The organism is Peribacillus deserti (genome assembly GCF_016909175.1).
GTDB lineage: Bacteria > Bacillota > Bacilli > Bacillales > DSM-1321 > Paraperibacillus > Paraperibacillus deserti.
Map to the genome: position 1 here is coordinate 115,344 of NZ_JAFBFI010000010.1, position 44,394 is coordinate 159,737.

General features: G+C 40.6%; 43 protein-coding genes, 1 pseudogene and 1 riboswitch (1 of these 45 cut by a window edge). Of the genes and pseudogenes, 34 read left to right on the forward strand and 10 right to left on the reverse strand.

Features of this window, described 5'->3' with window-relative positions:
• From mtnW to JOC77_RS12295, 5 genes are all read left to right on the forward strand, one after another.
• A protein-coding gene (gene mtnW / locus JOC77_RS12275) for a 2,3-diketo-5-methylthiopentyl-1-phosphate enolase (RefSeq protein ID WP_204543687.1) crosses the window boundary here: on the forward strand, positions 1-110 show its 3' end. The gene continues 1,138 nt to the left of window position 1, outside the view; the window shows 110 of its 1,248 coding nt (coding positions 1,139-1,248); its start codon lies beyond the left edge, outside the window; it ends in the stop codon at positions 108-110.
• Positions 107-766, forward strand: coding sequence for a 2-hydroxy-3-keto-5-methylthiopentenyl-1-phosphate phosphatase (locus JOC77_RS12280; protein WP_204543693.1), 660 nt, complete (start codon positions 107-109; stop codon positions 764-766). Before mtnW ends, JOC77_RS12280 begins: the two co-directional genes overlap by 4 nt.
• Complete coding sequence (locus JOC77_RS12285; RefSeq protein WP_204543818.1) at positions 766-1,401, forward strand: methylthioribulose 1-phosphate dehydratase; 636 nt, start codon at positions 766-768, stop codon at positions 1,399-1,401. The genes JOC77_RS12280 and JOC77_RS12285 overlap by 1 nt, the downstream gene beginning before the upstream one ends.
• A gap of 11 nt (positions 1,402-1,412) precedes the next feature.
• Entirely contained in the window at positions 1,413-1,946 is a 534-nt protein-coding gene (locus JOC77_RS12290; RefSeq protein WP_204543695.1) for a 1,2-dihydroxy-3-keto-5-methylthiopentene dioxygenase, read from the forward strand.
• 956 nt (positions 1,947-2,902) lie between these two features.
• Positions 2,903-3,145 carry an aspartyl-phosphate phosphatase Spo0E family protein gene (locus JOC77_RS12295; RefSeq protein WP_204543697.1) on the forward strand — a complete coding sequence of 81 codons (243 nt, stop codon included), beginning with the start codon at positions 2,903-2,905 and terminating at the stop codon, positions 3,143-3,145.
• 84 nt (positions 3,146-3,229) lie between these two features.
• On the opposite strand, the gene JOC77_RS12300 is transcribed toward JOC77_RS12295, so the two are convergent.
• Positions 3,230-3,958, reverse strand: a complete 729-nt coding sequence (locus tag JOC77_RS12300; protein WP_204543699.1) for a ZIP family metal transporter — start codon at positions 3,956-3,958, stop codon at positions 3,230-3,232.
• A gap of 337 nt (positions 3,959-4,295) precedes the next feature.
• Here JOC77_RS12300 and JOC77_RS12305 point away from each other — a divergent pair, with 337 nt between their 5' ends.
• The 13 genes from JOC77_RS12305 (at position 4,296) to JOC77_RS12365 (ending at position 17,038) form a co-directional block, all read left to right on the forward strand.
• Positions 4,296-4,745, forward strand: a complete 450-nt coding sequence (locus JOC77_RS12305; RefSeq protein ID WP_204543701.1) for an Lrp/AsnC family transcriptional regulator — start codon at positions 4,296-4,298, stop codon at positions 4,743-4,745.
• A 314-nt stretch (positions 4,746-5,059) separates the two neighbouring features.
• Positions 5,060-6,001, forward strand: a complete 942-nt coding sequence (gene nikB / locus JOC77_RS12310) for a nickel ABC transporter permease (RefSeq protein WP_204543703.1) — start codon at positions 5,060-5,062, stop codon at positions 5,999-6,001.
• Between the two features lie 89 nt (positions 6,002-6,090).
• Entirely contained in the window at positions 6,091-6,990 is a 900-nt protein-coding gene (locus JOC77_RS12315; RefSeq protein WP_204543705.1) for an ABC transporter permease, read from the forward strand.
• 18 nt (positions 6,991-7,008) lie between these two features.
• Positions 7,009-8,547: an ABC transporter substrate-binding protein gene (locus JOC77_RS12320; RefSeq protein ID WP_204543706.1), complete on the forward strand. Its 1,539-nt coding sequence runs from the start codon at positions 7,009-7,011 to the stop codon at positions 8,545-8,547.
• Positions 8,548-8,554: 7 nt separating this feature from the next.
• Positions 8,555-9,562 carry an ABC transporter ATP-binding protein gene (locus JOC77_RS12325; RefSeq protein WP_204543708.1) on the forward strand — a complete coding sequence of 336 codons (1,008 nt, stop codon included), beginning with the start codon at positions 8,555-8,557 and terminating at the stop codon, positions 9,560-9,562.
• Positions 9,525-10,508, forward strand: a complete 984-nt coding sequence (locus JOC77_RS12330; RefSeq protein WP_204543710.1) for a dipeptide ABC transporter ATP-binding protein — start codon at positions 9,525-9,527, stop codon at positions 10,506-10,508. Before JOC77_RS12325 ends, JOC77_RS12330 begins: the two co-directional genes overlap by 38 nt.
• A gap of 132 nt (positions 10,509-10,640) precedes the next feature.
• Positions 10,641-12,254, forward strand: coding sequence for a gamma-glutamyltransferase (ggt, locus tag JOC77_RS12335; protein WP_204543712.1), 1,614 nt, complete (start codon positions 10,641-10,643; stop codon positions 12,252-12,254).
• A gap of 37 nt (positions 12,255-12,291) precedes the next feature.
• Positions 12,292-12,885, forward strand: a complete 594-nt coding sequence (locus tag JOC77_RS12340) for a chromate transporter (protein WP_204543714.1) — start codon at positions 12,292-12,294, stop codon at positions 12,883-12,885.
• A complete protein-coding gene (locus JOC77_RS12345) occupies positions 12,882-13,415 on the forward strand; it encodes a chromate transporter (protein WP_239558731.1) in 534 nt (177 codons plus the stop codon). Before JOC77_RS12340 ends, JOC77_RS12345 begins: the two co-directional genes overlap by 4 nt.
• Before the next feature lie 182 nt (positions 13,416-13,597).
• Positions 13,598-14,413 carry an electron transfer flavoprotein subunit beta/FixA family protein gene (locus JOC77_RS12350; RefSeq protein WP_204543716.1) on the forward strand — a complete coding sequence of 272 codons (816 nt, stop codon included), beginning with the start codon at positions 13,598-13,600 and terminating at the stop codon, positions 14,411-14,413.
• A gap of 30 nt (positions 14,414-14,443) precedes the next feature.
• Entirely contained in the window at positions 14,444-15,466 is a 1,023-nt protein-coding gene (locus JOC77_RS12355; RefSeq protein ID WP_204543718.1) for an electron transfer flavoprotein subunit alpha/FixB family protein, read from the forward strand.
• On the forward strand, positions 15,459-16,754 hold the full coding sequence (locus tag JOC77_RS12360) for an FAD-dependent oxidoreductase (RefSeq protein ID WP_204543720.1): 1,296 nt from the start codon (positions 15,459-15,461) through the stop codon (positions 16,752-16,754). Before JOC77_RS12355 ends, JOC77_RS12360 begins: the two co-directional genes overlap by 8 nt.
• A gap of 2 nt (positions 16,755-16,756) precedes the next feature.
• Positions 16,757-17,038, forward strand: a complete 282-nt coding sequence (locus tag JOC77_RS12365; protein WP_204543722.1) for a ferredoxin family protein — start codon at positions 16,757-16,759, stop codon at positions 17,036-17,038.
• A 1,377-nt stretch (positions 17,039-18,415) separates the two neighbouring features.
• Here the strand turns inward: JOC77_RS12365 and JOC77_RS12370 are convergent.
• A complete protein-coding gene (locus JOC77_RS12370) occupies positions 18,416-18,760 on the reverse strand; it encodes a hypothetical protein (RefSeq protein ID WP_204543724.1) in 345 nt (114 codons plus the stop codon).
• A gap of 125 nt (positions 18,761-18,885) precedes the next feature.
• On the reverse strand, positions 18,886-20,115 hold the full coding sequence (locus tag JOC77_RS12375; protein WP_204543726.1) for an MFS transporter: 1,230 nt from the start codon (positions 20,113-20,115) through the stop codon (positions 18,886-18,888).
• Positions 20,116-20,389: 274 nt separating this feature from the next.
• On the opposite strand from JOC77_RS12375, the gene JOC77_RS12380 reads away from it, so the two are divergent.
• From JOC77_RS12380 to JOC77_RS12405, 6 genes are all read left to right on the forward strand, one after another.
• Positions 20,390-20,830 carry a MarR family winged helix-turn-helix transcriptional regulator gene (locus JOC77_RS12380; protein ID WP_204543728.1) on the forward strand — a complete coding sequence of 147 codons (441 nt, stop codon included), beginning with the start codon at positions 20,390-20,392 and terminating at the stop codon, positions 20,828-20,830.
• Between the two features lie 178 nt (positions 20,831-21,008).
• Positions 21,009-22,703, forward strand: a complete 1,695-nt coding sequence (locus JOC77_RS12385; protein ID WP_204543730.1) for a M3 family oligoendopeptidase — start codon at positions 21,009-21,011, stop codon at positions 22,701-22,703.
• 752 nt (positions 22,704-23,455) lie between these two features.
• Positions 23,456-23,559, forward strand: a riboswitch (SAM riboswitch).
• Positions 23,560-23,661: 102 nt separating this feature from the next.
• On the forward strand, positions 23,662-24,693 hold the full coding sequence (locus tag JOC77_RS12390) for a methionine ABC transporter ATP-binding protein (protein ID WP_204543731.1): 1,032 nt from the start codon (positions 23,662-23,664) through the stop codon (positions 24,691-24,693).
• The gene (locus tag JOC77_RS12395) at positions 24,683-25,345 is read left to right on the forward strand and encodes a methionine ABC transporter permease (RefSeq protein WP_204543733.1); all 663 of its coding nucleotides are present in this window, start codon (positions 24,683-24,685) and stop codon (positions 25,343-25,345) included. The genes JOC77_RS12390 and JOC77_RS12395 overlap by 11 nt, the downstream gene beginning before the upstream one ends.
• A gap of 5 nt (positions 25,346-25,350) precedes the next feature.
• A complete protein-coding gene (locus JOC77_RS12400; protein WP_204543740.1) occupies positions 25,351-26,175 on the forward strand; it encodes a MetQ/NlpA family ABC transporter substrate-binding protein in 825 nt (274 codons plus the stop codon).
• Positions 26,176-26,191: 16 nt separating this feature from the next.
• Positions 26,192-27,388, forward strand: coding sequence for an amidohydrolase (locus JOC77_RS12405; protein ID WP_204543742.1), 1,197 nt, complete (start codon positions 26,192-26,194; stop codon positions 27,386-27,388).
• Between the two features lie 70 nt (positions 27,389-27,458).
• Here JOC77_RS12405 and JOC77_RS12410 read toward each other — a convergent pair whose 3' ends face one another.
• The gene (locus tag JOC77_RS12410) at positions 27,459-29,030 is read right to left on the reverse strand and encodes an ATP-binding protein (RefSeq protein ID WP_204543744.1); all 1,572 of its coding nucleotides are present in this window, start codon (positions 29,028-29,030) and stop codon (positions 27,459-27,461) included.
• A 233-nt stretch (positions 29,031-29,263) separates the two neighbouring features.
• Between JOC77_RS12410 and JOC77_RS12415 the strand changes: the two genes are divergently transcribed.
• Complete coding sequence (locus JOC77_RS12415; protein ID WP_204543746.1) at positions 29,264-30,319, forward strand: YkvI family membrane protein; 1,056 nt, start codon at positions 29,264-29,266, stop codon at positions 30,317-30,319.
• 33 nt (positions 30,320-30,352) lie between these two features.
• On the opposite strand, the gene JOC77_RS12420 is transcribed toward JOC77_RS12415, so the two are convergent.
• The 3 genes from JOC77_RS12420 to JOC77_RS12430 form a co-directional block, all read right to left on the reverse strand.
• The gene (locus JOC77_RS12420; protein ID WP_204543748.1) at positions 30,353-31,027 is read right to left on the reverse strand and encodes a hypothetical protein; all 675 of its coding nucleotides are present in this window, start codon (positions 31,025-31,027) and stop codon (positions 30,353-30,355) included.
• A 171-nt stretch (positions 31,028-31,198) separates the two neighbouring features.
• Positions 31,199-31,822 (reverse strand): CPBP family intramembrane glutamic endopeptidase, encoded by a 624-nt coding sequence (locus JOC77_RS12425; RefSeq protein WP_204543750.1) that lies wholly within the window; start codon positions 31,820-31,822, stop codon positions 31,199-31,201.
• A gap of 65 nt (positions 31,823-31,887) precedes the next feature.
• The gene (locus tag JOC77_RS12430; RefSeq protein ID WP_204543753.1) at positions 31,888-32,079 is read right to left on the reverse strand and encodes a YkvS family protein; all 192 of its coding nucleotides are present in this window, start codon (positions 32,077-32,079) and stop codon (positions 31,888-31,890) included.
• Positions 32,080-32,310: 231 nt separating this feature from the next.
• On the opposite strand from JOC77_RS12430, the gene JOC77_RS12435 reads away from it, so the two are divergent.
• Complete coding sequence (locus tag JOC77_RS12435) at positions 32,311-32,505, forward strand: hypothetical protein (protein ID WP_204543754.1); 195 nt, start codon at positions 32,311-32,313, stop codon at positions 32,503-32,505.
• A gap of 252 nt (positions 32,506-32,757) precedes the next feature.
• Here the strand turns inward: JOC77_RS12435 and JOC77_RS12440 are convergent, their stop codons facing one another.
• Positions 32,758-33,270 (reverse strand): sigma-70 family RNA polymerase sigma factor, encoded by a 513-nt coding sequence (locus JOC77_RS12440; RefSeq protein ID WP_204543756.1) that lies wholly within the window; start codon positions 33,268-33,270, stop codon positions 32,758-32,760.
• 292 nt (positions 33,271-33,562) lie between these two features.
• Between JOC77_RS12440 and JOC77_RS12445 the strand changes: the two genes are divergently transcribed.
• Complete coding sequence (locus tag JOC77_RS12445; protein ID WP_204543764.1) at positions 33,563-34,300, forward strand: SDR family NAD(P)-dependent oxidoreductase; 738 nt, start codon at positions 33,563-33,565, stop codon at positions 34,298-34,300.
• A gap of 64 nt (positions 34,301-34,364) precedes the next feature.
• Here JOC77_RS12445 and JOC77_RS12450 read toward each other — a convergent pair whose 3' ends face one another.
• The gene (locus JOC77_RS12450) at positions 34,365-34,736 is read right to left on the reverse strand and encodes a PilZ domain-containing protein (RefSeq protein ID WP_204543766.1); all 372 of its coding nucleotides are present in this window, start codon (positions 34,734-34,736) and stop codon (positions 34,365-34,367) included.
• A gap of 733 nt (positions 34,737-35,469) precedes the next feature.
• Between JOC77_RS12450 and JOC77_RS12455 the strand changes: the two genes are divergently transcribed.
• The 7 genes from JOC77_RS12455 (at position 35,470) to JOC77_RS12485 (ending at position 43,993) form a co-directional block, all read left to right on the forward strand.
• Entirely contained in the window at positions 35,470-35,736 is a 267-nt protein-coding gene (locus tag JOC77_RS12455) for a phosphocarrier protein HPr (protein ID WP_204543768.1), read from the forward strand.
• The gene (gene ptsP / locus JOC77_RS12460) at positions 35,736-37,454 is read left to right on the forward strand and encodes a phosphoenolpyruvate--protein phosphotransferase (protein WP_204543771.1); all 1,719 of its coding nucleotides are present in this window, start codon (positions 35,736-35,738) and stop codon (positions 37,452-37,454) included. Before JOC77_RS12455 ends, ptsP begins: the two co-directional genes overlap by 1 nt.
• Positions 37,455-38,502: 1,048 nt before the next feature.
• Complete coding sequence (locus JOC77_RS12465) at positions 38,503-39,645, forward strand: ABC transporter ATP-binding protein (protein ID WP_204543773.1); 1,143 nt, start codon at positions 38,503-38,505, stop codon at positions 39,643-39,645.
• The gene (locus tag JOC77_RS12470) at positions 39,635-41,194 is read left to right on the forward strand and encodes a glycine betaine ABC transporter substrate-binding protein (protein WP_204543775.1); all 1,560 of its coding nucleotides are present in this window, start codon (positions 39,635-39,637) and stop codon (positions 41,192-41,194) included. The genes JOC77_RS12465 and JOC77_RS12470 overlap by 11 nt, the downstream gene beginning before the upstream one ends.
• A 174-nt stretch (positions 41,195-41,368) precedes the next feature.
• A complete protein-coding gene (locus tag JOC77_RS12475) occupies positions 41,369-42,154 on the forward strand; it encodes an SDR family oxidoreductase (protein ID WP_204543777.1) in 786 nt (261 codons plus the stop codon).
• A 30-nt stretch (positions 42,155-42,184) separates the two neighbouring features.
• A complete protein-coding gene (locus JOC77_RS12480) occupies positions 42,185-43,060 on the forward strand; it encodes an NAD(P)-dependent oxidoreductase (RefSeq protein ID WP_204543779.1) in 876 nt (291 codons plus the stop codon).
• A gap of 414 nt (positions 43,061-43,474) precedes the next feature.
• Positions 43,475-43,993, forward strand: coding sequence for a PCYCGC motif-containing (lipo)protein (locus JOC77_RS12485; protein WP_239558732.1), 519 nt, complete (start codon positions 43,475-43,477; stop codon positions 43,991-43,993).
• A 283-nt stretch (positions 43,994-44,276) separates the two neighbouring features.
• On the opposite strand, the pseudogene JOC77_RS21615 reads toward JOC77_RS12485, so the two are convergent.
• Positions 44,277-44,394, reverse strand: a pseudogene (locus JOC77_RS21615) (transposase); the annotation flags it as partial.

The window sequence follows — 44,394 nt, forward strand, 5'->3', positions numbered from 1 at the left end:
CGGTCGATGCTGTCTTAGAAGGACAGGATCTTGAAAGGTATGCCAAGGATCACAGCGAACTTAGAAAAGCTTTAGAGCTATGGGGAGGTGTACCTGCGGGATTAAAATGAAGCCAATTATATTTTGTGACTTTGACGGAACCATTACAGATTCCGATAACATAATATCCTTAATGAAAACTTACGGTCCTGAAGGCTGGGACAGCCTGAAGGATCAGGTGCTTAACAAGGAGATCAGTATAGCAGAAGGTGTAGGAAAGATGTTCTCCCTTTTGGAAAGCGGCCTGAAACAAGAAATCATTGACTTTGTGGTAAGGGAAGCCAAGATACGGCCTGGGTTTAAGGAATTTGTAAATTTTGCGAAGGAACTTCAAATACCTTTCTACGTGGTAAGCGGCGGCATCGACTTTTTTGTCGAACCAATGCTAAAGGATTATATCCCTTTTGAATCGGTGTACTGCAACCGAGGCATTTTCAGCGGTGAGTTCATTCAAATTGAATGGCCTCATTCCTGTGATGAACACTGCGAAAATGGGTGCGGCTGCTGTAAGCCTTCTATAATGAGGGAAATTGCCGATGATTCTTATTTTCAAATTGTCATAGGAGATTCCATTACAGATCTGGAAGCTGCAAAACAGGCGGATTTAGTTATAGCTAGAGATTTTTTAATAGAAAAGTGCAAAGAAGAAGGCATTCCTTATCAACCCTTTACTACATTTTATGATTGCATAGATATTCTCACAAAAGAGCTGGGGGTTAAGGTGTGATGGATTATAAAGATAAATGGGAAGAGCTTGCTGACATTAAGGATGAACTGGCTGCCAGGGACTGGTTCATGGGTACAAGCGGAAATCTTTCAATACGTGTTTCCTCAAATCGTTTTCTCGTAACCGCAAGCGGTAAAGACAAACGAAAAAGAACAAGCGAAGATTTCCTGCTAGTAGATGAAAATGGTCAGGCTGCAGAAGAAACCCATTTAAAGCCATCCGCAGAGACTCTTCTGCACACAGCGGTATATAACCGTACCTCGGCCGGCTGCATTCTTCATGTCCATACAGCCGAAAACAATGTCATCTCGGAACTGTATGGCGGCCGCGGTGAAATTATTTTTAAAGGACAGGAAATTATAAAAGCTTTCGGCAAATGGGAAGAAGATGCTGAGTTAAGAATGCCGATCATTTATAACCATGCCCATATCCCAACACTTGCAGATGAATTTTCTGCACATATTGAAGGCAATTCCGGTGCGGTTTTGATTAGAAATCATGGAATTACAGTTTGGGGAACCTCCGGATTTGAAGCTAAAAAGCTGCTCGAAGCATCAGAATTTCTGTTCCGCTATGAGCTTCTGCTTAATCAAAGCCGTTCTGCCCAAGCTTTAAATCAAACTATAGCGAATTAGGAGGAAATAGAATGGCAACAATTACAATTCATGGATCAAATGAACACATTGAAAATCAAGAAAGCGTAATCAAATTTTTAGAAGGGCAGGGTGTTATTTATGAAGAGTGGGACATTAATAAACTGCCTGAAGATTTAAGAGAGAAGTTTGCTCTCAGCGATGAAGAAAAAGCTCAAATTCTTGAAAGCTTTAAAGAAGAGATAGCTGATATTTCAGCACGCCGAGGCTACCAGGCTCAAGATGTCATCTCCTTGTCTGATTCAACGCCAAACCTTGACCAGCTTTTGACAAACTTTAAACAAGAGCATCATCATACAGACGATGAAGTTCGCTTTATTGTCAGCGGTCATGGGATTTTTGCGATCGAAGGCACAGACGGTGTCTGGTTTGATGTAAACTTAAATCCTGGAGATTTAATAAGTGTTCCTGTCAATACCCGCCATTATTTCACCTTACAGGAAGACCGTAAAGTAGTCGCTGTACGAATCTTTGTAACAAGCGAAGGCTGGGTCCCTATCTACGACAAAGAACAACTGCAAGCTTGAAAGCGGAAAGCGGTCCGGAGCGATAGTGGAGGAGCTACCTGACAAGCATAAGACGAGCAGGCCGTGAGATGCGCTTTTTCTTCATGGACTGATTGGCTTATGTCTCGAAGGTGGCAGCTTGGAGCTGGACAACACCAAAAATCGAAGAACGGTGCCTTTCAATAAAGATACCTTGAAGCACCATGAACATCTTAATTAATAAAAAAGAAGAGTCATAAAGAAAGGCAGACATCTGACAGGCATAAGAAAAGCGGTGGTAAAAGGCCGATTTTGCCTTTTAACGGCGATTGGCTTATGACCGAAGGTGTCAGTTCGCAGCTGGATTACACCAAAAAGCGAAGAACGGTGCCTTTCAATAAAGATACCTTGAAGCACCATGAACATCTTAATTAATAAAAAGAAGAGTCATAAAGAAAGGCAGACACCTGACAGGCATAAGAAAAGCGGTGGTAAAAGGCCGCTTTTGCCTTTTAACGGCGATTAACTTATGACCGAAGGTGTCAGTTCGCAGCTGGATTACCCGAAAAGCGGAAAGCGGTCCGGAGCGATAGTGGAGGAGCTACCTGACAAGCATAAGACGAGCAGGCCGTGAGAAGCGCTTTTTCTTCTCATGGACTGATTGGCTTATGTCTCGAAGGTGGCAGCTTGGAGCTGGACAACACCAAAAAGCGAAGAACGGTGCCTTTCTTCATAAATAGCTAAGCACAGAAATTTTAAACAAACCACAAAGGGATTGGCACAGAGCCATCCTTTTTTTTTATCGTCTGCCTATGCAGAAATTATCAAATACAGGATAAAGACAAAGGGTTATAATGTCGAAATCCCGAAGAAGACAAAGAGATTTATGATGGTTTTTAGCTTTTTATGTCTATTATTGCGAATCTATTTACAATGCCTTTATATATTGTAATAATGCTATAGTATTATATTAAAAACTAGGAGGAAGCAGGTTAATCATGAACTCTTATACCTTACAAAAGATGCAGAATGATATCCAGCTGAAGAGAAGTGAAATGATAAAATCTGCAAGAGAGAACGGATTAACTCATGCACGAACTATTGAAAACAGCCAGGAATTAGACGAGCTGATCAATGAATATCTTTCTATCGAGCATACGGAAAAAAAAGAGGTGCGGCTGTCTATTCAAAGTATGGTTGTGATATTGCCGGAAAATTTTTCTGATATAAGGCTTGTCTAACTATTTCTTTCAGTTTATATATATGGAATAACGAAAAACCTTGCTGACGCAGCAAGGTTTTTTCGGTATTGGAAAATGCAGAAATTACAACTGGAGCAACAGTACCATGAATAAGATACCGATAATAAAGGCATATGTGGAAGTAGTTTCGTTTCCGTCTCCATGACTTTCGGGAATTAATTCTTTATAAATGATAAATAGCATCGCTCCAGAGGCAAATGCCAATCCGTATGGAACTAAAAATTCTATAAAAGAAGTAAGGCTGTAACCTATCAGTGAGGTAACGATTTCAATAGCCCCTGTGAGGGTAGCTATAATAAAGGCTTTAAATTTATTGATTTTTTGGTTAACCAGAAATAATGCCACCAGGAGACCTTCCGGTGCATTTTGCAGCCCGATAGCAAGTGCAATCAAGTTACCTGTGCCTTCAATATTAGAGGCATAACTTACTCCGACGGAGAGGCCCTCAGGAATGTTATGAAGTGTGATGGCAGAGATGATAAGGAGCGCTTTTTCATCAAATACGATCCCGCTCTTTGAATGCTGCAGGTCAATGTGAGGAATATTTTTTTCCAGAAGGGTCAGAGTTCCAACACCCAAAAACATACCTATAGATAAAGCCAAAAAACCTCCTGATTCCATAGACTGAGGTATTAAACCGAACATGCAGGCTGCCATCATGATGCCTGCCGTTAAAGCAAGAATCACATCCCGCCATTTATGAGTGATTGATCCCGGCAAAAAAAGGATTAATAAGGCACCCAGTCCTGTAGACATCGCTGATAAAAAACTTCCGATTAGTACTTGAGTCATGACCTTCTCCTTTAAGCAGATAAGTTAAAATGCTTTATTTTAGTATGCATTTTAGCGAGGGATATCAAAACTGCTAAGTATTTTATCCTAATTATGTTTGGTGATGTTTAGATGATAACACAATACCCTATTCAAACGAAATTAGACTTGTTACCATGTTTTATGCTGATTTGAGCATGGATTGGGAAAATTAGCTTCTTGCTTTAAAATAAAATGGATGTCTGTCAAAATAGCAGAAGATAGCGGGCAGGATAAGGCATTTGAAAATTTTATTGAATTTTCAAATAAAATCTGATAAAAATAAAGATTACAAATTAAAGGACTAAGTGGTGAGATAATGAAAATAGATGAAACGGACCGTAACATCCTCAGCCTGCTGACTGGTAATGGGAGAATGTCTTATGCAGATATAGGAAAAGAGTTAAATCTTTCGCGAGTAGCTGTACGCGAGCGTGTCCATCGGATGGAAGAGACGGGAGTTATAGAAAAATTCAGCGTTGTCATTAATTCTGAAGCAGTCGGCAAAAAAGTGTCAGCCTTTTTTGAAGTTGATTGTGAACCAGCCTTTCTAGTTTCCGTTGCCGAAAGCCTGGCTAATAACCCAAGCGTTGCCAGCTGCTACCAGATGACTGGACCTAGCACGCTCCACATGCATGTACTTGTAGAGGACTTCGCCTCTCTTGAGAAGTTCATTAATAATGAGCTTTATGCGGTGGAAGGGATAAGCCGTGTAGAAAGCCAGATTATGCTGAGAAGATTTAAGAGCCGGACAGGTTTGAAATTATAGTCCTATACATATCGGCAGGTATTGCTTAAGCTGCCCTCTGGATAGATGCCGGAGGGTATTTTTTATGCTCATGAACCTAAAAAAATAGGTTAATGTCCTCTTTTTTAAATGTAATCGGATTCATTGTTAAAACGGTTCCATATACCTATTGGAAAATTGTCAGAATATATATTAAAATCTAAAAATACTTACTTTATATTACGTTTGTAAGAATTAATTACATATTTAATTTACAAACGGAAGGTGAAATGAGTTTTTATTGTTTTTTGGTATTCAGTCTCTTTAGAATTACGCTTGAAAAAGGGGGAAGAAAGTTGCTTGGGTTAATAATCAGGAGAATGCTTCAGCTGGTGCTGCTGTTACTAGGGATTTCCTTTATCGTCTTTATGAGTATGCATATTGCGCCAGGCGATCCAGCTAATATCATCGGGGGACCAACTGCGACAAAAGAAGACATTGCAGGCATTAGAGAAAACCTTGGGCTGAATAAGCCAATTCTTGTTCAATATTTTGACTACATAAAAGGCGTTATCCAAGGAGATTTCGGCTTCTCTTTCCAGACAAAGGAGTCCGTTTCAGAGGCCTTAATGAGCAGATTTCCAAATACGCTTAACCTCGCAGTTGCCAGCATTATCGTAGCGGTTGTAATTGGTGTAACAGCTGGAATCATATCAGCCTTAAAACATAATTCCTGGTTTGATGGTGCGGCAACAGTCATATCCTTAGCGGGAATTTCGATACCAAATTTTTGGCTGGGAGCGATCCTTATTTTAATATTTGCCGTCAATCTGCAGTGGTTTCCAGTAGGGGGGCTGACAGAACCATTCTGGACGATTGAAGGCATGAAACAGCTTATCCTTCCAGCGATAACTCTTGGAACTGGTTCAGCAGCTATGATCGCCAGAATGAGCCGTTCAGCAATGCTTGAAGTTATAAGAGCTGACTATGTAAGAACGGCAAGAGCCAAAGGGGTAAAAGAAAAGTCAGTGGTTTTAATACATTGTCTGCGCAATGCGATGATTCCAGTGATTACAGTTATAGGTTTGAATTTTGGATTTTTACTTGGGGGAACCATTATTACTGAACAAGTTTTTGCAATCAATGGTGTAGGCAGACTGATGATTGAATCAATAGCTGCAAGAGATTTTCCGATGGTACAGGGCGCCGTACTTCTCGTGGCTACACTTTTTGTTCTTGTAAATTTGGTAGTAGATCTTGTTTATGCCTTCATTGATCCGCGGATCAGTTTTGATTAATACAAATACCAAAACCTTATTATAGGCAGCATTCTTAGAGGTTAGAAGTGAAAAAGGAATCTAAGCAAAGTAAGAAGGAGGAACGATCCATGTCTGCAGAGACAGCAAGCCATGCTGTTACAGTCCTGCCGAAACAGAAAAAGGACTACGCCATCATTAGTACAGCAAAGAGATTGGTTAAGAATAAAGTGGCAATTATAGGGCTTTTCATTATTTTTATTCAAATACTGCTTGCGGTTTTTGCCCCATTATTTGCAACACATGATCCAGTGAAACAAAATCTTTCGATGGCCGAACTAGGGCCGCTGACTGAAGGACACTGGCTCGGGACTGATAACTACGGCCGTGATATGTGGAGCCGGCTTGTTTATGGAGCGAGAATATCATTATTTGTAGGTATTGGAGCAGTAGTATTAGGCCTCGCTGGAGGAATAACACTGGGCTTGCTCTCAGGATATTACCGCAGGCTTGATGGAATTATTATGAGAATAGTAGATTTATTGTTTGCGTTTCCTGGAATCTTACTTGCCATGCTGATTATCGCAATCCTGGGCACAAGCCTGGCAAATGTCATTATTGCAATCAGTATTTGGTCCATACCTACTTGTGCAAGGATTGTGCGCGGAAGTGTTCTTTCTATTAAAAAACAAGAATACATACTTGCCATGAAATCCCTTGGGGCAAGCGATATGAGAATCATGATTAAGCATATCCTTCCAAACTGTATGGCACCGATCATCGTTTTCGCGACCATGAGGATGGCTACTGCCATACTTTCGACGGCTTCATTAAGCTTTCTGGGATTAGGAGCACAGCCGCCGACACCAGAATGGGGAGCGATGATTTCAGCAGGACAGGATTTTATGTGGACATCCCCTCATATGATTATCATCCCAGGTATTGCTATTATGTGTGTTGTATTTGCCTTTAATGTTGTGGGGGATGCACTCCGCGATGCATTAGATCCAGGCATGAATCTCGAAAATTAACTATTAGGAGGAATAATAATGAATCGATCTTTAACTAAATGGCTGACACTTCTTTTAATTTTGACCTTCGCTTTAGCTGGGTGCAGCAGTAACTCTTCATCAGGTGGAAGTGCTAAAGGAGTTTCTGCTCAGGAAGTCACGTATGCCACAACATCAAAGGTGGTTGGTTTATCTCCCATTTTAACTAACGATTCTGTATCATCATCCGTTACAGAGCAAATTTATGAGACACTTTTCTACCGCGATTCAAAAACAAACGAAATTAAAGGGCTGCTGGCGGAAAAGGCCGAAAACCCTGACCCGAACACATGGGTTATTACGCTAAAAAAAGGCATTGAGTTTCAAGACGGCACTGAGTTTAATGCAGAAGCTGTAAAATATACCTTTGATAAAATTAAAGATCCTAAAACAGCTGCACCGCGTGCATCTCTTCTAGAACCTATTCAATCAATTGAAGTGAAAGATCCTCAAACAGTTATCTTAAAGACTGAAAAACCATATGGCCCGATGCTAGCAGCTTTAACTCACTCAAATGCTGCCATTGTAAGCCCGGCTGCAGATAAAAAGCAGGATCTGATGAAGGACCCTGTTGGCACCGGTCCTTTCAAATTCAAAGCAAAAGAAAATGGTGAAGATATTGTTTTAGAAGCAAACAAGGATTACTGGCAGGAAGCTCCTAAGCTGAAAAAAGTAACATTTAAAGTGGTTCCTGAAATTACTACAGCCGTATCCATGCTGCAAACTGGAAAAGTTAACTTCCTTGATAATGTTACAGCAGAGCTTTTACCTCGTGTAGAAAAATTAAACAATGTAAACATTGAAAAGAAAGCTGGTACTCCAGTTTATTATCTGGCCTTTAATATGGAAAAAGAACCTATGAACAACCCTGAATTTCGTAAGGCAGTGGCTTATGCACTTGATACCGAAGGATATGTAAAGAAGCTTCGCGGCCTTGGAGTCAAGTCAAGCTCATTCATTGGACCGGAACTATTTGGCTACGATAAGTCTTCAGAAGATAAAGCTATAAAATTTGATTCTGCAAAAGCAAAAGAAATTGTAAAAGCAAACGGATTTGACAAGCAGCAAATCACACTGTTAGCTGCAAATACAGCCGGCTATATGAATATGGCTGAAGTGTTTCAGGCTCAGCTGTCAGAGGCTGGAATGAAAGTGAAGATTGAAACACTTGAATGGGGTACGTATCTAGAAGCATCTCAAAATGGGAAATTCGATTTAACTGTGGCTGGCTGGTCCAATGTTACTGGAGACGGGAGTGAACTCTTATTTCCTAGACTTCATTCAAAAAATGCAGGAGCTACAAACGTTGGACGCTATAAGAATCCTGAGCTGGACAAGCTTATTGAACAATCCCGCTCAACCGTTGATCAAAACGAACGAAAACAATATTTAAAGCAGGCAAACGAACTTGTCCTATCTGATCTGCCTGTTATTCCAATTTATCATGGTGTCGCATCTATCGCTGCAGATAATTCTGTAAATGGAATAAATCTTGAACCTACTGGCCAATGGAGTCTATATAAAGCAGAGAGAAAGTAGGGATATTATGGCCCAGAGTATATTAGATATAGAAAACCTGGTGACAAAATTTAAGACAGCGAACGGCGAAGTATCTGCCGTTCGCGGTATTTCTTTCTCTTTAAAGAAAGGTGAAACTCTTTGTATCGTTGGTGAATCCGGATGCGGCAAAAGCATTACGGCACTATCCATAATGGGTCTGCTTGCTGGCAACGCCAGGTCAGAAGGATCTATAAACTTTAACGGGAAAAATTTATTGAACGTAAAACATGAGGAAATGAGAAAAATTCGCGGCAACGAAATCTCCATGATTTTTCAGGAGCCGATGACTGCTTTAAATCCTACATTTACCGTTGGGTTTCAGCTGTGTGAACCATTAATGATCCATAATAAGCTATCTAAAAAAGCAGCTTTTCAAAAAGGGATTGAATTACTGAAACAGGTGGGCATTCCATTGCCTGAGAAAAGAATGAAGCAATATCCTCATGAGCTTTCAGGCGGAATGCGCCAGCGTGTGATGATTGCGATTGCCCTGGCATGCAATCCAAGCCTGCTGATTGCAGATGAACCGACTACTGCCCTGGATGTAACGATTCAAGCCCAAATTCTTGATTTATTGAATGATTTAAAAGATGAATTTCAAACAAGCCTCATCATGATCACTCATGATATGGGGGTTGTTGCAGAAGTGGCTGATCGCGTTATTGTCATGTATGCCGGGGAAATCATTGAAGAAGGAACAGCAGAGGCTATATTCAATACTCCCCAGCATCCTTATACAAAGGGCCTTTTGTCATCAGTGCCTAACGTAGACGATCCGTATTTTAAACTTAATCCGATACCAGGCACTCTGCCAAACTTAAATGAGCAGATCAGCGGCTGCCGCTTTCATCCGCGCTGTCCGCATGCCATGGAAAAATGTATACAGCATTCTCCATACCGCACAAAAAGAACAGAAAATCATGCAGTAAGATGCTGGCTCCAGGAGGTGGAAGAAAGTGAATACCGTAACTACCAGCCGACAAGTGCTGTATAGCATAGAAAATGTAAAAAAACATTACCCCATTAAAGGCGGAATTTTTAAAACGGTAAAAAGTCATGTGAAAGCAGTGGATGGAATTACGCTGGATATTTTTAAGGGAGAAACTCTTGGAGTAGTCGGAGAATCCGGGTGCGGTAAATCCACTCTTGGAAGGACGATTCTTGGGCTTGAAACGGCAACGGATGGGGTAATGAAGTTTAAAGGCGATGACCTGAGCGGCAAAACCCCAAAACAGCTCAAGCCATACAAACGGGAAATGCAAATGATTTTTCAGGACCCATATGCTTCCCTAAATCCGAAACAAAGAATTGGAGACGCTCTGGAAGAAGCCTTAATAATACATACTGACCTTGAACCTGCTGGGCGCCGCTCGAAAGTCAATCAGCTTTTGAAGGAAGTAGGATTAAAAGAGGAGCATTATGACCGGTATCCTCATGAGTTTTCCGGTGGGCAGCGCCAAAGAATTGGGATAGCGAGGGCTATTTCGATTAATCCTTCCTTCATTGTCTGTGACGAGCCGGTATCAGCTCTAGATGTATCTGTACAGGCACAGGTTATTAAGCTGTTAAAAGACTTGCAGGAAAAGCATGAACTCACATACATGTTTGTATCCCATGATCTGGGTGTTGTACGGCATCTTTGTGACCGGGTGCTAGTGATGTATCTTGGGCAGATGGTAGAGCTTGCTCCTGTTGCAAAGCTGTACGAAAATCCAACACATCCATATACCGAGGCGCTTCTGTCTGCGATTCCACGTCCTGTGGTTGGCCGCAAAACTGAAAGAATTCGCCTGCAAGGTGATCTTCCAAGCCCGACTGATCCTCCGCCAGGCTGTGCCTTTCATACAAGATGCCCTCTTGCCACAGAACGCTGCAAAATGGAGCGTCCTAAGTGGAGGGAAATTGAAGACGGACACTTCATTGCCTGCCATAATAAATGATAAACTTGATATGAATTCCGGCAGCCAGGTTAGTGGGGCTCTTTAATGAGCCGCTCTGCTGTACCGTTTTAAGTTAACTAATTTGTATAAGTGATACATACCGTTAAATAGACAAAATCTAAAGGAGACATTATGCCAGCATACGAATCTTTATCTTATCCATATTCTTCCCAGCGTATGGAATCCATCGGGCGCCGGGGCATGGTTGCGACGAGCCAGCCCCTGGCTGCCCAGGCAGGCCTGGACATATTAAAAAAAGGCGGAAATGCAATTGATGCAGCGATAGCAACAGCCGCTTGTTTAACAGTTGTTGAACCGACTTCCAATGGAATTGGCGGAGATGCATTTGCAATCATTTGGACTAAAGGAGAATTATATGGGCTTAACGCGAGCGGTCCTGCGCCGCAGAATATATCAGCAGAAGCTGTAAAGAGTTTAGGCCATGAACAGATGCCCAAGTTCGGACTAATCCCGGTTACAGTTCCTGGGGCGCCAGGAGCCTGGGCGTCTTTATCGAAGCGGTTTGGAAAACTGCCGTTAAAAGATGTTCTTGAACCAGCTATTCAATATGCGGAAAATGGCTATCCTATTTCACCGGTATTAGGAAAGTATTGGAAAAGAGCAGCTGCGATTTTTAAGGATAGGCTTAAAGGAAAAGAGTTTGAAAACTGGTTTAAAACCTTCACACCGGACGGGCGGGTGCCGGAAATAGGACAAATCTGGAAATCCCCTGATCATGCTGCTGCCCTTCGCGAAATTGGGGAAACCAATGCGGAATCCTTCTACCGTGGAAATCTTGCTGAAAAAATCGATGCTTTTTCAAGGGAACATGGCGGTTTTATCAGAAAAGAAGATCTTGCAGCATTTGAGCCAGAATGGGTTAACCCAATCAGTGTCAACTACCGCGGCTATGATGTGTGGGAAATCCCTCCAAATGGCCAGGGACTCGTGGCCCTTATGGCACTGAATGTGCTAAAAGGATATGAATTTACAGAAAAAGAATCAGCTGAAACGTATCATAAACAGATTGAAGCAATGAAGCTGGCATTCGCTGACGGGAAAAAATATATAACTCAGCAGGACAAAATGAGTGTATCTGTCGAACGGCTATTAAGTAAAGAATACGCTGAGACCCGGAGAAATTTAATAGGAGAAAAAGCTCTATCTCCTGAGCCTGGCACTCCGCCAAAGGGAGGAACCGTCTACCTTTCCGCGGCAGATGAAGAAGGAAACATGATTTCTTTCATACAGTCGAATTATATGGGCTTTGGCTCTGGAATCGTGATTCCAGGTACCGGTATTGCCCTCCAAAACCGCGGGGCCGACTTTTCACTTGATCCAGAGCATGAAAATCGGATTGAACCTGGCAAAAAGACATATCATACAATTATACCTGGATTCCTTACTAAAGACGGCGAGCCAGTAGGTCCTTTTGGAGTTATGGGAGGCTATATGCAGCCGCAGGGCCATGTGCAGGTTATTATGAACACCATTGATTTTCATCTTAATCCGCAGGCGGCTCTCGATGCACCAAGGTGGCAATGGATGGAAGGAAAGACCATTGAAGTGGAACGTTCTCTCCCCCAGCACATTGTAGAAGCATTAATCAGAAAAGGCCACGATATTAAAGTCGCAGCAGATTCCGGGGGATTCGGCAGAGGCCAGATCATATGGAGGAATCCGGATAACGGGGTTCTTCACGGCGGTACAGAGCCAAGAACAGACGGAGCTATAGCTGTATGGTAAGCTCTTGTTATATGAACAACAAAGGATATGATTAAACATGAAACAATGGTATTTATTTATCGCCTTTTTTAGAGTGGGTATGCTAGGCTATGGCGGAGGTCCATCTTCCATCCCGCTGGTGCACAAAGAAGTGGTAGAAAAGTACAAATGGATGAGTGATGAAGAGTTTGGCGATGTGCTTGCACTCGCAAATACGCTGCCAGGGCCAATTGCTACGAAAATGGCTGGCTATATTGGTTATAAAGTGGCAGGATATGCCGGGCTCGTTAATGCGCTTCTTGCCTCAATCATCCCCACCATTTTTCTCATGATCCTTGTGCTGACATCTCTGTCTGCATATAAAGATCAGCCCTGGGTGCTGGGAATGACAAAGGCAGTCGTACCAGTTGTAGCGGTCATGCTTGCGGTCCTTACCTGGCAGTTTTATAAAAACGGACAAAAAGGACTCGGCTGGAAAGTTAATCTGGTCCTTGTTATAGCGAGCCTTGTCATAATGGAAGTCCTGGGGCTCCACCCGGGGATTCTAATTGCAGCTCTCCTCGCCTGGGCTCTATTTTCTCCAGTGAAGCAGAAGCAAAAAGACAAATCGGCCAAGGAAGTGGCTGCTGCTGCAGAAAGGAAGATGGTATGATTACACAATGGAAAATCTTTTTAGCTTTTTTCATACCAGGAATTTTAGGTTATGGCGGCGGTCCTTCCTCTATACCGTTAATTGAGAACGAAGTGGTTGACCGTTACAACTGGCTCACAGTAAAAGAGTTCAGTGAAGTGCTTGCACTTGGCAATTCTCTTCCAGGCCCGATTGCAACAAAAATGGCTGGCTATATCGGCTATCAAGAAGGCGGAATCCTGGGGGCATTTGTTGGAGTGTTTGCTACCGTCGCACCGTCTCTTATCCTGCTGATTGCCTTAATCAGCCTTTTATACAAATTTAAGGATTCACCGAAAGTTAAGAAAATGACTCTGTATGTAAGGCCGGCGATTGCTGTTATGCTTGCTGTAATGGCATTTCAATTTTTGGACGGTTCTTATCTCGATATTGGTTTGTGGCAGACCCTGTTTCTGTGCGCGGCAAGCTTTCTATTAATGGAAAAACTTAAAGTCCACCCTGCATTTGTGATTACGGGTGCTTTAGGATATGGAGCCATCTTTTTGGCTTAATCTAAAAACTCTATTTCTTTAAGGAGGATAAAACACTTTGTTTTATCCTCCTTCTTTTTTTATACGGCTTAATTCACGGCTGATAAGGAATATAAAAATCAGGCAAGTCATATATAGAAAATAGATACTAACAGTCTACATGCTGTTCATAATTCCCCTTAGTTAGGAGTGAAGCTATTTCCATGCATATTGTGGTTTGCGTGAAGCAGGTTCCTGATACCAAAATTATTAAGATTAACCCTAAAACGAATACATTAGACCGCCGCAGTGCCCCTGCCATCTTAAATCCATATGATGCTCATGCCGTCCAGGCAGCGGCTGGAATAAAGGAGGCGGCAGGAGGAGAAATATCCGTTCTTTCAATGGGTCCACCCCAGGCAGTGGAAATCATAAAAAAAAGTGTGGAAATCGGGGCTGACAGAGGCTATTTAATAACAGACAGGGCATTTGCAGGAGCAGATACACTGGCGACCAGCTATGCGCTCTCCAAGGCGCTTGACAGAATTTCAAAGGAACATCCCATCGATTTAATTATTTGCGGAAAACACGCAATAGACGGCGACACAGGACAAGTAGGACCGGGCATTGCCAGGAGGCTCGATATTCCGCCCATTACAAATGTGATAGAAGTAACCGACATCAATAAGGAAACGCGGAAGGTTAAAGTCAAAAGGAAAATTATTAACGGGTATGAGTTGATTGAAACAGAAATGCCCTGCTTATTGACTGTTGAAAAAGAAATAAATGAAATTGCTTATTCCCCTATGCCCAATATGATAAAAGCGGCACGTTATAACCCGGTCATCTGGGCTGTCAGTGATTTAGAAGATGTTGATAAAACACAATTAGGTTTAAAAGGCTCTCCTACTATCGTAGGGAAAATGTTTACTCCCCCTAAACCGGAAGGAGGCCATATGTTTGAAGGGGCTGCAGAAGATCAAGTTAAGCAGGTTATAGATGTTCTGCTGCAAAATAAAGAGTTATTTTCCGTGAATTGATGGAATCGTAAGGAAGGAAGTGGCCTTTTTATGCAAGATAACCGCGGAGTATGGGTATATGTTGAGCAAAATGAAGGTGTAATAGAAGGAGTATCATTAGAACTGCTGGGTGCTGGCAGAAAGCTTGCCGATAAGCTGGGGGTACCATTGTCCGGCATCCTGCTTGGGGAAAATGTTAAAAACCTGGCAGATGAAATAATCTATTATGGTGCAGATCAAGTGTATGTGGTAGAAAGCCCTGTGCTTAGGCAGTATCGTACAGAATCATATATGAAGGGTGTTATCTTACTGGCAGAGAAATATAAACCGGAAATCTTTTTATATGGAGCAACGCCAAATGGCAAAGACGTTGCAAGCGCTGTGGCAACTGATTTAAGTACCGGATTGACCGCTGATACGACCATGCTTGATGTCGAGGTTGAAAAGAGGCTGCTTGAAGCAAGCAGACCTGCATTTGGCGGAAATATCATGGCAACCATTCTCTGTAAAAAACACCGTCCTCAAATGGCAACGGTCCGTCCAAAAGTGATGAAAGCTCTCGAACGTGACACTTCTAGAACAGGAAGAGTGATCGAAGAAGCGTTAGAAATTCGCGAAGAAGATATGAGAACAAAAGTATTAGAAATTGTGAAAGACGTAACAAAAAAGAGCCTGACGGATGCCCATATTATCGTATGCGGCGGCAAGGGTCTGGGGGATGAAAGAAATTTCGCCTTGATTCATGAACTGGCTGATGTACTCGGAGCGGGTGTGGGCGGAACGAGAGACGTCGTGGAGGCAGGATGGATCAGCCATGACCACCAGATCGGGCAGACAGGTGAAACAGTGACCCCAAAAATTTATTTTGCCGTAGGAATTTCCGGGGCCATTCAGCATTTGGTCGGGATGAAAAACTCGGAAATCATTATTGCCATCAATAAAGATCCAAATGCGCCCATATTTGGTGTCAGCACTTACGGAATTGTCGGAGATGCCCTCGAGATTCTTCCAATTTTAATTAAACAGTTCAAACACGCTTTCCGAGAAAAAGGCGGTGAAATGACTTATGCCTGAAAAGTTTGACGTAATTGTGGTTGGTGCAGGCCCGGCTGGCACCTCTTGCGCATATACATGTGCAAAGAACGGATTAAAGGTTCTTCAAATTGAAAGAGGAGAATATCCTGGCAGCAAGAATGTGATGGGCGGAGTATTATATAGAAAACAGATGGAGGAAATCATCCCGGAATTTTGGAAGGAAGCTCCGCTGGAACGCCCGGTCATCGAACAGCGCATCTGGATGATGGATAAAGAATCGACTGTGAGCTTCGGATATAAAGGGCTCGAATGGGCGCAGGAACCTTATAATAATTTTACCGTTTTAAGAGCTAAATTTGATCAATGGTTTGCAAAAAAAGGAGTAGAGGCCGGGGTTTTGCTTATAAATGAAACCGTTGCCAATCAATGCATCGTCGAGAATGGGAAGGTTATCGGCATAAGAACGGACCGTCCTGACGGAGAAGTATATGCGGATGTAACGGTATTAGCTGATGGAGTAAACTCACTGCTTGGGAAACAATTGGGATTCCATAAAGAATTCCGACCCGATGAAGTGGCTCTAACGGTAATGGAAGTAATTAACCTTTCAAAAGATAAAATCAATGAAAGATTCAATCTGTCAGAAAACCAGGGATGTACGATTGAAATTTTTGGGGACTCTACAAAAGGCAATCTAGGCACAGCCTTTATTTATACAAACAAAGAGAGTATTAATATTGGGGTAGGAACGACCTTGTCCAGCATGATTAAATCCAGAATGAAGCCGTATGACCTGCTGGATTATTTGAAAACACACCCAATGGTTAAGCCGCTGATTGAAGGAGGTGAAGCAGCAGAGTATCTGGCACACTTAATACCGGAAGGCGGATATCATTCCGTACCAAAGGTCGCAGGAAATGGAGTGCTGGTCGTTGGAGATGCTGCACAGCTTGTAAATGCCATCCACAGAGAAGGCTCTAATATGGCCATGGCATCAGGCAAGATGGCGGCAGAAACAATTGTCGAAGCCAAGAAAAAAGGCGACTTCAGCATGGATACATTAAAGGGATACAAAGATAAATTATACAACAGTTTCATAATCAAAGATTTAAAGAAATACAAAGATGCCACCCATACCTTTGAAAATAATCCACAATTTCTGCGTGATTACGTACCAATGCTGAACCGGGCTGCAAGCAAATTCTTCACAGTAGACGGAACCTCCAAGAAAGACAAACAGAAAGAAATCATGAAAACCATGACCTCAGAACGAGGCACCATCAAACTGATCAAAGATGTATATAAAGCCTGGAAAGCGGTGAAATAACGATGACTGGCAGCATAGAAGAAAAACAGTATTTAGTTCGTTTCAAAGCCGACAAAAAATCACATCTAACGGTCCTCGACCATGATGTTTGCTTAACCAATTGCCCTGATAAATTATGTACCCTGTTTTGTCCCGCAGAAGTCTATAAATGGGAAGAAATAAGAATGCAGGTAGGCTATGAAGGATGCCACGAATGCGGAAGCTGCCGGATTGGATGCCCCTATCAGAATATCAAATGGGAATATCCAAAAGGCGGACATGGAATTGTATTTAGACTGGCATAAAGGTTTATTTTCTCCCGGAAGTCAGATATGGGATCAATTCAGAATTCCCCAGCGGTTTAGAGGGGCTATTCTTCCTGCTGTAGGATGCCCGATGCTAGACGATAAAAAATAATGACTTTGATACAGGATTAGAGGCCGATTAGTTATATGCTGATTGGCTTTTTTTATTTCTACACGGTCCAAGAGCGGGTGGCGGTGAGTACAGATGTAATTAGAAATTAGTAATTTTGGTTGTGGGAGCCCACTAGGTGAATGCAAACAAAGAATAGAGGGCTGCGATTAAGTTTTAGAGTTTGCGAGCAAAAATATGAGGATGCGAGCAACTTTTCAGTTTTGTGAGCAGCTTGGATGAATGCGAGCAAAGAATAGAGGGCTGCGATTAAGTTTTTGAGTTTGCGAGCAAAAATATGAGGATGCGAGCAACTTTTCAGTTTTGCAGCTTGGATGAATGCGAGCAAAGAATAGAGGGCTGCGATCACGTTTTTGAGTTTTCGAGCAAAAAATGAGAGAATGCGTGCAACTTCTCGCTTTTGCGAGCAGCTTGGAAGAATGCGAGCAAAGAATAGAGGATTGCGAGCAACTTTTTGAGTTTGAGAGCAAAAATATGAGGATGCGAGCACCTTTAGGCTTTTGCGAGCAGTTTGGATGAATGCGAGCAAAAAATAGAGGGCTGCGATCAAGTTTTTAAGTTTCCGAGCAAACATATGAGGAAGCGAGCACCTTTTCAGTTTTGTGAGCAGCTTGGATGAATGCAAGCGAAGAATAGAGGATTGCGATCAAGTTTTTGAGTTTGCGAGCAAAAATATGAGGGTGCGAGCAACTTTTCAGTTTTGTGAGCAGCTTGGATGAATGCGAGCAATGTATAAAGGATTGCGATCAAGTTTATGAGTTTGCGAGCAACTTTTCGCTTTTGCGAGCAGCCTGGTATCAATGCGAGCACCCTACAAGGGAATGGAAGAAAAAATGAATAAAGAGCTCCTATACCTTATTAATAGCGCATTGCTACATGGATTTTGGTTATATAATTTTTCCAATTTAATAAAGGCGCATATATTTTTTATTACAGCTCATATTTTTTGAAGTACAGCTCATTTATTTCAACATACAGCTCATATTTTTCCAATTACAGCTCATATCGCGGCCTCAAGGCATAAATGTATTCCTTTCCACTAATCCAGCTTACTCAATGTTTCCCAGCCTTCCGCTGCTTCCTCAACAGTTAACAGAGCTCTCCCTCCAAATTCTCAGGAAATAGATCTCAAAACATAAAAAAATCCTTTTCTATTTAGAAAGGAATTGCGTTTACTTGTATGTAATTTTCTTCACAAAGACTTGTAAAAAAGAGAAAGGTGCTGCTTTAATGCTTTCTCTGCTTTTTTAGCTGATTCTTTCGGTTGGCTGTCTTGATGTGATTGTGTCGTTTAGAGCGCTGTCTGCAAGGCTTTTTGAGTAGTCATAGGCCTGATGGAATGAGGCGAAGGATTCTGAAACATAATATGGTTTATTATAAGTAAAGGAACCGTTTTCATTTGTTGGGAATATGAGTATATTCCAGTGGTAGTATTGGGATGAAGGCTCTTTGGGAAATCCCTGTAATGCAATAAGCCAATGAGTGGATGGTGAATCGCTGAGATCGTAATAGGAAGCTTTGTCTTTTTTACCCATGGGAAGAAGTGCTCTTTGATAAAATTCCCTGTATCCGTATCCAGGAAATAATGTCATGGTATTCACTCCTTTCGATTTAATTTACTCTCAGTATATGTAGATTTGAAAATAAAGAGAATGAAAATTTGAAAAAATGTAAAAAAAGGACTAGCAGCCAATCATAGCCGCTAGTCCTTTTTCTATTATATCTCTTTTTTCCATTCCTCGAGCTTGGAGTCAGTTGGAAGGAAAAGTCCTAGTAGTCCCAGCAGAGGAAGAAGGCCGACCATTTTGATGGTGAGCGGCAGTCCGGCAGCGTCTGCGAGCGATCCAAGTGCAACAGAACCGACTGCTCCCATTCCAAAAGCCAATCCTACTGTGAGTCCAGCCATTGTCCCGACTTTTCCCGGCACTAATTCCTGTGCATATACGACCATCACGGAAAAGCTTGCCATTAAAATAAAGCCAATCAATAATAGCAGGACAAAGGCAAGTGGAGCCGGAACATAAGGAAGAAGAATGGTCAGCGGCATGCTGCCGATCAAGGACATCAGAATGACATTTCTTCTTCCGAACCGATCAGCCAATGGCCCGCCAAAAAAGGTTCCAAGTGCTCCTGCAGCTAAAAAGGCAAAAATATAAATCTGTGATTCTCTTATACTAAAGCTATATTGCTGTATTAAATAAAAAGCATAGAAATTCGTCATGCATGAGATATACCAGGAACGGGCAAAAATCAAGAATAGCAGAATGGCCAGCGCAATCCATATTTTCTTCGTTAAAGACTTAGTTACTGTGGAACCAGCCGTTTTTTTCTTTCTATTAATGGCCAGCTGGCTTGTATACCAGTTTGCTATATAGGCTAGCAGCAATACGGCTGTCAGGGCAACAGGGGCAAACCAAAGGCCGCCAATCTGCCCGAGAGGTACCAGTATAAGAGCTGTGATAAGCGGGGCAAGTGCTTGTCCTGTATTTCCTCCCACCTGATAAATAGATTGAGCCAGGCCCCTTTTTGTTCCAGCAGCCATATAGGCTACTCTGGATCCTTCCGGGTGAAAGATAGCGGACCCAATACCAATAAGCATCACAGATAATATAACAAGAGTGTAACTCGGCACTAATGCAAGAAGAATGATACCGATCAGGGTACTTGTTAATCCGATAGGAAGTGCATAAGGCATGGGCTTTTTATCCGTATACCAGCCGACTACAGGCTGCATAATCGAAGAAACCATATTGAGAGCAAAAGCTATAATCCCCAGCTGGGTGTAGCTTAAAGACATGGATTTCTGCAGAATGGGGAACATAGCCGGTACAACTGCTTGCAAAGAATCATTTAACAAGTGGCATAGTCCAAGGATAATTAGAACTTTATAAATGGTTTGCGGCTGATTCGCTGATTGTTGTTTAATATTTGCTGCAACTGTGTTCATAACTGTCTCCTTATAAGCCGGCATGCGCATAATTGCGTATACAGCCTGGTTTCGAAAGCTATTTCTTGTTTCATACTAATGACTGAGGATATAAAAAGTTAAGTAATTAGATGGATCAGTGTATTTATTATATCGAAATATACAAATGATGGATAATTTATTTGCTTACTATAAAAAAACAAATGATAATTTGACAAACAGAGACAATTTTTTTATAATAAGTCTTGAATTCGAGATAATTGAATTTTATTCTATTTTGAAGGCGGTGAAATGCATGAGTAAAGAAAGCATTCAGCAATCGCTAAAAATGTTTATCGTATTATCAAGAGCGCATCGTGCTATAAATGATCATGTGAATAAATTTATTGCGGAGCAGGGGTTAAACCCGACTGAATTTGCAGTACTGGAGCTTCTATATCATAAGGGAGATCAGCCGCTCCAGCAAATCGGCGGAAAAATTCTGCTTGCAAGCGGAAGTATTACTTATGTAGTAGATAAACTGGAACAAAAAAATTACCTCATACGGGTGGCATGCAAAAAAGACCGGCGTGTTACTTATGCTCAAATAACGGAAGAAGGAAAACGATTTATCGAATCCGTTTTTCCTGAACATGAGCAGGGAATTGATAAGTTAATGAGCATATTATCCGCGGAAGAGAAACAAACAGCCATAGATGTATTGAAAAAGCTTGGAAAACATGCAGAAAATCATTAAGAATAAATTGCGGCCTCATGACCATTCATGAGGCTGTTTTTTTATGTAAAAATAGCATGTTAGTGTGGATCGGCCGGAAGATTTTTCACTGCAATTTACTTTGGCCCTAAACTTAAAGAAGGGTTTATAAGGATCGGGGTAGAATAAGTAATTGATTATAGTGAAGGATGTGTTTTAGATGAATTTTGAGCAATTTGAATACAAGCGCCCTGATATTAAGGAAGTTAAAGAAAAGCTTACGGCTGCAATCGACCGGTTTACAAACGCTGCATCTGCAGATGAACAGAATGAAATCATGCAGCAGATTAATGAAATCCGCGGTGATGTGGATACGATGGTAAACATCTGCTATATCAGGCATACCGTGGATACAAACGATGAATTCTACAAAGCGGAGCAGGATTATCTAGATGAAATAGCTCCTGAACTTGAGGAATATGTATCACAATATTATAAAGCACTAACCGGTTCACAGTTTAGAGATCAGCTGGAAGAAAAGTGGGGGAGTCAGCTTTTTGCTCTTGCCGATGCACAGCTTAAGACATTTTCCCCTGAAATCATTTCATTATTGCAAAGGGAAAATAAGCTTGCCACTGAATATAAACAGCTGATGGCATCAGCAAAAATCATGTTTGAAGGTGAAGAAAGAACTCTTATTCAGCTGCAGCCATTTGCAGAATCCCAGGATCGAGACATGAGGAAAAAGGCAAACGAGGCAAGAAATAGTTTCATGTCAGAAAACGCAGAGAAGCTTGATGAAATCTTTGATAATCTTGTAAAAGTAAGGACAGAAATAGCTCATAAACTAGGATATAAAAATTTTGTGGAGCTGGGATACTACCGTATGGCCCGAACGGATTACAATGCAGAAATGGTAGCTAAATTCCGTCAGCAGGTCAAGGATTATATCGTTCCTCTGGCTGTTAAATTGAGAGAGCGCCAGGAAAAAAGGATTGGAGTAGACAAACTAAAGTTTTATGATGAAAGCTTTAAATTCCAATCAGGAAATGCTAATCCAAAAGGAAGCCCTGACTGGATTATCGAAAATGGCAGGAAAATGTACAGTGAATTATCGCAGGAGACTAATGAGTTCTTCAATATGATGATAGAAGACGGGTTAATGGACTTAGTTGCCAAGAAAGGGAAAGCCGGCGGCGGATATTGTACGTTTATCAAAAACTATAATGCGCCTTTTATTTTCTCCAACTTCACCGGTACTTCCGGTGATATCGATGTTCTGACTCACGAAGCCGGTCATGCATTTCAAGTGTACATGAGCAGAGATTTTAAAATCCCGGAATATACCTGGCCTACATATGAGGCGTGTGAAATCCATTCGATGAGTATGGAATTTTTAACATGGCCATGGATGGAACTTTTCTTCGAAGAAGACACAGAAAAGTACAAATACACTCATTTAAGTGAAGCTCTGCTGTTTTTACCTTATGGAGTAGGTGTAGATGAATTCCAGCATTTTGTTTATGAGAATCCTGAAGCGACTCCTGAAGAAAGAAAAACAGCATGGAGAAACCTGGAGAAAAAATACCTTCCACACCGGGATTATGATGGTATGGAGTTCCTGGAAAAAGGAGGTTTCTGGCAGCGCCAGGGCCATATTTATAGTACTCCCTTTTATTATATTGATTACACATTAGCACAAATTTGTGCGTTCCAATTCTGGAAGCGTTCCAGGGAAAACCAGAAAACGGCCTGGCAGGATTACCTGCATTTATGCAGGCAGGGAGGAAGCCAGTCGTTCCTGGGCCTTGTAGAAATGGCAAACCTGCAGTCCCCATTTGAGAATGGCACGGTAGAATCAGTAGCAGGAGTGATCTCAGCGTGGCTGGATTCAGTCGATGACAGCTCACTATAAAGCATGAACACAAAGACCATAGAGGGCATCTATGGTCTTTGTATGTGTTTAGAAAAATAGAACGTACGGGATGGGATTCATAGGTTTTTTGAATCTTGGCGGTCATGTTTCCACGAGCTTAAGCAGAAGTTCAAAGACGTCCGCATAACATTCTAAAGTAATCACAAGTTTTGAATGATAAGCATAAAGTTGTGAACTTAAGCATGCAGCAGCGAAACATAAGCATAAACTTACAGAACTTAACCATAAAACTTCGAAACCGAAGCATAAAGTTTCAAAACTTAAGCATAAAATTCCGAAACATAAGCATAACTCTCCAGAAAGATATCTTAGGAATGAAAAGCAGTAAGATTCATTCCTAAAAAAAAGAGTATGAGGTAAAAATGGATGGTGCGCTGGACCATTTAACTAATTTCATTCAAAAAACCTGCAGTTCTTCTTAAGTTTAACCTCAAAACGCAGGAAGAGTTGATAGAAAAGTAGAATCCTAGAACGCTCGGAATTTTGCTTATAATTATATAGTTGATCAAATTCGAATTTGGAAATTCCCCTTTTATCACGAAATCTCAATAAATTCAAACAGCCCTAATAAATGTCCAGAATCTCCCTATGAACAGAGTCTAAAAACCGAGCGCAAAAATCAATATTCAAAAAAATAAAATAAATTGTTTGACTTTATTACACAACATCATTAATATTAAAACCAATCAATTCAAAACTTTACATCTTTTCAAAAAATGAATAGTGATTTTTTCTTATCCAGAGAGGTGGAGGGACTGGCCCTATGATACCTCGGCAGCGGATTCTTATGAATACTGTGCCAATTCCAGCAGGCTTTTTGCCTGGGAGATAGGAAAGAGCGGATGCTTATTATTTTGGCGTTTTCAAAACCTCTTTCTGATTTCTTAGAAAGAGGTTTTTTTATAGCAAATTGAAGAGAAATTAGGGGGGTATAAACTTGATTGTTTTAGAAAACATCCGAAAAATTTATGGATCAGGCACCGAACAGGTTGAAGCTCTGAAAAGCATAACACTTAATGTAAAGAAGGGAGAAATATATGGTGTTGTAGGATTCAGCGGGGCAGGAAAAAGCTCTTTGATCCGCTGTGTTAATCTCCTGGAGAAGCCTGCCTCTGGCAAAGTGCTGATTAATGGGGTGGATATTCAAGCGTTAAAACCAAGCGAGCTTAGACAGCAGCGCAAGAAGATAGGAATGATCTTTCAGCAATTTAATCTTCTTTCTTCAAAAACAGTCTTTGGAAATGTAGCGATGCCGCTAATGCTTGATAGAAGGCCCGGGGAGGAAATCAAGAAAAAGGTACACGAACTTTTAACGTTTGTCGGCCTTGAAGATAAAGCCGGCCACTATCCTGAACAGCTGTCTGGAGGCCAAAAACAGAGAGTAGGGATCGCAAGGGCTTTAGCGACGAATCCTTCTATTCTTTTATGTGATGAGGCGACTTCTGCACTTGATCCTGAAACAACTTCTTCAGTACTCGCTTTACTGAAAAAAATCCGGGCAGATTACGGAATTACGATATTAATGATTACTCATGAAATGAATGTAATCCGGGATATTTGCGATAGGGTGGCTGTTTTAGACGATGGGAGAATAGTGGAAGAAGAGTCCGTTTTAAACCTTTTTTCAAATCCTAAAACGGACATAGCTAAGAACTTTGTAAGAACCGTGCTAAATGATGAAATTCCAGTAAGCATACAGTCCTTAATCAATGAACAGAACCAATTTCACCGGATTTATAGAATTGTTTTTAAAGGGGAGGCAACAAGCCAGCCGCTTCTATCCACGATTGCGAAAAAATTCAGGGTGGACGTAAATGTGCTCCATGGAACAATTACAGAGCTTCAAGGTGTTCCTTTTGGAAACTTAGTTGTCGATTTTACCGGTACTGCTGAGGAAGTTGAGAGAGCTATATTTTATATCCATCAACAGCAGGTTTGGATCAAGGAGGTGCTTCCGAATGCCGTTTGATTGGACAGCTTTTTGGCCACAGTTAGCAGAGGCCGCAAAACAGACAACATCAATGGTTTCTTTTTCACTATTGTTTTCTGCTCTTCTAGGTATCCCAATTGGAGTCATACTTGTAGTTACACGAGACGGCCATATCCTAGCAAACCGATTTGTTTTCACAGTTTTAAACTCTATCATTAATATACTGAGGTCTATTCCATTCATTATTCTGTTGGTAGCGATCATTCCATTTACACGGCTGGTGGTAGGAACTTCTATCGGAACAGCTGCAGCCATTGTCCCTTTGGTTGCTTATGCTGCTCCTTATATTGGAAGATTAATAGAAAACTCGCTGCTTGAAGTCGATAAGGGAGTGATAGAGGCAGCCCAGGCGATGGGGGCCACTCCTTGGCAGATAATATGGCGATTTTTGATACCGGAAGCTTTGAGTTCTTTAGTTCTTGCCTTAACGATTGCAACCATTGGGTTAATTGGTGCATCGGCAATGGCTGGGGCCGTTGGCGGCGGCGGACTCGGTGATCTCGCGATTACATATGGATATCAGCAGTTTAAAACTGAAATTATGCTTGTAACCGTCGCCCTGTTAGTCCTTTTTGTTCAGGTGCTCCAAACATTCGGTAATATACTTTCTAAAAAAATCAGAAGGAGATAATCATCATGAAAAAATTACTGTTCATTGTATTTACTATTTTATTAGCTGCTCTTAGCGGATGCAGCTCCAACTCTTCAGGAAATGAATTTAAAACAGTTAAAGTGGGAATCAGCGGGTCTGATACACGAGTATGGGATTATATTAGTGAGAAGGCTGAAAAGGAAGGCATCAAGATAGAAATAGTTAAATTCTCTGACTATGTGCAGCCTAACATGGCTTTAGCGGAAGGAGAGATAGATGCGAACGCTTTTCAGACTGTTGCTTACTTTAATGCCTTTAAAAAGGATCATAAACTTGATTTGTCTGCAATCGGCACTACTGTATTAGCTCCTATGGGTGTGTTTTCCAACAAAGTAAAAGATATAAGTGAAATTCAAAAGGGCGATGAAATTGCAGTTCCTAATGATGTGACTAACCTAGGGAGAGCCTTGCTCTTATTAGAAAAAGCAAACTTAATTAAGCTAAAAGCAGGCTTTGACGGGAAAGGGGGACTTGAGAATGTTACGGATTATAAAGGGCTCAAGATTACCCCTGTGGTAGCGGGACAGGCACCGCGTGCTCTGGATGATGTGGCTGCTTCCGTGATCAATAATGGAATTGCCGTAGATGCAGGACTAAATCCCAAGGAAGATGCAATTTTCAGAGAAGATAAAACAGCGGTTCCCTATGTAAATATCATTGCCGCGCAGACTAAAAGAAAGAATGATAAAACACTGATCAAGTTGGTAGAAATTTATCAGAGTGAGGCAGTTACTAAGTTTATTCAAAAAACGTATAAAGGGGCCACGATCCCTACAATAATACCAGTCAAAGAGATTCAGAATCTCTAAAAAGGAGTGCTTTCAGGTGTCATCACAAACAGAGGTATCATTAAGTAATATTATTACAGAATCTGTTGACCAGAATCAAAAAGTCTATTTAGAAACCAGCCATATAATCCATGCCAATCCAGAAATCGGGAACCAGGAATTTCTTGCATCACAAACCTTAGTGAATTTGCTCGAGAGAGAACAATTCATAATCGAAAGAAACATTGCTGGACACGAAACCGGCTTTATTGCTAGAAAGAGTGCAGGAAAACCAGGCCCCGTTATTGGATTTTTGGCCGAATATGATGCTCTTCCTGGACTTGGCCATGCATGTGGACATAATATTATCGGGACTGCGAGCACAGCTGCAGCAATAGCACTGAGTACGGTTCTTGAGAAAACGGGAGGCGAGGTTGTTGTTTTTGGTACTCCTGCTGAAGAAGGAGGACCAAATGGCAGTGCAAAAGCAAGCTTTGTTAAAAATGGTCTCTTTGAAGGTATCGATGCTGCGCTGATGATTCATCCGAGCGGAAAAACAGCACCTACCAGTGAATCCTTGGCTGTAGACCCCCTGGATTTTCATTATTACGGTAAAACTGCTCATGCCGCTGCTTCTCCAGAAAAGGGTATTAATGCTTTAGATGCCGTTATAGGACTATTTACAGGAATAAATGCGTTGAGACAGCAGCTGACACCAGATGTGAGGATCCATGGCATTATAACGCATGGAGGCGAAGCTCCCAATATTATTCCGGGTTATGCTTCTGCCAGGTTCTTTATACGTGCAGCTACCCGCAGAGGGTGCGAAGAGGTCACAGAAAAGGTTAGAAGAATTGCTGAAGGCGCCGCTCTTGCCACGGGAGCAGAGTTAAAGATTGAGCAGTTTCAAAATGAGATTGATAATCTTATCGTTAATAAACCTTTTAATGAGCTTGTCATTGCTGAGCTTGAAGCACTTGGAGAAAAAGTGGACAGAGAAGGCAGAACAGGAATCGGTTCAACAGATGCAGGCAATGTGAGCCAGGTTATTCCCACTCTTCATCCTTATATAAAAATAGGTGAAGATGACTTAATCGCTCATACTCATGAATTTAGGGAAGCGGCCATTTCAGCTCTCGGCGATAAGGCCTTGATAACGGGAGCGAAGGCACTGGCACTAACCGGCTGCCGGCTGCTGACAGATGCGCGGCTCCTTGCCGACATCAAAAAGGCGCACGCAGAAGCGCAAATATAAAAACATAAATTAAGAGAGAGAGCAGGCTGAAATTCTGCTCTCTCTTTTTTTATGTAAGCACGGGAACAGTTCAAGTTACAGGAATAATGATTTGCACCCGAGTGCCTTTGCCTACTTCACTTTGAATATGAATGGTACCTTTATGTTGTTGAATAATTTTTTCTGTAATCATAAAGCCTAATCCTGTTCCATCTTCCTTAGTTGTATAGAAGGGTTTACCTACATTTCTAAGAACATGGTCTGGAATTCCAATGCCATTATCTTCTATGATAATCTGAATGGCGTCGCAATTCTTATATTTAATATGAAAGTTTATGACCCCGCCATCTGGCATAGCTTCAAAGCTGTTTTTTAATAAATTAATAAACACCTGTTTGAGCTGATTACCTTCACAGAGAATGGGGACATATTCAGAAATGCACGTTAACTGGATATCCACGTTTTTGAAGTTGGATTCGGATTGAAAGAGAAGGACTACTTCTTCCACTAATTCCTTCATGTTTTGAATTTTAAGATCGAATATCTGTGGTTTTGCCAGGTTGAGAAATTCACTGATAATCGAATTCATTCTGTTAATTTCAGAATGAATAATAGAATAATAATGCTTATGTGGCCCATCTTCTTCGCGGAGCATCTGAATAAATCCTCCAATTACCGTAAGCGGGTTTCGAATTTCATGGGCTACCCCTGCAGCTATTTCTCCGGTCACTTTTAACTTTTCCGAGTTACGCATATATTCATCCATGAGTTTCTTTTCCGTTACATCACGGATGATGGCCGCTATTGCGATCAAATCGTTTTGGCTGCCGTAAATGGGTGAAACGGTCGCCTCAGCTAATATAGAAGAGCCTGCCGTTGAAGATTGCCTGCTCAATTCTAGATCTCCAAAACTTTCTCCTGATTTAACTTTTTCGATTACGTCTGATAGAAGATGAGTTTCATTGGCAAAAAAATCAGTGAAAGCAGTCTCTTCTTGATTTTGATGGGAGTACGAGAATATTCTTTCGAATGCCTGATTGACTTCTAAAATATAGCCCTGCTTATCCAATATGCAAACCGCATCTCTAGAGTATGTAAATAATGATTCAAAATATGACTTTGTAGATTGCAGGTCTTTTTTTGCTCTTTGTTCATTTTCTGCTGCTTTATTCCATAATGCATTAGTAAAACGGAGCAAAATAAAGAGGAGAGTAGAAAGGAAAATTCCGAACAATATAAAATAGGGAAAATCTTCATAGCCTTTATAATCGAATGTATAGTTTTTGTTTATAGAATAGATAATGGTCAGCAGCAGGAGAGCAGCTATGCTCGAAAACACTAACAGACCTGTACTTAAATAAAACGCCGAGATAATAACACCAGAATAAAGAAATAGATAATTTATTAAATCGGGGAATGCGACATTCAAATAAAACGTATATCCGAAAATAGAGATCAGTACCAGGTACATCATATACTGTGAAGGCATTTTTTTTACATAGAAAATAGAAAGCGCGAGACAAAGAATTAATCCAACAGGAGGCCAGATAATCTTATAATCTTGCTCATAAATAATATAAAATAAGTAATCTAAAATATTAATAAGCCACAAAAATTCAATCATTGATTTATTTCGTTTGTGCCTGAGAGCCTTCTTATCCATAAATTGCACCTTTCTACAAAATCCAACAATATTCTTCCTTTATTCTACATAAACTGGAGAATTTATACAAACTAATTAAATTATATGTAAGGTTTTATGAAATAACAACTCAGCTTTTTTAATTATTTGTAAAAATAACCCATATTTAAAATTAAAGTTAGAATTATAGATTTACGTTAGCTTGTCTAAAAGCGGCGTGCCCTTCATATACATCCATTAGAGGGGGAGAATCTATGAAAGTTAGATGGACCGGAGCCTTTCAAATTTCTTCGGTATACATTGGCACAGTAGTCGGTGCTGGGTTTGCAACAGGAAGAGAGATTGTTGAGTTTTTCACCCGGTACGGTTTTTTTGGTTTATTAAGTATTATTGCTGCAGGGATGCTATTTATTTTTACTGGAACAAAGCTCATGCTTTTGGCATTAAAGACCGGTGCTAAATCGTATGAAGAATTTAATATATATATATTTGGCCAGACTTTTGGGCATTTATTAAATATCCTTTTTTTCGTTATGCTTCTGGGAGTCACTTCTGTTATGTTTTCTGGGGCGGGTGCGGTGTTCCAGGAACAGCTTGGCATAACAAAGACAGTAGGAGTCGTTTTGACAATGGGTCTTGCTTTGCTGGTGCTGCTTGGGGGAATCAAAGGTTTATTCGCAGTTAATATTTTCGTAGTTCCCATTATGATCTTTTTTAGTGTTTTGATGTGTGTGCTTTCGTTAAAGGGCGGCGGAATATTAGATGTATTATTTATAACTCCTGAAATGACCAGCTTCTGGGGCCCGATTACCTCTCCATTCCTTTACACAGCATTTAACCTTGCACTTTCACAGGCTGTGCTGGTCCCTGTAGCTTCGGATATTGGTGATGAAAAAACCATTAAGGCGGGTGCCATAATGGGAGGCCTGTTTCTTACACTTATATTAATTACCAGCCATATTTCATTAATCAGCCTGCCTGGGGTCACTCATTATGAAATTCCCACTGCAGAAGTCATGAAGCATATTGCCCGTAATTTTTACTGGATTTATATTTTGGTGGTTTATGGAGAGATCTTTACTTCAGTAATAGGCAATTTATTTGGATTAGAACGTCAGCTGAAATCTTATGTAAAGCTCCCTTCCATATGGATCCTCATCATGCTCTTTATAGCTTCCTATATATTAAGCTTAATTGACTATGGGAATTTGCTTTCGTACTTATATCCGCTCTTTGGAAAGATAAGTGTTCTATTCCTGTTTTTGATATGGATGCGGGCAGGACGAGCAAATAAAAAAACGCCTGTATAGAAAAACAGGCGTTTTAACTTCAAAAGCCAAGACTTAATTAGCAGGCTTTTTCATGATGGTTTTGGCCATTTCTAGGAATGCAGAACGATAATCATTTTCCTTTTTTGTGAATATCGTTAGTTTAACTGGATTTTTTTCATCCTTTATTAAAATGACAGTTACATTATCCTCTTCATTAGAAGCTTCAAATGCCTCTGCATTTTTCAGGTCGAATTTAGGCAAACCGGGAGTAGTGATTTTATCGGAAACAGCCATGAGCTGTGTTTTTGCCATTTCCTCTTCTTCCTCCCAGTTTGAATCTGCTGCAAGAAGTTCAATCCTCATAAATACACTATCCTGTGCCTTGAGAAATACGATATCTTTTTCAGGCTCTTCAGCGCTCAGTTCAAAGTCAGGAAGAACATACATCGAAAAATCCTGGTTATCGCTATTTTTTAAAAATGCTGTTTCTTGTTTATTTGCTCCATTGAGAGAATACTGTAAATTTTGTTCCATAATGCGGATGCTGTTTTGTTTTTCGGAGGCAGCTGGTGTGTTTGCTGAATTTTCCTCTGCCTTTGAAGGCTGGCTTGCAGTGCGCTCAGCTTGCTCAGCTGCTGAACCCTCTGTCTCTTTCTTGGCTGAAGATTCCTGCTCAGAAGTGCCACAGCCTGCCAGTCCAAGGCATAGAATTCCTGTTCCGATTAATAGTTTGCTGAATTTTAGCATAATATACCTCCTAAATGTGATTCACAGATGATCGTTTTCCTTCACTTCTTTATCTCTTCTATAACAGTAGACGAGCCTAAAGAGCGAATAGTTACAAAAACTATTAGAAAACATGTTCTTTCCTTATTATAAGAAAATTGTCAAATTTTGATAAGGGTAATTGGACACAATTTAGTACTGTCCACTTTCTAAAGGGAAGATTATCAATAGAAAGATATCAAATACCAAATGAGACAAGATTACTGCCGGTAAACTACGGCTCGCCTGAAAATGGAAGCCCCAAAACAACCCTGAAACGAGACCTGCTGCCACGAGTGCGGCATTTCTGGAATATAACATAGGCAGGGAATACAGTAGGGCGGATAAAAGAATACATGAATAAAACGAGAAATAGTGAGACAGCCTTTTTTGAATAAACCCCCTCCAGAACAGCTCTTCAGCTGGTATGAGCAGGAAAACTAAAACGAAATACTGCCATAATTCTTTTGGCTTGTAGTAGAAGTATAGCTGGTCTGCCGCATAAGAAAGATTTACTTTAAGGAAATTAAAGAAAACCAGCCCGGCATAAAAAAGTCCATAAAGAAGGAGGCCCGATATAGCCCCCAGCAGCAGATCTTTCACAGATAACTTTTTTATGTAAATCTCCCGGGCAGACAAAGTAAACAGCAAGAGGCATCCGCTCGCTGCTGTATAGATTCCCCAAAAATGCGGAATGGAAAGATAGCTGGCAAATATCCACAGATGAGCCAATAACAGCCCGATCCAAAGTTTCTTATCCTTCAAAATGGCAGGCATACAAATTCCTTTCTCCCATCACAGGTAAATGAAAATAAGGACCTTAGGCAGGTCCTCGGCGTAATCTATGCTTTTTCCGTAACTTTTACAATTTTATAATTTTTATGATTTACGACTGTCTTTTGTTCCAGCTCTAATTCTCGATAGTTATCCATATAGGTAAGATCAACTATTACAGAGTTTTCATTGACTTTTTCTACAATACCCTGTAAACCATCGCGGAATTCAATCACATTTCCCACTTCTGCTTTTTTCATGAAATCACAACCTTCTATCGAAAGTGATATGTATTTATGCTAACAATTAATTAACAGTTTGCACTATTTTTCGGTATTCGTAAAGAGTTTTTGTTATTTTGCGAAAATAGATTTTTTATTGTTAATAGACCTATAGTAAGCGCTATCAATACAGGAATCAAGTATCTAGCATGAAAGAGCCTCATAAACATGGTAAAATAACCTAACACGGAAGCTAAAGGAGATCTGCAAATGGACAAAAACTTAGCTCAAGAATTATTAAATAAGTTAGCGAATCGAGAATTAAATGAAGTAACTGTGAGCAAAGATTCATTTCTGGTTTTTCGCGATGTTATCGTCAAGAGAGAAGATTTTAAACATTTTCGCGGAATTGCCCAGCATAATGGTGAAGTGATTTATCAATATTTAGATGAGCCGAGGAGTTAATGTTCCCTGGCTTATTTTTTTGGGGCGCTGGGATGATTGTTTCTTATTATTTTACAAAATCTGAGTTTGGTACATCCGGCAGACCGAGGTTACTAATTGATACAAGTATATGTGAATAGGCAGCACCATAAGTAACAGAAGCCTCAGAATATCATAGTCAGCCCTGGTGTCCTAAATTTTTCCTTACTATATATAATGTGACATCGAAACTACAAAACCCTGCCGCGTATATCCGGCAGGGTTTCTTTAGACTTACAATTCCTGATTGGAATGAATGTGCTTGATTTTTTTTAATGCAGATTTTCTCCAGGATTTAACGGCCTCTTTTGTAACATCATGCTCGAGCGCAATTTCCTCCAAACTTTGATGCTTATAAAAACCGATCAGCCACTTTTGTTGATTGTGGGTTAAATTCTTGCAAAAATCATTTATTGCTTCCAGTGGGAAATAGATATCCTTATGCTTAATGTTTCGGTCCATATACTCCTCCGTTTTTTCCGTGAAAATTGCTGCAGCTTCCCATCTTTTCTCTTTATTAAGCTGATTCAGCATCCTTCCTTTGATAATAGAATAAGCAAAAGGCAAGAAAGGGCCTTTACTGTCACAATATTTCTCATTGGCTTCCCATAATGCGATCAAACCAATTTGGTAGTATTCTTCCGTTTCCTTATAGAGATTTAACGTTTTTATGATTTTGTGAATCAGAGGAGTATACTGCTGTGCAGTGTGGTTGAAGTTTACCATATGTTTTCCAGTCGAAAGCATGCATTCCTGTATTCCCGGGTAAGTTCAGATTAAAGCAGGACCAATGGTCTGAGCCATTTTAGAAAAGTGTGTTTTAGGAGTGGAAAGAAGTGTGAAACAGACTTTTTCACCTGGTGAAAATAACAATTTATAAGGACAATTTTGTTTAAATGATAGTCTTTAAATGATAATTAAATTTTCTGACTATTTAACAAAAAACTCAAAGACTAATTCTTTATCAAAAAAACATATTTTCTATAGAATACAGGGTAATGATATAAAGATATTCGAAAATCAGGAGGAGTTATTTTAAATGAAATTTCAGGGAAAAACAGTAATCGTGACTGGTGCTGGAAGCGGGATTGGCAAGGGAGTGGCCCTTGTGTTTGGCGGATTAGGAGCAAATGTGATTGTTGCTGAAAGAGATGATACAGGAATGGAAACGGAACAAATAATTAAAGAAAAAGGTGGAAATGGCCTATTTATAAAGACTGACGTAAGGAGCGAGGAACAAATAACATCTATGCTTTCAACAGCGATGGATAAATTCGGGAGGATAGATATTTTAATTAACAATGCAGGTGTGTCAAAGTTCAAAGCTATTTTCGATTTGTCTGTTTCGGAGTGGGACGATATTCTTCATACTAATCTTAGAAGCATGTTTATCGCTTCGAAAGAGGCTGCCCGTTTAATGAAGAAAGGGGGGCGGATTGTAAATATTGCTTCAACAAGAGCATTTATGTCTGAGCCGGATTCGGAAGCTTATGCAGCTTCAAAAGGCGGCATTGTTGCCTTAACGCATGCACTGGCTGCAAGTCTCGGCAGGCTTGGCATAAACGTAAATTCTATTAGTCCTGGATGGATTGAAACGGGAGATTATGAAAAGCTCCGAGAAATCGATCATCTTCAGCACTTATCAAAACGGGTCGGTAAACCGGAAGACATTGCAAAAGCCTGTCTTTATTTATGTGCCCCCGATAATGACTTCGTAACAGCGGAAAATATCGTGATCGATGGCGGAATGACAAGAAAAATGATCTATGAATCCTAGTCTATATAAAAAAGAAACGGCTTACCGGGCAGTATACACGCGGCAGGCCGTTTTTTAATTATCTTTAGTGCTGGTTTTTAATAAATTGTTTAAGTTCCTTGATAATCACCTGTTTAATTTCATCTTTAAAAACCGAGGTTCCGGAGACTGAAAAGCCATAGAGCCATTTGCCAAAATAAACTTTACTCCACACGAGTGTGCCTGGAAGAGAGAGCATTGTTTGATTTAATTTAAAACTCACGATGAGTTCTATATTTTCATCAACTGGCAATTCTAAGCCTGATTTAAACCTGAGACCGTTTGGGCTGATATCCAGGACTTCAATTTCTCCTTTTTTGCTTTTCCCTCCTATACCGTTCAATGACGAAATAGTAAAAAAACCGGCTAGAGGAGTTTGCAAAGCAAAACGAAAAGGTTCTGCTCTTTTATACTGCATATACAGTCCTCCAATATAAATCAATCTAATTCATTTTTACAAGATAAATTGGAAAATTTCAACTTATTTTCTTCCTATCTAAAGTACAGAGTAGAAGTGAAGATAATAAGCTTTTCTGCAAGCAAAGGTATTTGAATATGCTTCGATTGGTAAGCTGATTTATTCTGTGAATTTTTAAAAAGAGTTTATGCTACATTGGCCCGTCATTGCATACCGATTTTTTTAGCCCATCCTTTAATCCAATTTATTCCGGAAATTTTGCTTAAACTCTAAATACAAGGATGGAATAGCAAGAGTGACAGCGCCCCTGGTTTAAAACCCTAGCAGAATGGGTTAAAAAGAAATATACTGCTAAAGGTATATATCCTTGTTCCCCGGGCCTCTGTGTTTGAAGGCACATATTAATAGTAAACGCTTGCAGGTTTCAGCCGTAAATGAAGTTGCTTTAGTTGTTGTAATTTTTTAAACATTTTAAAACTTAAAAATTAGTTCATTAAGATTGTCACTATATCTTCAAAGTGATATTCTTTAAAAAAAGGGCGAGTTTTTACCCTTTAATATACTATAGAAATAGATTTTCTTTCCGTTCAGAATGAAATTATATTCCTATGCAAAACTTGAACATAGATTTTTCTAAAATGGGAAACATTTAGAAGAAAAGCTTTGGCCGATTGAGGAATAAGTAAAAGCGGTTGTCAATCTATTTATTATTTTAAAAGGAGTCGAATATAAAATGGCAGAAAAAACATTTACAGTTACAGCAGATACGGGGATACATGCACGTCCAGCTACACTATTAGTACAGGCAGCAGGTAAATTTGATTCAGAGATCAACCTTGAATATAAAGGCAGAAAAGTTAATCTTAAATCTATCATGGGTGTTATGTCTTTAGGAATCGGACAAGGCGCTGAAATCAAAATCACGGCTGAGGGCAGCGACGAGCAGGATGCACTTAACACTCTTGAAGAAACTCTTAAAAGAGAAGGACTGGCTGAGTAATGGCAAGCATGCTAAAAGGGATTGCAGCATCAAATGGGATCGCAATCGCTAAAGCCTATCGTTTAATTGAACCAGATTTAACTGTATCAAAACAAACGATAACCGCACCTTCTGAAGAAACAGCCCGTTTCCAGGAAGCAGTGAATATCTCTAAGAGTGAATTGCAAGCCATCCGTGATAATGCTGAAAAACAGCTGGGGTCTGATAAAGCTGCTATATTTGATGCGCATCTTCTTGTGTTAAGCGATCCAGAATTAATTGCACCTATTGAAGATAAAATTCAAAACGAACAGGTAAATGCTGAATTTGCTTTGAAAGAAACAGCAGATATGTTCGTTATGATGTTTGAACAAATGGACAATGAGTATATGAAAGAACGTGCGGCGGATATCCGCGATGTCACAAAGCGTGTACTTTCTCATCTTCTTGGAGTTCAAATTCCAAATCCAAGCATGATTTCTGAAGAGGTTATCATTATTGCTGAAGATCTAACTCCTTCTGATACAGCGCAGTTAAACCGTACATATGTAAAAGGGTTTACAACGAATATCGGAGGACGTACCTCTCATTCAGCTATAATGGCTCGCTCAATGGAAATTCCAGCAGTGGTCGGTACAAAGGAAGCAACAGAATCCATTCAAAATGGGGACCTTGTGATTGTGGACGGCATTAACGGAGAGGTTCACATTAATCCGACTCCTGAGCTGGTTCAGAAGTATGAACAAGAACATGCTGCCTACGGAGAGCAAAAAGCGGAATGGGCGAAGCTTGTTAATGAAAAAACAGTATCAGCTGACGGGCGCCATGTAGAATTGGCTGCCAATATCGGTACGCCTAAAGATCTTGAAGGTGTTAAGAGCAACGGAGGAGAAGCTGTAGGGCTTTACCGTACAGAGTTCTTATATATGGGCCGTGACCAGCTGCCAACTGAAGACGAGCAATTTGATGCCTATAAAGCAGTGCTCGAAGGGATGGAAGGAAAACCTGTTGTTGTCCGTACTCTTGATATAGGTGGAGACAAGGAGCTTCCATACCTGGATCTTCCGAAGGAAATGAATCCATTCCTGGGCTTCCGTGCTATCCGCCTATGTTTGGAAGAGCAAGATATTTTCCGCACTCAGCTTCGTGCTTTATTACGTGCGAGCAAATATGGCAATCTGAAAATTATGTTCCCGATGATTGCTACGCTTGATGAATTCAGACAAGCTAAAGCAATTTTGGAAGAAGAAAAACAAACTCTTCTTACTCAGGGTGTTGAAGTAGCAGACAGAATTGAGACTGGAATTATGGTTGAGATTCCGTCTACAGCTGTTATGGCAGACACATTTGCTAAAGAAGTCGATTTCTTCAGTATCGGAACAAATGATTTAATTCAATATACAATGGCTGCAGACCGTATGAATGAACGAGTTTCATATTTGTATCAGCCGTACAACCCAGCTATTTTACGCCTTGTAAAAATGGTTATAGATGCAGCACATAAAGAAGGCAAATGGGCCGGAATGTGTGGAGAGATGGCAGGGGATGAAACGGCTATACCTTTACTTCTAGGATTAGGGTTAGACGAATTCTCCATGAGTGCAACCTCTATCCTGAGAGCGCGCTCTATAATTAAACGCCTGTCTCAGCCTGAAATGGAGCAGCTTGCAAACGAGGTTCTTGGGCTTAGAACAGCTGAGGAAGTTGTAAATGCCGTTCAGGCAGCTATCTCAAAATAAGAAAAGCAGAAAGCGGTGCCTGCCGGCAGCTAACTATTTTTTAATAGAATGATGAAGTGTTATGCAGTAAAGAATCTAGCTTTTCAGGCAGGCAGAGACCCGATAAAGAAGACTTGATGTTTGGCAAGCGTTAGCGAAGCCACTTATGACTCGAGGGTCTCAGCTTGAAGCTGAACAATAAAAAAGGACGGGGATTCCCCTCCTTTTTTTTGTCTATGATTAAATTGTGATTTTGGCACTGATCTTGATCTTCACTGCAGGTGCGAGACCCTCGAAAATGCATTCGCATTTTCTTCGTGCGGTGAGAATTCGAGGATGGTAATTCAATGCCCTGTGCAAGAATTGGTAAAGGGAGACCCCGCAGCTGTAAAGGTGAGAGGAGGCACCCAGACACCCGCGAGCCGCGAATGCTTCTCGCTGCAATCAACAGGCGAGTTTAAATAGACTTATTTTTAAAAGATTTTTTTTTTTGGTTAAAGATGTTTAGTCAGAAAGATCCTGGGTAAATAATAACTAGCAACAATTGAATGTGACCTAGTTAATGCAGCTAACATTCTCATTTCCCCCCTTGAACAACCAGTTTTCTAACTGGTTGTTTTTTTGATGACTTTCTTTTGCTTCCCGTGAAGAACTGCGCCGAAGAAGTTTATTTTAAATAGGAAACTATGTTTACTTCTTTTTAGGAAAGGGTATTAAAAAATATTATTTCAATATTATAAAGGGAATAGTGAGAACTTTTTAGACAGCGTAAGCCAAGGTGAGTAGAAAGAAAAGATACATGTGTAATACAGATGCTGATTTAACAAATAGTTTATTTTTATACTTTGTTCAATCCTCTTTTTTAGGCAATCCTAATTAGTGAATCCCCAGCGGCTCTCCCTATTGATTCAAACCTAAGTAAAGATTCTCACCATATTTCACACATTAAAGAGATTTTTTGTTCCATTCCAGCTGCGGCTGATTAATAAAAATGTGCTTGAAGTAACTTATTCCCTTTTATTTTGTTAACTGCAAATAAGTATTTATTAAGAAATGAGGAGATTTTTCATTGATCACGTTTAAGCATGTTGAAAAAAAATATCCGGATGGGTTCACCGCCTTAAAGGATATAAATTTTGAAATTCAAGAAGGAGAGCTTGTTGCGTTAATTGGTCCAAGCGGCTGCGGAAAAACGACCACCATGAGAATGGTCAATCGGCTTACAGAGCCGACGAGCGGACAGATTCTTATAAATGGGGAGGATATTTCGAAAATAGATCCAGTCCAGCTCCGCAGGAATATCGGATATGTGATTCAGCAGATTGGGCTTCTTCCTCATATGACAATTGAGGATAACATCACGCTGGTCCCTCGGTTAAAAGGGTGGGATAAGGAGCGCTATGTAAACAAAGTAGATGAATTGCTGAACATGGTAGGACTGGATCCTGAAACCTATAAATCAAGGTTTCCTTCTGATTTAAGCGGCGGGCAGCAGCAGCGTGTCGGCGTAATCCGCGCCCTGGCTGCTGAACCTCCAATCATCCTAATGGATGAACCGTTTAGTGCGCTCGACCCCATCAGCAGGGAACAGCTGCAGGATGAGCTCGTCCAGCTTCAGGAAAATATTAAGAAAACCATCGTATTCGTTACTCATGATATGGACGAGGCCATTAAAATAGCAGACCGGATCGCCATTATGAAGGATGGAGAAATCATTCAATTTGATACACCGGACAGAATCCTGCGCCATCCGATCAATGAATTTGTAAGAGGATTTATTGGTGAAGAACGCCTGGATGCTGAGAAAAACTCTGCACCGGCAGCAGAAGATTTAATGATAAAGAAAGTCATAACTGCAAGGCCCTTAAAAGGACTGGCGCAGGCTTTGAAAATGATGAAAACATATAAAGTAGACAGCTTGCTTGTGACAGATCATAACCGCTTTTTAGGCATAGCTACCATTGAAGATGTGGAAAAAAATTATCATGATGAAGAAAAAACGCTGCAGGATATCATGAGGAAAGACTTCGAAACAGTGAACTCTGATACTCCTTACACGGATGTGGCAGCAATTTTTGCCAGTGGAGCGGCTTCTATCCCAGTTCTTTCAGGTGAAAAACTAGTGGGTCTTATAACGAAATCCACGATGATGAGAGGGCTTGCCGGCATGAAAACTGCACCGGGAGAAGGAGGGAACATCCATGAAGGATAACTTTTTTATGACGCTGGCAGATACCTTTCGAACACGCTGGCCTGATATTATGGAAGGCTTGCAGCAGCATCTGTTTTTATCAATAGTATCTATCATAATCGGTACCATAATCGCCATTCCGCTGGGTATTTATATTTCAAGAAGAAAAAGAATAGCCGAACCTGTAATAGGGGTCATTTCTGTTTTTCAAACAATTCCAAGCCTTGCCCTCTTTGGATTTCTGCTCCCTTTATTTGGAATAGGTAATACTACGGCAATCATCGCATTGACTATCTATGCTCTGCTTCCGCTGCTCCAAAATACTTATACTGGACTTACCGGTGTGGATCAATCAGCTGTGGAAGCAGGCAAAGGCATGGGAATGACTCAGAAACAGATTTTACGGATGATTGAACTGCCGTTATCACTGCCAATAATTATGGCCGGACTGCGGACCGCTACTGTTCTGACCATTGGTGTAGCAACACTGGCCGCCTTTATCGGTGCAGGAGGCCTTGGTGATTTAATTTATAGAGGCTTATCTACTGCAAGGAACGAGCTTGTTTTAGCAGGTGCAATACCTGCAGCAATTCTGGCGATAATTCTTGACCTCGCTCTTAAGCGTATCGAAATTGCAACAGATCCAAGAGGGAAAAAAAGAAAACCGTTCTCATGGAAGAAAGCTTCCTTTATTCTGGTGCCCATTGCTGCTGCTATCCTTTTCTTTGGACTTCGGGGAGGCACCTCGGAAGATACAATCGTAATTTCTGGGAAGAAGTGGACGGAACAATACATTCTTCCATATATTATCTCTGAATATGTGAATGATAAAACGGATTACAATGTTCAAGTACAGGATGGACTAGGGGAAACGCCGATTTTGACTCAGGCTTTGGAAAATGGCGATATTGATATGTATGTCGAATATACAGGTACTGGACTATTGACCATCTTAAAAGAAAAATATAATCCTGAAGACAGCGCCGATGATATTTATCAAAAAGTGAGAGAGGGCTATAAGGAAAAGTATAATTTAGAATGGATGAAGCCGCTTGGATTCGAAAATACATATGCACTTGCATTCAACTCACAGGCATATAAAAAATTTGGTGCAGCAACCATATCTGAAATAGCGCCAAAATCGAACAATGTATCGTTTGGGGCTCCTACAGAGTTCTTTGAACGAGAAGATGGGTATACAGCATTCGCAGAAACGTATAATCTTCAATTTAAGGATAAACGCAGTTTAGACGCAAACTTGATGTATTCGGCTGTTAAAGAAGGAAAAGTAGACGCTGTTTCAGCCTTTACTACGGATGGAAGGATTGTCCGCTTTAACCTAAAAACGCTTAAAGACGATAAGAAATTTTTCCCTCCTTATTACGCGGCTCCCATCATTCGGGAGGAAACCTTACAGAAGTTTCCTAAGCTGAAAGAAACAGTTAACGAGCTTGAAGGAAAGATATCTAATAAAGAAATGGCAGAAATGAATGCTCAAGTTGACCTTGATAAAAAGGAACCTAAAGATGTTGCCCGGGCATTTCTAAAGAAAAAAGGATTAATTAAATAAGCTAATTGGAGAAGGCAGCCTGTCAGCGGGCTGCCTTTTTAAATTATTTATAAATAATTGGAACTCTTCATAACGAAAAAAAAGACCTTAAAAGTCACTACATTTTGTAACCGAATAAATTTCGAGTAAAATAGAGAATATTAAGAAAAATCATTTTTGGGAAGGGAGAAAGATATGGAATACAATCTAAAAGGAAAAACCGCACTTGTTGCGGCATCAAGCCAGGGTCTTGGAAAAGCAATTGCGGAAACGCTTGTAAAAGAAGGAGCAAATGTAATGCTCACAAGTAGGAATGATGCTAAACTTTCAGAAGTCCGTGCAGAACTAATTGACTTGCAAAGAGGTAAGGTGAGCTTCATATCTGGGGATATTACAAATGCGTCAGACATTGAAAAGATCATCGATCAAACAGTTAAGGAATTCGGCGGAATTGATATCCTCATTAATAACGCTGGAGGGCCGCCGGCTGGAGCCTTCGAAGAGCTTACAGATGAAGAGTGGCAAAGTTCCTTCGAATTAAACCTGTTCAGCTATATAAGGTTAATTCGCAAGTCTCTGCCTTATTTAAAGCAAAACGGAGGGAAAATTATTAACATTGCTTCATCGTCCATTAAGGAGCCTATTCCGGGATTAATACTTTCTAATACATTTAGAACTGCTATTGTAGGGATGTCTAAAACCCTGGCGAGTGAGCTTGCACCTTACAACATTTTAATAAATACAGTTGCTCCTGGAAGGATCGCGACAGATAGAGTCCGCCATTTAGATGAAGTGAATTCGAATAAAGCTGGGGTTTCCATAGAGGAGATGGAAGAAAAAATGAAGGGGCAGATTCCCCTGGGCCGATATGGCGCTCCTGAGGAGTTCGCCAATGTGGTTGCGTTCCTTGTTTCTGATGCAAATACCTATATGACTGGCAGCTCTTTTTTAGTAGACGGCGGTATGGTTAAATCCATTTAACTATTTATTAATTATAAAGGATGAAAACATATGGAAAAGAATAAACAGGTAATCGGGTTTATCGGAACAGGAGTTATGGGAAACAGCATGGCCGGACATCTGCTTCATAGCGGTTATGAGGTAATGGTCTACACAAGAACAAAAGAAAAAGCACAAGCTCTCCTGGATCAAGGAGCCGCCTGGGCAGATAGTCCAAATGAACTGGCCCGAAAAGCCGGCGTTATCATTTCTATCGTCGGCTATCCAAGCGATGTGGAAGAGATCTACTTTGGGGAACAAGGGATCATTGAGAATGCATTAAAAGGAACTTATATCATTGATATGACCACCTCCACTCCTTCTTTAGCAGTTAAAATACACGAAGAGGCTCAGAAAAAAGGGCTCTATTCCTTAGATGCACCTGTTTCTGGAGGGGATATCGGGGCTAAAAATGCTGCATTAACCATCATGGCCGGAGGAGAGGAAAAAGCATTCAATGAAGTTTTGCCTATTCTAAAGAAGATGGGAACAAATGTACAGTATCAAGGGAAAGCCGGTTCCGGACAGCATACAAAAATGTGTAATCAAATTGCTATTGCCTCCAATATGATTGGAGTCTGTGAAGCGATTGTTTATGCTGAAAAGGCAGGTCTGGATCCCGAAACGGTATTAAAAAGCATTTCAGCAGGAGCGGCAGGAAGCTGGTCATTATCTAATCTAGCTCCTAGGATGATTAATAGAAATTTTGAACCAGGATTCTACATCAAACATTTTATTAAGGATATGAAAATAGCCTTAGAAGAGGCAGAGAAGCTGGAGCTTGAACTTCCGGGACTCGCCCTGGCTAAATCACTTTACGAAAAACTGGCTGATAATGGGGAAGCAAACAGCGGAACACAGGCTTTATACAAATATTGGAGTAAATGATACATAGGATGGAGTGTTTGAAGTTCTGCCTTTTTTCCATTAATGGGTATAAACTAATAAAATAAGTAATGTGACTGCTCTTAATCGGGCAGTTTTTTTATCACAGATTAAAAGAAAATCCTCTTGATCTGATTTGCCTGACTGACTTACATAGAAATTATTTGCTCTTCTCCACTATCCGTACGACACCATTTGTTTAACATTTACAAAGAAAGTGGACATTTGCCGCTTTTCTGATTCCAACAGTCATAGCTGTTATTATCCCTCCCATCATTGCCCAGTTAGTCAGAATACTTGATCTCGTAAAAGGTAAATTCCTTCCAATAAAAAGTATTTTTTGTGACATGCCTTGAAGAACTTCAATTACTATCAGTAAGATGGATATATCGAAAATTTTCGGAGAGGTGAACAAAATTGAATGTAAAGTCATTAGCGATAGCTCTAGGAATATGCTCTTCACTACTGCTGACTGCTTGCGGCAGTGATAAAGGGGCCAGCGAAGGTAAAAGTGTGAAGAAAGACGAGGCTGCTGTACACGGAAATCATGCTGAACACGCAGTATCGAATGATCTTAGACAAGAAACAAAAAATAGTCAAGCTCCAGATTTTTTGGCAGATAAGCCAGAAGACATGCAAACCATTTATTTCGCCGCTGCTAAAAATAGAGAACTATTAGAGAAAATGCCCTGCTATTGCGGATGCGGCGATGAGGCGGGTCATAAAAATAACTACGACTGCTTCATATATGAGAATAAGAAGAATGGAAATATCGTCTGGGATGATCATGCTACTAGATGCGGAGTCTGCTTAGAAATTGCTGCACAATCCATCGTGGATCTCCAGAATGGAAAATCTATTAAAGAAATAAGACAGCAAGTCGATGAAAAATATAAAAACGGATATGCAGAGCCAACACCTACTCCTGCCGTTTAATCTTCCATAGGGCCATATGTGGGCTATACAAATATTACATTAGAGAGGAATAGGCGGTAGTGCTGTTCCTCTTTTTCTAATGCTTTCAATTCATTCAAAGTGACAGATTCATCATGCTAACACACTATGTCAAGGGATTAGAAATAATAGCTATTTAAAGGAAGAAAACTAGAATCCACTAAAACTAGGAAAACGCTCTTAAAACCAGGAAAATCCTCCCACAATAAATTAAAGTTTTCTCTTATTTACTCTTGTTTTCTCATGATTTCATTTCTGACAAACACCCGTCAAGCCGGATGATTTGCCGAGGATGGTTGTAGTCCTCGAGGTTTCCTACTTCCGCTAAAAAGCCGGCAATGGTTTGTTCTCCTACCCCAGGAATGGTCATCATTTTCTTTGTT

Coding starts and splice junctions, on each gene's coding strand:
- JOC77_RS12280 (WP_204543693.1), top strand. CDS start 107: ATGAAGCCAATTATATTTTGTGACTTTGACGGAACCATTACAGATTCC.
- JOC77_RS12285 (WP_204543818.1), top strand. CDS start 766: ATGGATTATAAAGATAAATGGGAAGAGCTTGCTGACATTAAGGATGAA.
- JOC77_RS12290 (WP_204543695.1), top strand. CDS start 1,413: ATGGCAACAATTACAATTCATGGATCAAATGAACACATTGAAAATCAA.
- JOC77_RS12295 (WP_204543697.1), top strand. CDS start 2,903: ATGAACTCTTATACCTTACAAAAGATGCAGAATGATATCCAGCTGAAG.
- JOC77_RS12300 (WP_204543699.1), bottom strand. CDS start 3,958: ATGACTCAAGTACTAATCGGAAGTTTTTTATCAGCGATGTCTACAGGA.
- JOC77_RS12305 (WP_204543701.1), top strand. CDS start 4,296: ATGAAAATAGATGAAACGGACCGTAACATCCTCAGCCTGCTGACTGGT.
- JOC77_RS12315 (WP_204543705.1), top strand. CDS start 6,091: ATGTCTGCAGAGACAGCAAGCCATGCTGTTACAGTCCTGCCGAAACAG.
- JOC77_RS12320 (WP_204543706.1), top strand. CDS start 7,009: ATGAATCGATCTTTAACTAAATGGCTGACACTTCTTTTAATTTTGACC.
- JOC77_RS12325 (WP_204543708.1), top strand. CDS start 8,555: ATGGCCCAGAGTATATTAGATATAGAAAACCTGGTGACAAAATTTAAG.
- ggt (WP_204543712.1), top strand. CDS start 10,641: ATGCCAGCATACGAATCTTTATCTTATCCATATTCTTCCCAGCGTATG.
- JOC77_RS12340 (WP_204543714.1), top strand. CDS start 12,292: ATGAAACAATGGTATTTATTTATCGCCTTTTTTAGAGTGGGTATGCTA.
- JOC77_RS12345 (WP_239558731.1), top strand. CDS start 12,882: ATGATTACACAATGGAAAATCTTTTTAGCTTTTTTCATACCAGGAATT.
- JOC77_RS12350 (WP_204543716.1), top strand. CDS start 13,598: ATGCATATTGTGGTTTGCGTGAAGCAGGTTCCTGATACCAAAATTATT.
- JOC77_RS12355 (WP_204543718.1), top strand. CDS start 14,444: ATGCAAGATAACCGCGGAGTATGGGTATATGTTGAGCAAAATGAAGGT.
- JOC77_RS12360 (WP_204543720.1), top strand. CDS start 15,459: ATGCCTGAAAAGTTTGACGTAATTGTGGTTGGTGCAGGCCCGGCTGGC.
- JOC77_RS12365 (WP_204543722.1), top strand. CDS start 16,757: ATGACTGGCAGCATAGAAGAAAAACAGTATTTAGTTCGTTTCAAAGCC.
- JOC77_RS12370 (WP_204543724.1), bottom strand. CDS start 18,760: ATGACATTATTTCCTGGATACGGATACAGGGAATTTTATCAAAGAGCA.
- JOC77_RS12375 (WP_204543726.1), bottom strand. CDS start 20,115: ATGAACACAGTTGCAGCAAATATTAAACAACAATCAGCGAATCAGCCG.
- JOC77_RS12380 (WP_204543728.1), top strand. CDS start 20,390: ATGAGTAAAGAAAGCATTCAGCAATCGCTAAAAATGTTTATCGTATTA.
- JOC77_RS12385 (WP_204543730.1), top strand. CDS start 21,009: ATGAATTTTGAGCAATTTGAATACAAGCGCCCTGATATTAAGGAAGTT.
- JOC77_RS12395 (WP_204543733.1), top strand. CDS start 24,683: ATGCCGTTTGATTGGACAGCTTTTTGGCCACAGTTAGCAGAGGCCGCA.
- JOC77_RS12400 (WP_204543740.1), top strand. CDS start 25,351: ATGAAAAAATTACTGTTCATTGTATTTACTATTTTATTAGCTGCTCTT.
- JOC77_RS12410 (WP_204543744.1), bottom strand. CDS start 29,030: ATGGATAAGAAGGCTCTCAGGCACAAACGAAATAAATCAATGATTGAA.
- JOC77_RS12415 (WP_204543746.1), top strand. CDS start 29,264: ATGAAAGTTAGATGGACCGGAGCCTTTCAAATTTCTTCGGTATACATT.
- JOC77_RS12420 (WP_204543748.1), bottom strand. CDS start 31,027: ATGCTAAAATTCAGCAAACTATTAATCGGAACAGGAATTCTATGCCTT.
- JOC77_RS12425 (WP_204543750.1), bottom strand. CDS start 31,822: ATGCCTGCCATTTTGAAGGATAAGAAACTTTGGATCGGGCTGTTATTG.
- JOC77_RS12430 (WP_204543753.1), bottom strand. CDS start 32,079: ATGAAAAAAGCAGAAGTGGGAAATGTGATTGAATTCCGCGATGGTTTA.
- JOC77_RS12435 (WP_204543754.1), top strand. CDS start 32,311: ATGGACAAAAACTTAGCTCAAGAATTATTAAATAAGTTAGCGAATCGA.
- JOC77_RS12440 (WP_204543756.1), bottom strand. CDS start 33,270: ATGCTTTCGACTGGAAAACATATGGTAAACTTCAACCACACTGCACAG.
- JOC77_RS12445 (WP_204543764.1), top strand. CDS start 33,563: ATGAAATTTCAGGGAAAAACAGTAATCGTGACTGGTGCTGGAAGCGGG.
- JOC77_RS12450 (WP_204543766.1), bottom strand. CDS start 34,736: ATGCAGTATAAAAGAGCAGAACCTTTTCGTTTTGCTTTGCAAACTCCT.
- JOC77_RS12455 (WP_204543768.1), top strand. CDS start 35,470: ATGGCAGAAAAAACATTTACAGTTACAGCAGATACGGGGATACATGCA.
- ptsP (WP_204543771.1), top strand. CDS start 35,736: ATGGCAAGCATGCTAAAAGGGATTGCAGCATCAAATGGGATCGCAATC.
- JOC77_RS12470 (WP_204543775.1), top strand. CDS start 39,635: ATGAAGGATAACTTTTTTATGACGCTGGCAGATACCTTTCGAACACGC.
- JOC77_RS12475 (WP_204543777.1), top strand. CDS start 41,369: ATGGAATACAATCTAAAAGGAAAAACCGCACTTGTTGCGGCATCAAGC.
- JOC77_RS12480 (WP_204543779.1), top strand. CDS start 42,185: ATGGAAAAGAATAAACAGGTAATCGGGTTTATCGGAACAGGAGTTATG.